The 56,503-nt window shown below is 54.2% G+C and carries 52 protein-coding genes, 2 tRNA genes, 3 pseudogenes and 1 riboswitch (2 of these 58 cut by a window edge); of the genes and pseudogenes, 18 read left to right on the top strand and 39 right to left on the bottom strand.

The window, feature by feature from the left end; translation table 11 throughout:
* The 6 genes from lnt to rpsA form a co-directional block, all read left to right on the top strand.
* Positions 1-432, top strand: partial view of an apolipoprotein N-acyltransferase gene (lnt, locus tag AAC622_RS00345; protein WP_340259803.1) — the 3' portion only. Its footprint begins 1,089 nt before the window's first position; only the last 432 of its 1,521 coding nucleotides appear in the window; the start codon falls outside the window, past its left edge; it ends in the stop codon at positions 430-432.
* An 18-nt stretch (positions 433-450) separates the two neighbouring features.
* A riboswitch (SAM-SAH riboswitch) is annotated at positions 451-500 on the top strand.
* A 6-nt stretch (positions 501-506) separates the two neighbouring features.
* Entirely contained in the window at positions 507-1,688 is a 1,182-nt protein-coding gene (gene metK, locus AAC622_RS00350) for a methionine adenosyltransferase (RefSeq protein WP_340259804.1), read from the top strand.
* 59 nt (positions 1,689-1,747) lie between these two features.
* Complete coding sequence (gene trmB / locus AAC622_RS00355) at positions 1,748-2,449, top strand: tRNA (guanine(46)-N(7))-methyltransferase TrmB (RefSeq protein WP_340259805.1); 702 nt, start codon at positions 1,748-1,750, stop codon at positions 2,447-2,449.
* Positions 2,450-2,525: 76 nt separating this feature from the next.
* On the top strand, positions 2,526-3,878 hold the full coding sequence (gene aroA / locus AAC622_RS00360) for a 3-phosphoshikimate 1-carboxyvinyltransferase (RefSeq protein ID WP_340259806.1): 1,353 nt from the start codon (positions 2,526-2,528) through the stop codon (positions 3,876-3,878).
* Entirely contained in the window at positions 3,875-4,471 is a 597-nt protein-coding gene (locus tag AAC622_RS00365; protein ID WP_340259807.1) for a (d)CMP kinase, read from the top strand. The genes aroA and AAC622_RS00365 overlap by 4 nt, the downstream gene beginning before the upstream one ends.
* Positions 4,472-4,679: 208 nt before the next feature.
* Positions 4,680-6,359: a 30S ribosomal protein S1 gene (gene rpsA / locus AAC622_RS00370; RefSeq protein WP_340259808.1), complete on the top strand. Its 1,680-nt coding sequence runs from the start codon at positions 4,680-4,682 to the stop codon at positions 6,357-6,359.
* A 149-nt stretch (positions 6,360-6,508) separates the two neighbouring features.
* On the opposite strand, the pseudogene AAC622_RS00375 reads toward rpsA, so the two are convergent.
* The 22 genes and pseudogenes from AAC622_RS00375 to AAC622_RS00480 form a co-directional block, all read right to left on the bottom strand.
* Positions 6,509-6,703, bottom strand: a pseudogene (locus tag AAC622_RS00375) (division plane positioning ATPase MipZ); the annotation flags it as partial.
* A gap of 172 nt (positions 6,704-6,875) precedes the next feature.
* Positions 6,876-7,097, bottom strand: a complete 222-nt coding sequence (gene rpmE / locus AAC622_RS00380; RefSeq protein ID WP_317655736.1) for a 50S ribosomal protein L31 — start codon at positions 7,095-7,097, stop codon at positions 6,876-6,878.
* A gap of 14 nt (positions 7,098-7,111) precedes the next feature.
* Positions 7,112-7,498 carry a 50S ribosomal protein L19 gene (rplS, locus tag AAC622_RS00385; protein WP_317655735.1) on the bottom strand — a complete coding sequence of 129 codons (387 nt, stop codon included), beginning with the start codon at positions 7,496-7,498 and terminating at the stop codon, positions 7,112-7,114.
* A 267-nt stretch (positions 7,499-7,765) separates the two neighbouring features.
* Positions 7,766-8,590: a tRNA (guanosine(37)-N1)-methyltransferase TrmD gene (gene trmD / locus AAC622_RS00390; RefSeq protein WP_340259809.1), complete on the bottom strand. Its 825-nt coding sequence runs from the start codon at positions 8,588-8,590 to the stop codon at positions 7,766-7,768.
* A complete protein-coding gene (rimM, locus tag AAC622_RS00395) occupies positions 8,580-9,104 on the bottom strand; it encodes a ribosome maturation factor RimM (RefSeq protein WP_340259810.1) in 525 nt (174 codons plus the stop codon). The genes trmD and rimM overlap by 11 nt, the downstream gene beginning before the upstream one ends.
* Positions 9,101-9,256 carry a hypothetical protein gene (locus AAC622_RS00400; RefSeq protein WP_340259811.1) on the bottom strand — a complete coding sequence of 52 codons (156 nt, stop codon included), beginning with the start codon at positions 9,254-9,256 and terminating at the stop codon, positions 9,101-9,103. The genes rimM and AAC622_RS00400 overlap by 4 nt, the downstream gene beginning before the upstream one ends.
* A gap of 87 nt (positions 9,257-9,343) precedes the next feature.
* Positions 9,344-9,817, bottom strand: coding sequence for a 30S ribosomal protein S16 (rpsP, locus tag AAC622_RS00405; RefSeq protein ID WP_340259812.1), 474 nt, complete (start codon positions 9,815-9,817; stop codon positions 9,344-9,346).
* A gap of 41 nt (positions 9,818-9,858) precedes the next feature.
* Positions 9,859-10,164, bottom strand: coding sequence for a chorismate mutase (locus AAC622_RS00410; protein ID WP_317655731.1), 306 nt, complete (start codon positions 10,162-10,164; stop codon positions 9,859-9,861).
* Between the two features lie 12 nt (positions 10,165-10,176).
* A complete protein-coding gene (gene ffh, locus AAC622_RS00415) occupies positions 10,177-11,670 on the bottom strand; it encodes a signal recognition particle protein (protein ID WP_340259813.1) in 1,494 nt (497 codons plus the stop codon).
* Between the two features lie 200 nt (positions 11,671-11,870).
* Positions 11,871-13,859 (bottom strand): 3'-5' exonuclease, encoded by a 1,989-nt coding sequence (locus tag AAC622_RS00420; protein WP_340259814.1) that lies wholly within the window; start codon positions 13,857-13,859, stop codon positions 11,871-11,873.
* 39 nt (positions 13,860-13,898) lie between these two features.
* Complete coding sequence (locus tag AAC622_RS00425) at positions 13,899-14,426, bottom strand: hypothetical protein (protein ID WP_340259815.1); 528 nt, start codon at positions 14,424-14,426, stop codon at positions 13,899-13,901.
* A gap of 53 nt (positions 14,427-14,479) precedes the next feature.
* Positions 14,480-16,294, bottom strand: a complete 1,815-nt coding sequence (locus AAC622_RS00430; protein WP_340259816.1) for a DUF294 nucleotidyltransferase-like domain-containing protein — start codon at positions 16,292-16,294, stop codon at positions 14,480-14,482.
* 120 nt (positions 16,295-16,414) lie between these two features.
* On the bottom strand, positions 16,415-18,184 hold the full coding sequence (locus AAC622_RS00435) for a sodium:solute symporter family protein (RefSeq protein WP_340259817.1): 1,770 nt from the start codon (positions 18,182-18,184) through the stop codon (positions 16,415-16,417).
* A 15-nt stretch (positions 18,185-18,199) separates the two neighbouring features.
* Positions 18,200-18,460: a DUF4212 domain-containing protein gene (locus tag AAC622_RS00440; protein ID WP_317655725.1), complete on the bottom strand. Its 261-nt coding sequence runs from the start codon at positions 18,458-18,460 to the stop codon at positions 18,200-18,202.
* Positions 18,461-18,558: 98 nt separating this feature from the next.
* A complete protein-coding gene (locus AAC622_RS00445) occupies positions 18,559-19,245 on the bottom strand; it encodes an adenylate kinase (protein ID WP_340259818.1) in 687 nt (228 codons plus the stop codon).
* 17 nt (positions 19,246-19,262) lie between these two features.
* Complete coding sequence (acs, locus tag AAC622_RS00450) at positions 19,263-21,134, bottom strand: acetate--CoA ligase (protein WP_445322609.1); 1,872 nt, start codon at positions 21,132-21,134, stop codon at positions 19,263-19,265.
* 651 nt (positions 21,135-21,785) lie between these two features.
* Complete coding sequence (locus AAC622_RS00455) at positions 21,786-22,748, bottom strand: LysR family transcriptional regulator (RefSeq protein ID WP_340259820.1); 963 nt, start codon at positions 22,746-22,748, stop codon at positions 21,786-21,788.
* Positions 22,745-23,755: pseudogene (locus tag AAC622_RS00460) on the bottom strand (Ldh family oxidoreductase). Before AAC622_RS00460 ends, AAC622_RS00455 begins: the two are co-directional and overlap by 4 nt.
* Before the next feature lie 119 nt (positions 23,756-23,874).
* Positions 23,875-24,813, bottom strand: a complete 939-nt coding sequence (locus tag AAC622_RS00465; RefSeq protein WP_340259821.1) for a hydrogen peroxide-inducible genes activator — start codon at positions 24,811-24,813, stop codon at positions 23,875-23,877.
* A gap of 312 nt (positions 24,814-25,125) precedes the next feature.
* A complete protein-coding gene (locus AAC622_RS00470) occupies positions 25,126-25,896 on the bottom strand; it encodes a serine/threonine protein phosphatase (RefSeq protein WP_340259822.1) in 771 nt (256 codons plus the stop codon).
* Positions 25,897-25,958: 62 nt separating this feature from the next.
* Positions 25,959-28,499, bottom strand: a complete 2,541-nt coding sequence (locus AAC622_RS00475; RefSeq protein WP_340259823.1) for an ABC transporter permease — start codon at positions 28,497-28,499, stop codon at positions 25,959-25,961.
* Positions 28,496-29,197 (bottom strand): ABC transporter ATP-binding protein, encoded by a 702-nt coding sequence (locus tag AAC622_RS00480; RefSeq protein ID WP_340259824.1) that lies wholly within the window; start codon positions 29,195-29,197, stop codon positions 28,496-28,498. The genes AAC622_RS00475 and AAC622_RS00480 overlap by 4 nt, the downstream gene beginning before the upstream one ends.
* Here AAC622_RS00480 and AAC622_RS00485 point away from each other — a divergent pair.
* Positions 29,196-29,918 (top strand): arylesterase, encoded by a 723-nt coding sequence (locus tag AAC622_RS00485; protein WP_445322585.1) that lies wholly within the window; start codon positions 29,196-29,198, stop codon positions 29,916-29,918. The two genes, AAC622_RS00480 and AAC622_RS00485, sit on opposite strands and share 2 nt — an antisense overlap.
* A complete protein-coding gene (locus tag AAC622_RS00490; protein ID WP_340259825.1) occupies positions 29,915-30,796 on the top strand; it encodes a carbon-nitrogen hydrolase family protein in 882 nt (293 codons plus the stop codon). Before AAC622_RS00485 ends, AAC622_RS00490 begins: the two co-directional genes overlap by 4 nt.
* 86 nt (positions 30,797-30,882) lie before the next feature.
* Here the strand turns inward: AAC622_RS00490 and AAC622_RS00495 are convergent.
* The 4 genes and pseudogenes from AAC622_RS00495 to AAC622_RS12415 form a co-directional block, all read right to left on the bottom strand.
* Positions 30,883-30,957 (bottom strand) — tRNA-Gln (locus AAC622_RS00495).
* Between the two features lie 80 nt (positions 30,958-31,037).
* Positions 31,038-32,534, bottom strand: a complete 1,497-nt coding sequence (locus AAC622_RS00500) for a phosphomannomutase/phosphoglucomutase (RefSeq protein WP_340259826.1) — start codon at positions 32,532-32,534, stop codon at positions 31,038-31,040.
* Positions 32,535-32,558: 24 nt separating this feature from the next.
* A complete protein-coding gene (kdsA, locus tag AAC622_RS00505) occupies positions 32,559-33,392 on the bottom strand; it encodes a 3-deoxy-8-phosphooctulonate synthase (RefSeq protein WP_340259827.1) in 834 nt (277 codons plus the stop codon).
* Between the two features lie 5 nt (positions 33,393-33,397).
* Positions 33,398-33,559, bottom strand: a pseudogene (locus AAC622_RS12415) (capsule biosynthesis protein); the annotation flags it as partial.
* Between the two features lie 128 nt (positions 33,560-33,687).
* Between AAC622_RS12415 and AAC622_RS00510 the strand changes: the two are divergent.
* The 3 genes from AAC622_RS00510 (at position 33,688) to lpdA (ending at position 36,464) form a co-directional block, all read left to right on the top strand.
* On the top strand, positions 33,688-34,479 hold the full coding sequence (locus AAC622_RS00510; RefSeq protein ID WP_340259828.1) for an SseB family protein: 792 nt from the start codon (positions 33,688-33,690) through the stop codon (positions 34,477-34,479).
* Between the two features lie 29 nt (positions 34,480-34,508).
* On the top strand, positions 34,509-34,910 hold the full coding sequence (locus AAC622_RS00515; protein WP_340259829.1) for an MAPEG family protein: 402 nt from the start codon (positions 34,509-34,511) through the stop codon (positions 34,908-34,910).
* 165 nt (positions 34,911-35,075) lie between these two features.
* Positions 35,076-36,464, top strand: coding sequence for a dihydrolipoyl dehydrogenase (gene lpdA / locus AAC622_RS00520; RefSeq protein WP_340259830.1), 1,389 nt, complete (start codon positions 35,076-35,078; stop codon positions 36,462-36,464).
* 188 nt (positions 36,465-36,652) lie between these two features.
* Here lpdA and AAC622_RS00525 read toward each other — a convergent pair whose 3' ends face one another.
* On the bottom strand, positions 36,653-37,306 hold the full coding sequence (locus AAC622_RS00525) for a GntR family transcriptional regulator (RefSeq protein ID WP_340259831.1): 654 nt from the start codon (positions 37,304-37,306) through the stop codon (positions 36,653-36,655).
* A gap of 22 nt (positions 37,307-37,328) precedes the next feature.
* Positions 37,329-38,048, bottom strand: a complete 720-nt coding sequence (locus AAC622_RS00530) for a M48 family metallopeptidase (protein ID WP_340259832.1) — start codon at positions 38,046-38,048, stop codon at positions 37,329-37,331.
* A 132-nt stretch (positions 38,049-38,180) separates the two neighbouring features.
* Between AAC622_RS00530 and AAC622_RS00535 the strand changes: the two genes are divergently transcribed.
* From AAC622_RS00535 to AAC622_RS00545, 3 genes are all read left to right on the top strand, one after another.
* Positions 38,181-38,516, top strand: coding sequence for a TIGR02300 family protein (locus AAC622_RS00535; protein ID WP_340259833.1), 336 nt, complete (start codon positions 38,181-38,183; stop codon positions 38,514-38,516).
* Between the two features lie 100 nt (positions 38,517-38,616).
* Positions 38,617-38,692: transfer RNA gene (locus AAC622_RS00540), tRNA-Ala, on the top strand.
* Positions 38,693-39,675: 983 nt separating this feature from the next.
* A complete protein-coding gene (locus tag AAC622_RS00545; protein ID WP_340259834.1) occupies positions 39,676-40,734 on the top strand; it encodes a YeeE/YedE family protein in 1,059 nt (352 codons plus the stop codon).
* Between the two features lie 83 nt (positions 40,735-40,817).
* Here the strand turns inward: AAC622_RS00545 and AAC622_RS00550 are convergent, their stop codons facing one another.
* A complete protein-coding gene (locus AAC622_RS00550; protein WP_340254211.1) occupies positions 40,818-42,017 on the bottom strand; it encodes a UxaA family hydrolase in 1,200 nt (399 codons plus the stop codon).
* 10 nt (positions 42,018-42,027) lie between these two features.
* A complete protein-coding gene (locus AAC622_RS00555; RefSeq protein ID WP_340259835.1) occupies positions 42,028-42,339 on the bottom strand; it encodes a UxaA family hydrolase in 312 nt (103 codons plus the stop codon).
* Between the two features lie 191 nt (positions 42,340-42,530).
* Between AAC622_RS00555 and AAC622_RS00560 the strand changes: the two genes are divergently transcribed.
* Positions 42,531-43,514: a sterol desaturase family protein gene (locus AAC622_RS00560; protein WP_340254217.1), complete on the top strand. Its 984-nt coding sequence runs from the start codon at positions 42,531-42,533 to the stop codon at positions 43,512-43,514.
* Between the two features lie 171 nt (positions 43,515-43,685).
* Here AAC622_RS00560 and AAC622_RS00565 read toward each other — a convergent pair whose 3' ends face one another.
* Positions 43,686-45,062, bottom strand: coding sequence for an aspartate aminotransferase family protein (locus tag AAC622_RS00565; RefSeq protein WP_340259836.1), 1,377 nt, complete (start codon positions 45,060-45,062; stop codon positions 43,686-43,688).
* 210 nt (positions 45,063-45,272) lie between these two features.
* Here AAC622_RS00565 and doeA point away from each other — a divergent pair, with 210 nt between their 5' ends.
* Together doeA and doeB are read left to right on the top strand one after the other, a co-directional pair.
* Positions 45,273-46,451 carry an ectoine hydrolase DoeA gene (doeA, locus tag AAC622_RS00570; protein WP_340259837.1) on the top strand — a complete coding sequence of 393 codons (1,179 nt, stop codon included), beginning with the start codon at positions 45,273-45,275 and terminating at the stop codon, positions 46,449-46,451.
* Entirely contained in the window at positions 46,448-47,431 is a 984-nt protein-coding gene (gene doeB / locus AAC622_RS00575; RefSeq protein ID WP_340259838.1) for a N(2)-acetyl-L-2,4-diaminobutanoate deacetylase DoeB, read from the top strand. Before doeA ends, doeB begins: the two co-directional genes overlap by 4 nt.
* Here the strand turns inward: doeB and AAC622_RS00580 are convergent.
* Complete coding sequence (locus tag AAC622_RS00580) at positions 47,379-47,738, bottom strand: hypothetical protein (RefSeq protein WP_340259839.1); 360 nt, start codon at positions 47,736-47,738, stop codon at positions 47,379-47,381. The two genes, doeB and AAC622_RS00580, sit on opposite strands and share 53 nt — an antisense overlap.
* A gap of 213 nt (positions 47,739-47,951) precedes the next feature.
* Here AAC622_RS00580 and AAC622_RS00585 point away from each other — a divergent pair, with 213 nt between their 5' ends.
* Positions 47,952-49,487, top strand: a complete 1,536-nt coding sequence (locus AAC622_RS00585) for an ATP-dependent DNA helicase (protein WP_340259840.1) — start codon at positions 47,952-47,954, stop codon at positions 49,485-49,487.
* On the opposite strand, the gene AAC622_RS00590 is transcribed toward AAC622_RS00585, so the two are convergent.
* From AAC622_RS00590 to AAC622_RS00620, 7 genes are all read right to left on the bottom strand, one after another.
* Positions 49,464-50,213 (bottom strand): TIGR02186 family protein, encoded by a 750-nt coding sequence (locus AAC622_RS00590; RefSeq protein ID WP_340259841.1) that lies wholly within the window; start codon positions 50,211-50,213, stop codon positions 49,464-49,466. The genes AAC622_RS00585 and AAC622_RS00590 overlap by 24 nt on opposite strands.
* 2 nt (positions 50,214-50,215) lie before the next feature.
* Positions 50,216-51,136: a sulfite exporter TauE/SafE family protein gene (locus AAC622_RS00595; protein ID WP_340259842.1), complete on the bottom strand. Its 921-nt coding sequence runs from the start codon at positions 51,134-51,136 to the stop codon at positions 50,216-50,218.
* Positions 51,137-51,204: 68 nt separating this feature from the next.
* Complete coding sequence (locus AAC622_RS00600) at positions 51,205-51,993, bottom strand: purine-nucleoside phosphorylase (protein WP_340259843.1); 789 nt, start codon at positions 51,991-51,993, stop codon at positions 51,205-51,207.
* A 77-nt stretch (positions 51,994-52,070) separates the two neighbouring features.
* Positions 52,071-53,318 (bottom strand): ABC transporter permease, encoded by a 1,248-nt coding sequence (locus tag AAC622_RS00605; RefSeq protein WP_340254236.1) that lies wholly within the window; start codon positions 53,316-53,318, stop codon positions 52,071-52,073.
* Positions 53,315-54,439: an ABC transporter permease gene (locus tag AAC622_RS00610; protein ID WP_340259844.1), complete on the bottom strand. Its 1,125-nt coding sequence runs from the start codon at positions 54,437-54,439 to the stop codon at positions 53,315-53,317. The genes AAC622_RS00605 and AAC622_RS00610 overlap by 4 nt, the downstream gene beginning before the upstream one ends.
* Positions 54,429-55,958, bottom strand: a complete 1,530-nt coding sequence (locus AAC622_RS00615; protein WP_340259845.1) for an ABC transporter ATP-binding protein — start codon at positions 55,956-55,958, stop codon at positions 54,429-54,431. The genes AAC622_RS00610 and AAC622_RS00615 overlap by 11 nt, the downstream gene beginning before the upstream one ends.
* 56 nt (positions 55,959-56,014) lie before the next feature.
* Positions 56,015-56,503: the 3' end of a BMP family lipoprotein gene (locus AAC622_RS00620; protein WP_340254243.1), read on the bottom strand. 528 nt of this gene lie beyond the right edge of the window; the window shows 489 of its 1,017 coding nt (coding positions 529-1,017); its start codon lies beyond the right edge, outside the window; the stop codon is at positions 56,015-56,017.

Consider the following 56,503-nt stretch of genomic DNA (forward strand, 5'->3'; position numbering starts at 1 on the left):
GTCTTTGATCTCGGCGCAGATCTTGGAACGGTGTTCCCGATGGTCTGTTACGAGGCGATTTTCCCGCATTATATCACGGATGTGCCGCGCCCTAATTGGATGTTCCATGCCACCAATGATGCGTGGTTTGGTCAGTTTTCAGGCCCCTATCAGCATTTGGCCCTGCTTCAGCTGCGCGCATCTGAGCAAGGTTTGCCCGTTTTGCGCGCCGCCAATACAGGGGTCAGCGCCGTGATAGATGCGCGTGGCGAAATCGTGTCTGCTTTGGGAATGGGAGAGATGGGTGTGATTGATGCCACCTTGCCCCCATCATTACCCCCGACCCTTTATGCGCGGTTTGGGGATGCAGCTTATGGTGTGATGCTTTTGGGGCTCTTGGGCGCATTTTTGCGCAAGCGGCGTGTTGATATGGTTGATCCCACCCGCACTTGAAGATAAAGCGGCGCAATCTTGGCCCCACAACGGCTTCCTGACGTGGCGGCTTTAACCCCAATGGAGCACTTATCATGTCCCGTAAGCACTATGTTTTCACCTCCGAATCCGTTTCGGAAGGTCATCCTGATAAAGTATGTGATCGTATTTCTGATGCGGTCTTGGACGCGTTTTTGTCCGAAGAACCTGAAGCGCGTGTTGCCTGCGAGACTTTCGCCACGACCAATCGCGTTGTGATCGGCGGCGAGGTTGGTTTGTCCGACCAAGATAAGCTGCGCGACTACATGGGCCGTATCGAAGATATCGCCCGCGCGTGTATCCGCGACATTGGGTATGAGCAGGACAAATTCCATTGGAAAACCTGTGAGATCACCAACCTCTTGCACGAGCAATCCGCCCATATCGCACAAGGCGTGAACGCGGCAGAGGATAAAGACGAGGGTGCAGGCGACCAAGGGATCATGTTTGGTTTTGCCACCAATGAAACCCCTGATCTGATGCCCGCCCCGATCCAATATTCCCATGCGATCCTGCGCCGTTTGGCTGAGGCACGCAAGTCGGGCGCGGCCCCGCAGCTTGGGCCAGATGCGAAATCGCAGCTTTCTGTGCGCTATGAGGATGGTAAGCCAGTTGAAATCACTTCCTTAGTTTTGTCGACACAGCATTTGGACGAAAGCATGACCTCCGCTGATGTGCAGGACTTGGTCGAGCCATATATCCGCGAAGTGCTGCCTGAGGGGTGGCTGACTGCCGCCACAGAATGGCACGTTAACCCAACGGGTAAATTTGTCATTGGTGGCCCCGATGGCGATGCGGGCCTCACAGGGCGCAAGATCATCGTAGATACCTATGGTGGCGCGGCCCCACATGGCGGCGGTGCGTTCTCGGGCAAAGATCCGACCAAGGTGGATCGCTCAGCCGCCTATGCGGCGCGCTATTTGGCGAAAAACGTGGTGGCTGCGGGTCTTGCAGATCGCTGCACTATTCAGCTGTCCTATGCGATTGGCGTGGCCAAGCCTTTGTCGATCTATGCCGACACACATGGCACGGGTAATGTCGATGAGGCTGCGATTGAGCGCGCCGTGGCGCAGGCGATGAATCTGACCCCACGCGGCATTCGCCTGCATTTGGGTTTGAATAAGCCAATCTTCCAGCGCACCGCGGCCTATGGCCATTTTGGCCGCGCCCCCGAGGCAGATGGTGGCTTCTCTTGGGAGCGCACTGATCTGGTCGATGCGATCAAATCCGCGCTTTAATTTGAACCTTGCAGATGGAGTATGGCCCTGACCGATTTGGTTGGGGCCTTCTTTCAAAGATGACCGAAGCCAGACCTCACCGCAATTTCTATGGTCGCCGTAAAGGGCATAACCTGCGCGACAGCCAAGAAGCCTATTTGGAACAGGACTTGGCCAAGCTTAGTCCTGGCGCGGTTGATTGGAACGAGAACCCCGATCGGACAGCCCTTGATCTTGAGGCGCTTTTTGGCGGGCGCGATGTTTGGCTTGAGGTCGGGTTTGGCGGCGGCGAGCATATGGTGCATCAAGCCGCGCTCAACCCCAATGTCGGGTTGATTGGTTGCGAGCCCTATATCAACGGCGTGGCCATGCTGCTTGGCAAAATCCGCGCCAGCGGTGTCGCCAATCTGCGGGTCTTTCCAGGTGACGTGCGCGATATGTTTGATGTGCTGCCTGATGCATCAATCGCGCGGGCGTTTTTGCTTTATCCTGATCCGTGGCCGAAGAAACGCCACCATCGCCGCCGTTTCGTGACGCCTGAGCATTTGGAACCTTTAGCGCGGGTTTTGAAGCCCGGTGCGATTTTTCGGGTTGCCACCGATATTCCCGACTATGTCCGCCAGACATTGGAGGAAGTTCCAAGGGCAGGGTTTGAATGGTTGGCCGAAGGGCCAGAGGATTGGCGCAAACCTTGGGGCGATTGGATTTCCACCCGTTACGAACAAAAAGCCCTGCGGGAGGGGCGGGTTCCCCATTATCTGACCTTCCGCCGATTGGGCTAATACCCCCAAAGCCTGTGGACGCGGCGGGCTGTCACCGCTATCAGATGGGCCAAGTTAATTTGCGAGGGAATGAAGCATGTCTGCCCACGGAAAACCTATCAAAATGCAGGCGCGGAAATCCGCGGTTTTGTCGGGCGAGGCGCATGTGCCAGGTGATAAATCCATCTCGCATCGCAGCCTTATTTTTGGGGCGATGGCCATCGGGCAGACGCGCATCAAAGGGTTGCTTGAGGGGCAAGATGTTTTGGATACGGCCAAGGCGATGGCCTCCTTCGGTGCGCGTGTCACGCGTGTCGGAGATGGCGAATGGCATGTGGATGGCGTTGGTGTTGGCGGCTTTGCCGAGCCTGATCACGTGATTGATTGCGGCAACTCTGGCACAGGCGTGCGTCTGATTATGGGCGCTATGGCCACAACCCCCATTGCAGCCACCTTTACAGGCGATGCAAGCCTCAATAAGCGCCCCATGGCACGGGTCACAGACCCGCTCGCTCTTTTTGGTGCACAAGCCTTTGGGCGCTCAGGCGGGCGCTTGCCGATGACGATTATCGGTGCGGAAACCCCCGTGCCTGTGCGCTATAAGTTGCCTGTGCCCTCAGCGCAGGTCAAATCTGCGGTTCTGTTGGCGGGCTTGAATGTGCGCGGACAAACTGTGGTCATCGAAGAAGAGGCCACGCGGGACCATACCGAACGGATGCTTGCGGGTTTTGGCGCAACGATTTCGAGCGAGCAGACCGATGAGGGGCGCGTGATCACCTTAGAGGGCCAACCAGAATTGCGCCCTCAAGATATCACTGTGCCGCGTGATCCCTCCTCCGCGGCCTTCCCAATTTGTGCGGCGCTGATCACGGAAGGTTCAGATGTATTGGTGCCAAATATCGGCCTTAACCCCACCCGCGCAGGTTTGTTTGAAACGCTGATCGAGATGGGGGCGGATTTGACCTATGAAAACATCCGCGATGAAGGTGGAGAGCCTATGGCAGATATCCGTGCGCGTTTCTCACCTGATCTCAAGGGGATCGAAGTTCCGCCTGAGCGCGCCGCAAGTATGATTGATGAATACCCAATTCTGTCGGTCGTGGCGGCGAATGCCACGGGCGCGACTGTGATGCGCGGGGTCAAAGAACTGCGCGTCAAGGAAAGCGACCGCATTGATGCCATGGCCACAGGTCTGCGCGCAAATGGGGTTGAGGTGGAAGATGGCCCTGATTGGTGGATTGTGCAGGGTCGCGGTGCGGGCGGTGTGCAAGGGGGCGCGATATGTGCAACGCATTTGGATCATCGGATCGCCATGTCTTTCTTGTGCTTGGGGCTGTCCACGAAAGACCCCGTGCAAATTGATGATGGCGGGCCAATTACGACTTCATTCCCCATCTTCATTGACCTGATGCGGGGGCTTGGCGCCACGCTTGGAGAGGTGGACGTTTGATTTTCACGGTCGCCATTGACGGGCCTGCGGCCGCAGGTAAGGGCACAATAAGCCGCCGTTTGGCCGATCAATTTGGCTTTGCCCATCTCGATACAGGCCTGCTTTATCGGGCCGTTGGGGCAAAAGTGGCCGATGGGGCCGCGCCTGAGATAGCCGCGCAAAATCTGACAGCCGCCGATCTGGCCCGCACTGATCTGCGCAGCCATGCGGCGGGGCAAGCCGCCTCAAAAGTTGCTGTGATCCCCGAAGTGCGCAATGCCTTAGTGACATTTCAACGCGAGTTTGGCCGTCGAAACGGCGGCGCTGTTTTGGATGGGCGTGACATTGGCACGGTGATCTGCCCCGATGCGGATTTAAAATTATTCGTCACAGCCCGCCCCGAAGTGCGCGCGCATCGCCGCTATTTAGAGCTTGGGGGGGATGAAGCGCTGATCTTGAACGAGATCATTGAGCGCGACAGCCGCGATATGTCCCGCGAAGATGCCCCATTGCGTGCCGCCGAGGATGCGGTGGTGATCGATACCAGCGATTTGGATATTGAGGCGGCTGTTCGCCTTGCGGCAGAACATGTGACAGCCCGCCTCAAGGGCTAGTGTGAAAAATGGCCAAAACCCTTGTCATACTGGCGCAATGACTGTATGAGCCACGCAATCAAGCAGACGGTCAACGTCTCGGATTGAGCAGGGTCGGGATATCCTCCGGCCCTTCATCATTTTCGAGGGGGCGATTGAAAACGAAACCAAAGACCTGCGGAGACAACCGCATGGCCCGAATAGCTCTATGAAAAGGAACTGAATATCTATGTGCGCTAAAGCAACTATGGAAGAATTCGAAGCCCTTCTGAATGAAAGCTTCGAGATTGACACCCCCGCAGAAGGTGCGGTTGTCACTGGTAAGGTCATCGCAATCGAAGCGGGCCAAGCCATCATTGATGTGGGCTACAAAATGGAAGGCCGCATCGACCTTAAAGAATTCGCAAATCCCGGCGAGGCCCCCGAAATCGCAGTTGGCGATGAGGTAGAGGTTTACTTGCGCAATGTGGAAAACGCGCGTGGCGAAGCGGTTCTAAGCCGCGAAATGGCCCGCCGCGAAGCCGCATGGGATCGCTTGGAAAAAGCATATGCCGCAGAAGAGCGTGTCGATGGCGCAATCTTTGGCCGCGTCAAAGGTGGCTTCACCGTTGATCTTGGCGGTGCTGTTGCGTTCTTGCCCGGTTCTCAGGTTGACGTGCGCCCCGTGCGGGATGCAGGGCCTTTGATGGGCCTCAAGCAGCCATTCCAAATCCTGAAAATGGATCGCCGCCGTGGCAATATCGTTGTGTCCCGCCGTGCAATCCTTGAGGAAAGCCGCGCCGAGCAGCGCGCCGAAGTTATCGGCAAACTGGGCGAAGGCGACATCGTGGATGGTGTGGTCAAGAACATCACCGAATACGGCGCATTTGTTGACTTGGGCGGTGTTGACGGCCTGTTGCACGTCACCGACATGGCATGGCGCCGTGTGAATGATCCAAAAGAGGTTCTCACAATTGGTGAGACCGTGAAGGTTCAGGTGATTAAGGTCAACAAAGACACCCATCGCATCAGCCTCGGCATGAAGCAGCTGTTGGACGATCCATGGGATTCCGTTGAAGCGAAATTCCCGCTTGAATCCGTTCACATGGGCCGCGTGACCAACATCACCGATTACGGTGCATTTGTTGAGCTGGAGCCTGGCGTTGAAGGTCTGGTGCACGTTTCTGAGATGTCTTGGACAAAGAAAAACGTGCATCCCGGCAAGATCGTTTCGACCAGCCAAGAAGTCGAAGTTATGGTTCTGGAGATCGACAGCTCCAAACGCCGCGTATCGCTTGGCCTCAAGCAGACCATGCGCAACCCATGGGAAGTGTTTGCAGAAACCCATCCTGTTGGCACAGCGGTTGAAGGCGAGATCAAGAACATCACCGAATTCGGTTTGTTCATCGGCCTCGACAACGACATTGACGGCATGGTTCACCTGTCTGACCTGACATGGGAAGGCCGTGGTGAGGATGTGATCGGCGATTACCGCAAAGGCGATATGGTCAAAGCGGTTGTTACCGAAGTTGACGTTGAGAAAGAGCGTATCTCCCTGTCGATCAAAGCTGTTGATGGCGACCCATTCGCAGATGCCGTTGGCGGCGTGAAGCGTGGCTCGGTCATCACTGTTGTTGTGACTTCGGTCGAAGAAGGCGGTCTGGAAGTGGAATATGAAGGCATGAAATCCTTCATTCGCCGCTCTGACCTCAGCCGCGACCGTGGTGATCAGCGCCCTGACCGTTTCTCGGTTGGTGACAAGATCGATGTGCGCGTAACCAATATCGATGCGAAGACCCGCAAACTGGGCCTGTCGATCAAGGCACGCGAAATCGCCGAAGAAAAAGATGCGGTCGAGCAGTATGGCTCATCCGATTCTGGTGCAAGCTTGGGCGATATCCTTGGCGCTGCATTGAACAAAGACGAATAATCATCACGCGGGCCTTTGGCCCCGTTATGAGATGGAATTGCCCCGCTCAGCAGAGCGGGGCTTTTTCTTTGTCGGAGCGACAGGCTGTCGCAGCCCATAGATTTTTCATCTTTTGCGCCTTACTGAAGAGCTAAGCATCAATGCAGTCAGGGCAGAGAGATTGCACGTTTTTGCATCGTGGCTTGGCGGTTTTCGATGTAGCGGTGGAAACTGCGCTGCCGCAAATCCAGATCTAGACCACCAACCTTAAACCCCTCGCGCACCAGTGCTGTGGCCACATGCATGGTTGTGGTCGACTTGCCCGAACCGCCCTTTTCATTCCCGAATACGATAATATGCGCCAAAACGAACCTCACTTACCCCACTGCGCACCCGATATTGTGGGCGCATTCCGTTGATCCTCAATATACGGAAGGAATGCTGCGCTATTAATCAAGAAAGACATTTAACTTATGGCTAAAATGAAAAACACCGCCCCAAAGGGACGGTGTTTTGAAACAGTTAGGTGCGTTTGGATTAGAAACCCAGACCTTCGTATTTCTTTTTGAACTTGGAAACGCGGCCGCCTGTATCCATCAAGCGCGCGCCGCCACCTGTCCATGCAGGGTGCACAGAAGGGTCAATATCCAGCGCAAGCGTATCGCCCTCGGAACCCCAAGTGGATTTCATCTGAACAACGGTGCCATCGGTCATTTTGACATCGATGACGTGGTAATCGGGATGGATGTCTTTTTTCATCGTCTAAGCCCTTCTTACGCTTCGGCGTTATCGCTGAGTTCGCGATAGTTTGTTTTCTCGGCGATACGGGCCGACTTACCACGGCGATCACGCAAGTAGTACAGCTTCGCGCGGCGAACACGGCCGCGGCGCACCACTTCGATTGAATCGATATTGGTCGAGTAGAGGGGGAATACGCGCTCTACGCCTTCACCAAATGAAATTTTGCGAACAGTGAACGAACCTGCGATCCCTTTGCCGTTTTTACGGCTGATGCAAACGCCTTCATACATCTGCACGCGAGAACGCGACCCTTCGGTCACTTTAAAGCCAACGCGAATGGTGTCGCCAGCTTTGAAATCGGGAATGGTCTTCCCAAGGGCGGCAATCTGTTCCGCCTCGATTTGTGCGATCAGATCCATTGGATCTTCTCCTCTAAATGCTCGCGGTTACTCCGCGAAGGTGTGGTCGCATCTGAGAGCTCTGGTCTTCGACCGGATCCACCTGTTCCCATATGGGGGTGTCCGCCAGAGGTCACGCTGACTTTCCTAATGTGATCTTTGGCTAATCTGCCTTGCGCCGAAGTTCCGCAAAAGCGCGGGGACGAAGCCCCCAAGAAAAACCAAAGAGGCCCGATCAGCCGATTCCGACTGCGGACGGATGGCGTATAGGCTGCAAATCCCAAAGGATCAAGCCTTATCGCGCCCTGTCTTGCCCTGTTTAGAGAGATATTCCGCCCAAAGATCAGGGCGGCGCGATTGCGTTAAAGCCTCGGCTTGGGCGTGGCGCCATTCGGCAACGCGGGCGTGATTGCCAGATGTCAAAACCTCGGGGATCGCCATCCCGCGCCATTCAGCGGGGCGGGTATAGTGGGGATGCTCCAACAGGCCATTGGAAAAACTTTCTTCTTGGGTCGAGTCAAAATTTCCCAAGACACCCGGAATAAGGCGAATGGTGGCGTCAAGCACCGCTTGGGCGGCAATCTCGCCGCCCGTCAGAACAAAATCACCCAGCGAGATTTCTTCCATCTCGTAATGGTCAATCACACGTTGATCCACCCCTTCGAACCGCCCGCATAAAAGGGTCACGCCGTCACAGCTCGCAAAGCGCGCGGCATCGGCCTGTGTAAAAGGCCGCCCCCGAGGTGACAAATAGACACGCGGCCAGCGTGCAGGGTCACGTGGTGTGTTATCAGCGGCCATGTCCATGGCGCGCCCCAAAATGTCGGGACGCAAGACCAGCCCTGCGCCGCCCCCTGCGGGCGTATCATCAACATTGCGGTGCTTACCCTCGCCGAAGATGCGCAGGTCGATAGTGTCTAAGGCCCAAAGACCGCTTTGCAATGCCTTACCTGTCAGCGAGCCCCCCAAGACACCCGGAAACATGTCAGGGAAGAGTGTGATGACCTTCGCGCACCATGCATCCTTTAGGCGCAGAGGCCCCATCAAATCGCGTGGGGTGGCATTGGCCGAAATCGACAGACGGCCATAGCTGCGGGGTGGTTTAGACGTCATCGTCAAACAAGCCTTCTGGCGGATCAATCACGATGCGCTTGGCGCTGAGGTCAACTGTGGGGACAACCGCCTGTGTAAAAGGCACAAGAACGCTGCCTTTGTGATTGGGCACGCTGCGCAGTTCGAGAATATCACCTGCGCCATGGTTCAAAACGGCTGCCACCTTGCCGCGCGCTGCGCCGCTTGTGTCGACCACGTTAAGACCGAGAAGGTCGCTGTGATAAAACTCGTCATCAGGAAGGGCGGGCAGGGCCGTGCGCGGGGCAAACAAACGGGTGCCGCGAAGGCCATCTGCCGCTTCCTTTGTCATGACCCCAACAACCCGCGCGGCAAAGCCACCTTTGACCGCACGGGTGATTTTAAGATCAAAGCTGCGGTCGCCTTTTTCAGAAAACAGCGGGGTGTAAGTGCCGATATCTTCGGGATTGGCGCAAAAACTTTTGAGGCGCACCTCACCGCGCACGCCAAAGGAGCCTGCAATCGCACCGACACAAATCAGGTTTTGATCGCTCATTCCACGGGGCCCTCTCTTAGGCATAACCGATCTGCGCTGACCCATTCGCCCGAAAGGGCAAGACAGGCTGCTTGCGCATTGCGCCGTTCTTCAACGCGCCCACCTATATAGGCGAAAAGGCAGAGGATCGAAATTAGGATCAGGCGGCGCATTTAAGATACTCAAAGCCACATCTACGCTTGGCCCTAAGGCCGCCTTGCCCCCAAGACATAACAAGCGGGGGCAAGGCAGGGGGCTGATTACTCAGCCTTTTCTTCTTCTACGGCTTCCTCAGCGGCCGGCGCTTCTTCAGGTGCAGCTGCTTCTTCAACAACGGCCTCTTCTGCGGGCGCCTCTTCTGCGGCAGGTGCAGGTGCGGCTGCTGCTTCGGCTGCTTCTGCGGCCTTAGCGGCTTTTTCTTCTGCGCGCTCTTGTGCCTTTTTGCCTGGAACAGCTTTGTTCGGGTTGTTGCGGGTTTTCGCGGCCAACACGCCAGCTGCTTCCAAGAAACGGCTTACGCGGTCGGTGGGCTGCGCACCCTGCTCGAGCCAGTATTTCACGCGCTCCATGTTCATTTTCACGCGATCTTCGCTGTCTTTTGCCAAGAGCGGGTTATATGTGCCGAGCTTCTCGATGAAGCGGCCATCGCGGGGCATGCGGCTGTCAGAAGCCACGATGCTGTAGAATGGGCGCTTTTTCGAGCCACCACGGGACAAGCGGATTTTCATTGCCATATTAGTCTTCTCCTTCGGATAGATGATCGGGGCGTTTTTGTTTATTGCCCGTTTTCAATGTGTTGTTCATGGTGACGGATGACCTCCTGAATGATGAATTTCAGAAAGGTCTTGGCGAATTCGGGGTCGAGATCGGCCTCTTCAGCTAAACGCTCAAGGCGCGCGATTTGTTTGGCTTCGCGGTCTGGGTCGGACGGGGGCAGATCATGTTGTGCCTTCAATTTACCCACGGCTTGGGTGTGCTTAAACCGCTCGCCAAGGGTATAGACGAGGATTGCGTCCAAGCGATCAATCGAGGCGCGATGTTCCTTGAGCAGCGCTGCGGCGCGGGCGGCTGTATCGGTCATGATGCGATCCCTTTATTTCTTTTTGCCAAAGCCCGTCAGGTGCGGCAGACCGCCGCCACCACCCAAGCCGCCAAGCCCCATTTTGCGGGCTGCGGCCTCCATCGCTTTGGGATCCATTGCTGAAGGATCCATGCCCGCCAAATCTTTGGATGCGCCTTTGCCCATTAATGCGCCAAGGCCCTGCTTGAGCATCCCACCTTTGCCCATTTTGCCCAGCTTCTTCATCGCATCGGCCATTTGGCGGTGCATTTTCAAAAGTTTGTTCAGGTCAGAGACATCTTGCCCTGCGCCTGCGGCAATGCGCTTTTTGCGGCTTGCCTGCAAAAGGTCAGGGTTGGCCCTTTCCCGCTTAGTCATGGATTGGATCAGCGCGATCTGGCGTTTGATCACCTTGTCATCAAGCCCTGCATCATCAAGCTGCTTTTGCATCTTGCCCATGCCCGGCATCATCGACATCATGCCCTGCATCCCGCCCATTTTCAGCATCTGCTCTAACTGGACTTTAAGGTCATTCATGTTGAACTGACCTTTTTGGAAGCGCTTCATCATGCGCTCGGCCTGTTCAGCCTCAAGGGTTTCTTGGGCTTTTTCAACAAGGGCCACGATATCGCCCATGCCTAAGATGCGGCCAGCGACACGCTGTGCTTCGAATGTTTCAAGCGCTTCGAGCTTTTCACCCAAACCCACAAAGCGGATCGGTTTGCCTGTGATGGCGCGCATCGACAGTGCCGCGCCGCCGCGACCATCGCCGTCCATACGGGTCAAAACGATGCCAGAGACGCCAATTTTATCGTCAAATTCCTGTGCAACATTCACCGCATCTTGGCCCGTGAGGCCATCCACGACCAAGAGTGTCTCGCGCGGGTTGGCAATGTCACGCACGGCTGCGGCCTGCGCGATCAGGTCTTGATCGATATGCAAGCGCCCTGCGGTGTCGAGGATATAGACATCATAGCCGCCAAGCCCTGCTTGGGTTTTGGCGCGCTTTGCAATCGTCTCAGGGTTTTCACCTTTGATGATGGGCAAGGTATCCACGCCAATTTGTTGGCCAAGGATGGCCAACTGCTCCATCGCGGCAGGGCGGTTTGTATCAAGGGATGCCATCAACACGCGCTTGCCTTCGCGCTCCTTCAGGCGTTTGGCCAGTTTCGCGGTTGTTGTGGTTTTCCCTGACCCTTGCAGACCCACCATCAGGATGGGTGCAGGCGGGCTGTCTATTTTCAGTGCGCCAATCTCGCCTTCGCCCTGAAGCGTGGCGATCAATTCGTCATGCACAATTTTGACGACCTGTTGACCAGGGGTCACCGATTTGGTCACCGCAGCGCCTGTGGCCTTTTTCTCGACCGCGCGAATAAATTCACGCGCCACGGGCAAAGAGACATCTGCCTCAAGCAAAGCCACCCGCACTTCGCGCAGGGCTGTTTTCACATCATCAGCAGACAAAGCGCCTTGCTTTGTCAGCCCCTCAAAGACCGAGGAGAGGCGTTCTGAAAGTGTTTCAAACATTGGCCAAGGCCCCTTTGTCGCGTCATCTCTTTGGTGTTCTGTGCATCAGGCCACCGCATTGCAATGCACCAAGGCCCCCGTGGGCGAAACTCGCTGACGGGGGGCGATCTTGGACATATCCTAAGACCAGAAAGCCAAAGCTTGCTGGAAGTTGTGCCGCTCTTACGCGCGCGGGCAGGGGAATGTCAAGCCTTTGCGCCTTAGTTCAAATGGCGCAAGAGCCGCGCATGACGATCAAAGGCCGTGATCAACTGTCCTAAATTTTGGATATCTGTCGCCTCAAGCATGGGCAACATCTTCACAAAGGCCCGCGCCGTTCCCAATGTGTCGCCAAGTGCGGTATGACGGGCATTGTCGGGTATGCGGATGCTAAGGCGGTCACATAGCGCGTCCAATGTGTGTTCCGCAGACTGACCAAAAAGGATGGCCGAACACAGAACAGTGTCCAAGATCGGCTGATCAAAACGCGCGCCAATGGCCCCTTCACGCCGCTGTAGAAAGGCCATGTCAAAGGGGGCGTTATGGGCCACCAGAACCGCGCCATCGGCAAAGCGATGAAACCGCGATAAGGCATCAACCACAGATGAGGCGTCTGCCACCATCTCATTGGTGATGTGATGCACCGCTGTTGAGGCCGCAGGGATTTTGCGCGCAGGGTTGACCAAAGTGTCAAAGCGTTCGCTCTCGACCAATTTTCCGTTTACGATCCGCATCGCGGCAATCTGACAGATTTCATCGACTTGCGGGTTCAAACCGGTGGTTTCTGTGTCGAACACCACGAAAGACAAGTTCTTCAGCGGGGCCTGTGATAGCTCAGCAGGCAGTGCGGTTTGCAACAGGTCAAAATCATATTGGATCACGCGCGGCGTTTGCAGCGCTTCGGGGGCGGCGGCTAGGGACAGGCTGATCCGTTGATCCGTGGCTTCGATCTTGGCGCCGTGGCTGCGTAAAACATCGGCCCCCGCAAAGCGTGAATGGCCCGTGATCAGGGGGCTGTCTAACCAATCTTTGAGCCGTGCTGCGTCAGGGGCCTTTGCATCTCCCTGCAGGTCAAGAATGGCCTCTCCCTCTGTCAGTCGGGCCGCAAGTCGAATGTCAGACGCCCCCGCGCCAATCCACGACAGCGTCAGGCGCTCTAACAAGCGGCTGATAGCAAAGCCATCGGCGCGCATTCGCAAGTCAGGCAGCGCGTCATACTGCAGTTGGATATCCTTTTGCGCCAAGCGCGTGGCAAGCGCGATTGCAATATCGGATAGGTCAAGCTGCTCAAGAGGCCACCATGCTGTATCGGTTTTGGCCTTTTCGTTTTGCACATCGCGCAACGTCTTTTCCAACTGCGCACGTGGCGCCCCGTGGGGCAGGTCTGGCAAAACGGCATCCACGGCCTCAATTAAATCGGCAAACAGGGCCTCGCGCGTGCCATGCAATGCTAAATCCTTGGATCGGTCTTGCAAGCACAAGAGATAGGCAGGATCGGCTGTTTCCTGACCTTCGAGCCAGAATAAGCGCATCCGTGCCTCGAAAAGGCGTGCATCGTGGCGGGTTGTTACCAAAATATCCGTGCCTTTAGCGCTCTGTGCGCGCAACAGCCTGCCATAAGCCTCCCGCAAGGGGGCCATGCGCAAAAGCTGATCAAGGGGGCGATTCAGACCCAACCCCTCATCATCATTGAAGAGATCCCGCATCTTGCCATTGTAAAGCGCGATTTTATGGTCAGGCGTGCAGAACACGACCCCATCGGGAATTTCGGCTAGTAAGGTTTCAAGGCGCTGCTTCTCAAGGCCAAGCCGTGCTGTTTCACGCCCCACGGCCAATGCCATTGCGTTGCGCGTTTCGGTCAAATGCGCGGCAACAGCCGCAGCAGCAGGGGCTAAATCACCCAAATATCGCGCATAGTTTGGATTGATTTCATCATCCACATCGGCATGGGCGCGGGCGCGCATATCCGCGGCCAATGCCTCAAGGGGGCGGGAGACATACTCATCGAACTTCGTCCAAACCCAAGCAGACAGGCCGATAATTGCAAATGCCCCAACCGCCCCTGCTGTGATAAAGGCCGATAGCGCGTGATCCTCGCCCAAACGAACATACCCAATCACCAGACCCGCGGTCAGCAGGGCCGCGCCCCCAAGGGCCAAGAGCGCAAAGAACAAAAAGATGCGCAAACGCAAACTAAGATGGGTGAACATGTGCGTGCGGGCCTCCTCCTCCCGCAGCGGTGACGCGGCCTAGCCGCCCAGAGTTGGGCAGACCACGGCAATCAACGGATCATCCGCGGAAACCGCTAACCAATCGGCATTCTCGGCGCGGCCATCAGCATCAAAACTGGTGGTTGGAAAAATCTCTGCGCGGGCGGGGGTGGTGCAATCCACCAAGATGGGTTTGATGATCGCGGGCTGCCACCGCTCATGCAGGCGCGTTTGCACAACCCATTGGCCCGAGCCTTCGACTGTTTCGATAGTCTCTGACGGGGTAACCGCGACAAAGCCTTTGATCCATGGCTTCAAATATGTCCACGGCTGCCAAACAGCGCGCTGTTCGCGCGTGGCGATCATTACAGTGTCTGTGGGCAGGGTGGCCATGACGCCGCGCGCCCATGAATATTCGAGGGATATTGTGGTCAGGATCATCGCCAGCCCCGCGCCTGCAGGCACGAACCATTTTGGTATCCGCTCTCCTATCAGGCGGCGCAGGCCATAGGCGATGCCTGCCCCTGCAAAGGCCGAGGACAGTGCCGCAATAAGGACGAGGAACATTTGCATTTCGTTGGTCTTTCTCTTTTCGTGGCAACCAAAAACAGGCGTGGGGGTTATAGAAACCCGCTCCGCTGTCCGATTGCCGATTGCATTGTTTTAATCACAACGAAGGCATCGCGGAGATGACTTCGATCAAAATCGGATAAATAAGCAGGTGCCATGAAATTATCGGGCGCGTGGCCATTGCGGATTTGGCGCGCTTGATGCGCAAGCCGCGCTTCCGCGATCATGTCATAGGCATCCAATAAATCCCGTCCGCCCGAGGCAGAAACCGCACCTCCGTCAATTGCGGCAACCAAGCGCGCGCGGGTGTTTACTTCGGTCAACTGTCCTTTCAGCGCATAGATGCGCCCCAAATCCACCACGGGCACAACGCCGTTATGCTTGAGATCAATGCGATCTTTATGCTCGCCCGACCGAACAGTGGCAAAGCCCCGAAAGAGACCAAGCGGGGGCGTATGCTTGAGCGAATTGGAAATCATATGAGCCACAAAAATCGAATTTCCCGAAGCCTCTGCAAGGGTCGAGGCGTGAAGATCGTCAAATAGGGCCATCGTGCCGCCAATGGGCCGCAGGTCAAACATCACCGATGCCAACATCTGCGCCTCGGTGTCAGGTTTGTAAATCCATTTCGAGAAATAGTTTCGCCAAACGCGTAAGGGTTGCCGCCAACGCGCGGCGGTCGCCATCATATCACCTGGGCAGTAGAAATAGCCTGCCTCATCTAAACCATCCGAGACGAATTTTGCCAAAGCGGCGAAATACGCGTCGTCTTCTGGGCGCATGGCATCGTCTATGATCAGGCAATTGTCTTGGTCGGACACGCCGGTTTGTTCTTGCCGACCTTGGCTGCCACAGGCCAGCCACAGATAGGGCACAGGCGGCGGCCCAAGATGGTCTTCGGCAAGTTTTAGCAACCGCCGGGTCGCGGCATCACCGATATCGGTGATCAGGCGTGTGACCACCTGATGATCATTATTTGCCCCAACCAATTGCATCAAAAGGGCAGGGATGCCTTTTACATATTTGGCAATTTCTGCGCTATTTGCGGCATAGGCGATATCCATGATGATTGAGGCGGAACTGGTCGCCTGAAAGCGCATCATATCGGTCTGGCTTAATATGCCTTCGGGCTGCCCGCGATCCATGACGGGCATATGGGTAAACCCATGCTCGACCATCAAATGCAGCGCATCAGCCACAAGGGCGGAGGCGGGCAAGGTCTTGGGGTCGCGCGTCATCACTTCAGCCACGGCCGTGTCTGATGGCAGCCCCGCCGCCATCGCGCGATTGGTTAAGTCGCGTGTGGTGATGATCCCTTGCAGCGCCCCCGTTTCGGAGGTGACAAGCAAGCAAGAGACGCGGTGATCCCGCATCTTTTTCGCGGCGCTCAGCAAGCTGTCTTGCGCTGTGCAGGTCAGAGGATTGCGCGTCATTAAATCGCCCAAGGTTTGGGTCGACAACGCACTGCGCTTGGCGCGGGCTGGGCGGGTGCGGTCAAAGAAATCTAGAAAGGCGGGGTGCTCTTTCACCAATTTATGGAAAAGTGGCGCCGTGACTTCCAAAAGTTCGGTTGGTTTCACCGCGGTTGCGGTGACAGGCGCAATACCATCGCGCATCAAGCCACGCTCTCCGAAGGAGTTTTTTGGGCCGAGGATCGAGACCAGTTCACCATTGGGTTCGGTGATATCAACCTGCCCTGACACGATGAGGTAAAGCGCCTCAAGCGGCGTGCCCGCGTGATAAATCACAGCGCCCGCTTTCGCCATGGAGCGGTTCACCTGCCCTGCCAGTTCCACCAGATAATCATGCGGTAAGCTGTCATAGGGGTGCGTTTGTGACAGAAGTGTCAGGATTTCTTTTGGCATCTGGATCTGGGTCTGTTTGGTCGGTCTGGCTCAGCCTAGACTATTTATGAAAAAGGCGCATCCCGATTGATCGGAATGCGCCCATTTTTCTTAAGGGGTAGCCCCTAAGTGATCAAAGGATCACTTGTTGATGGCTGCACCTGCGCCACGTGGGATACGTACGGATTCCACGAGGTCTTGGATCTCCTGCGGCGGCTCTGCTGTCACGCGGGATACTGCGAATGCAACTGCAAAGTTCAGCAATGCGCCCACTGGCCCGAAATGGGTTGGTGGGATGCCGAACAGGTAGTTCGCTGCAGTGTTATCAAGCATGTTGGTGCCTGGGATGAAGAACCAACCCAAGAATGTGAACAGGTAGAGACAGGTTGAAATCAAACCTGCAAGCATACCTGCTGTTGCACCTGCGGAGTTCATGCGCTTGGAGAAGATACCCATCATCAGTGTTGGGAACAGCGAAGCTGCTGCCAGACCGAATGCCAGAGCCACGGTTTGCGCCGCAAAGCCTGGAGGGTTCAGACCAAGATAGGTTGCCAAAGCAATCGCGCCTGCCATCGAGATGCGTGCGGCCAGAAGCTCGCCTCTCTCCGAGATGTCAGGATTGATCACCGACTTGATCAAATCGTGGCTGATGGAAGAGGAGATCGCCAACAGAAGACCCGCCGCAGTGGACAGAGCCGCTGCCAGACCACCTGCCGCGATCAGAGCGATAACCCAACCTGGAAGCTGTGCGATTTCTGGGTTTGCCAAAACGAGGATGTCACGGTTGAACGTGACAAGCTCGTTTCCTGCCCAACCACGCTCAGCTGCCATTTCAGCCATACCAGCGTTATTTTCATTGTAGTACTGGATCAGGCCATCGCCGTTCTTGTCTTCAACAGCCAGAAGGCCAGTCACCGACCAAGTGTTGAACCAATCAGGCAGATCAGCTTGTGCAACAGGCTCACCTTCAACGCCATTTGGCCACATGGTGGTCATGATGTTCAAACGAGCCATAGCACCCACCGCAGGAGCGGTTAGGTAAAGCAGCGCGATGAACACCAGTGCCCAGCCAGCAGACCAACGTGCGTCTGACACTTTGGGAACGGTGAAGAAGCGAATGATCACGTGGGGCAGACCCGCGGTACCAATCATTAGAGACAAGGTAAACAAGGCCATCAACCATGGGCTAGAGCCTGTGGTGTAAGCATTGAAGCCCAGATCCGTCAGCAAGCCGTCCAATGTGGTCAGCAGAGGCTGGCCAGAGGCGGTGTGCTCGGAGAAGAGGCCGAGGCTTGGGATTGGGTTACCTGTCAGTTGCAGTGAGATGAACACAGCAGGGATCGTATACGCAGTGATCAGAACACAATACTGCGCCACCTGCGTATAGGTGATGCCCTTCATGCCACCTAAAACCGCGTAAACGAAAACGGTTGCGGAGGCAATGTAGAGACCCGTTGTTTTGTCAACTTCGAGGAAGCGAGAGAAGGCCACGCCAGCACCAGTCATCTGACCGATAACGTAAGTCACGGACATCACAATCAGTGAGGCTACGGCCACAACGCGTGCAGTTTGGCTGTAGAAACGGTCGCCTACGAACTCAGGAACCGTATACTTGCCAAATTTGCGCAAATAGGGTGCAAGAAGCATCGCCATAAGCACGTAACCGCCCGTCCAGCCCATGAGGAAGGTCGAGTTGTTATAGCCTACGAATGCGATAAGACCTGCCATTGAGATGAAGGAGGCCGCCGACATCCAGTCAGCTGCAGTTGCCATACCGTTCAAGACAGGCGGAACACCACGCCCAGCGGCGTAGAATTCAGATGTGGAGCCCGCGCGGGCCCAAATTGCGATACCGAAGTAGAGCGCAAACGACAGCCCCACAACGATAATATTGAGTGTTGTTTGTTCCATAATCTGGCCCGTCCCTTACTCTTCGTCCACGCCATATTCTTTGTCTAATTTGTTCATACGCGCTGCGTAGAAGAAAATCAGAACAAGGAATACGAGGATTGAACCTTGCTGAGCAAACCAGAAGCCCAGATCTGTGCCACCCACCGCGATGCCGCTAAGCATCGGGCGGAAAAGAATAGCAAAGCCATAGGAACACAGCGCCCAGATCACCAAGCATAGGGTGACCAAGCGGATGTTCGCGGCCCAGTATTCAGAGTTATTTGCCTTTTCGGCCATTGATATCTCCCTTCGGTTTCTAACCAGTGAGGCACTGCCCCAACGGTGACATCTGACGCCGCCTCCTCCTAAGGCGCCGACAGAATTCTTTTGCCCAATTACGCCCCAGTGAGGTGGGACACGATCTTGCCAAGTGCCTTGGCAATATCGTCAATAGCCCCCATAGCCGCGACTTTGCTAAGCGTGCCGCGGGCATTGTAATACTCGGTAAGGGGGGCCGTTTGGGCATGATATGCCGACAGGCGGGTGCGCACTGTTTCGGCATTATCATCAGGGCGGCGCTTAAACGAGCTGCCCTGACATTTGTCACAAACACCCGCTGTTGCGGGTTGCTTGAATTCGTCATGATATCCTTCGCCACAATCGGCGCAGGTATAGCGACCCGATACGCGGGCCACCATCGCGTCATCATCCACCTCAAGGCTGATGACAGCGTCAATCTGCTGGTTGCGTGCCGCCAAAAGGCCATCAAGCGCCTCGGCTTGCGCGGCGGTGCGGGGAAAACCATCCAGAATTGTGCCTGCGGCCACATCGGGCTGCTGAAGGCGTTCTTCGAGAACGGCGAGCACAATCTCATCCGAGACCAACTCGCCCTTTTCCATAACCGATTTCGCGGCCAAGCCTGCGGGTGTGCCTGCATTGACTGCGCCACGCAGCAAGTCACCAGTGGACAGCTGCACAAGCCCGAATGCCTCTTCTAGCATGCGGGCTTGGGTGCCCTTCCCAGCGCCCGGAGGCCCGAGAAGGATTAAGTTAACTGGTCGTGTCATCGTATCTGCCGTCATTTACTGAATTCCACGCGTTACTTAACGATGCGATTGGCGATGAGGTCATCCACCACGCTTGGATCTGCCAAGGTTGATGTGTCACCAAGGCTGCCGAAATCGTTTTCGGCAATCTTACGCAAAATGCGGCGCATGATTTTCCCCGACCGCGTTTTGGGCAGGCCAGGTGCAAATTGCAGCGCGTCTGGTTTTGCAATTGGGCCGATCTCTTTACGCACCCAATTGGTCAATTCTGCCCGCAATTCTTCGGAGGGCTCTTCGCTCGCCATCAACGTGACGTAGCAGTAGATCCCCTGACCTTTGATATCATGGGGGAAGCCCACCACTGCGGCCTCTGATACTTTTTCATGTGCCACAAGCGCCGATTCAACTTCGGCTGTGCCCATGCGGTGGCCCGACACGTTGATCACATCATCCACGCGGCCCGTGATCCAGTAATAGCCATCTTCGTCACGGCGGCATCCGTCCCCAGTGAAGTAATAACCTTTATAGTCACTGAAATAAGCTTGCACAAAGCGGTCAGGATCGCCCCACAGGGTGCGCATCTGACCAGGCCAGCTGTCTTTGATACACAAAACGCCTTCTGCGGCGGTTTCGTGGATTTCTTGACCTGTGGTCGCATCCAACAGCACGGGCTGAACGCCGAAGAATGGATTTGTCGCTGAGCCCGGCTTAAGTTTGGTTGCACCTGGCAGAGGCGTAATCAAATGGCCGCCCGTTTCGGTCTGCCACCATGTGTCAACAATGGGGCAGTTCCCCTTGCCAACAACGTCATTATACCAATTCCATGCTTCGGGGTTGATAGGCTCGCCCACCGACCCCAAAAGCTTGAGGCTAGAGAGATCATATTTGGTGACGAATTCATTACCCTGACCCATCAGCAAACGAATGGCTGTAGGGGCGGTGTAGAATTGGTTCACTTTGTGCTTTTCACAAACAGCCCAGAAACGGCCCGCGTCTGGATAGGTTGGCACGCCTTCAAACATCAAGGTTGTCGCGCCATTCGCAAGCGGGCCGTAGATGATATAGCTGTGGCCTGTCACCCAACCCACATCGGCGGTGCACCAGAACACATCGCCATCATGATAGTCGAATGTGTATCGATGCGTCATCGCAGCATAAGTCAGATAGCCACCTGACGTATGAACAACGCCCTTCGGCTTTCCCGTTGAGCCCGAGGTGTAAAGAATGAACAGCGGATCTTCAGCGTTCATTTCTTCCGCAGGGCAGGCGGTGGATTGGCCCGCAGAGGCGTCATGATACCAGATATCGCGACCATCGGTCCAAGTTACATCTTGACCTGTGCGCTTCACGACCAAGCATTTCACATTGTCATCACAATGCAAAAGCGCCTTATCCACGTTAGATTTCAGATCGGTCACACGACCGCCGCGGGGGGCGCCGTCCGAAGTGATGACAACCCGTGCTTCCGAGTCATTGATCCGATTTGCCAATGCGTCAGGCGAGAAGCCCGCGAAGACCACGGAGTGGATCGCGCCGATGCGCGCGCACGCAAGCATGGCATAGGATGCCTCGGGGATCATAGGCAAATAGAGAACAACACGATCACCGCGCTTAACGCCCAATGATTTCAGGGTGTTGGCAAAACGGCCCACTTCATCGCCAAGCTGTGCGTAGGTGATATGCTGCGCGGCTTCGTTGGGATCGTCTGGTTCAAACAAAATCGCGGTCTGATCGCCGCGCGTTGCCAAATGGCGATCAATGCAGTTTGCCGCTACGTTCAGCGTGCCGTCCTCATACCAACGGATATCTACTTTATCATAGGCAAAGGAGGCGTTTTTGACCTTGGTGTAGGGCTTGATCCAATCAAGGCGCTTGCCGTGTTCGCCCCAAAACGCCTCGGGATCGGAAATGGAGGCTTCATACATTGCTGTGTACTTATCCGCGTCAATATGCGCGCCAGCAAGAAGGTCAGGGAATTTCGAAGTCGTTGGCAATGTAGTTCTCCCTCAAAGGTGGCGGCGCGGATGTCGTTTGACAAAGGGTGCCGCGCCGCAGCTTGGGTGTCGCTCACCCCGATCCCTTCGTGGAAATATGGCGGTTCGTGCCTGTTCAACGTAAACAAACGACACAAACGCAGCTCATGTGATGACTAAAACAGATCCTCCCCGATCCCCAAATTTTGCGTCCTTGCCCCCTCCATTGGGCGGTTTCGCAAAGTCGACAGTGGCCCCATTGTTGGCCTGATTTCCCGATCAGGCACACCGCTATCAATCAAAAACAGTTTACACCAAGTTTTTGGCTTCAGAAGGAATACATCCTGATTTCCGCGATTTCTGTGTAACAAATTTACACTGCGTTGCGGAATTTGTAAATTTATTAACAATTTTCGAAAATTTCCGTGGAAAACATACCTAGTTTGGTGGCGAGCAAATTTAAACCATAGGTTGTATTTGTGCGCTTTTAGAGAGTTAGCGCTAAATTCTGCGCTGCGGCGCAACCCCAACATGTGGTGTTTTTCCTGATTATCGGTTGATGGAGGGCCAAAACCGCGCGCGAGTCACCCGAAATTAAGGGCGCTAAAGCACGCGGAAATCCGCCCCCAGCCAAGGCATCCTTTGCAGGGCTGGCGCGATGAACAGCTTTTGTGAAAGATCGCGGATCAGGTTCGCCATTTCACTGGGAATGGCGCCCGTCCAGTCATCACTGCAATAGAGCATGATCTGGCGCGGTTGCGCGGGTGAGGGCAAGGGGTAGGTGTCAATCCCATCCGCAAATCGCTCGCCCCGCATCAGGCTCAGGGGCGTTGTGATGGTGAAGCCAAGCCCTGCCGCCACGAGGGCCGAAATGGATTGGTTCGAGTCGATCTCAAATCTGCGACTAACCTGCATATCATGCATCTGAAGATACTCATCAATATGCCGCGCCATGACCTGCGCAGGGTCGCGCCCCAAAAAAGCAAGCCCGCCCAAGTCTTCGAACCTTCCCTCAAAGGCATATCCTTTTGGGAGGGCCAAAATATAGGGATCCTGCACAATCGGGTGCGCCACGATATCTGCGGGCGCGGTCTGCGGTGCGGCGCAAATGATCATATCAAGGTTCCGCTTGGCCAACATATTGAGCAAGATGTGGCTCGCCCCAGTTTGTAGGCGGAATTTACAATCGCTGAGCGTCTCGGCCAAACGTGCGGCCAATTGTGGGGTTAGATCATTCTCAAAATCATCAATAACCCCAAGACCAAGGGCGGATATGCCCGATAGGTTTAGGCGGCTGAGATCTTTTTGCCCTGCACGCAGCGCGCCAAGCGCCACTTGCACCCGTTTTAGGAACAACCGCCCCGCAGGTGTCAGGCCAATAGGCCGCCTGCGGGTGTCAATCAATTCAACCCCCACCGCCAAAGATAAATTGCGCAGTTGTTGCGAGGCGGCGGGCACGGATAGACCCATTTCCTCTGCCGCATCGGACAGCGATCCCGTGCGCGCCATGACCTCGAAGGTCTCAAGGCTCTTGAGGCTGATCCCCTTAAGATCGGGTCGCGTCATGCGGCGATGATCCGTTCCAATAGCGCCTGAGGCACAGCGACCCCTTCTGTCAGCGCGGTTTCAAATTTTTGCCTGCGCGAAAGCGCCTGCAACCTGTTGGGGGCATCGGCAAGAAGGGCTTGGGTGAATTGCTCAAGCGCCGATACCTGCCCGTATGATTGCGGCTTGATGGCAAAAAGACAATGCCCCATGCGCAGCAGCCCGCTGCTTGGATCATCAGGGTCACCGATCATGGCCGAGGCCCCCGCCCCGACAAGACTGAGCACGAGAATTTCGACCATCACCGCAATATTGAACCCGTGGCTGCCATGAACAGGCAGGATGCTGCCCTCAATCGCCGCGCGAGGGTTTTACGTGGCGCGCCCGTGATCATCAAGCGCAAGCTGGGGCGGCAGGGTGGTTCCTGATTTGATGTGATCAAATACAGTGTCGCGCAATATCGCGGCTTGGCCTTGTTCAAAAATCAAAACACCTTGTCCGCGCTTGTCAGGGACTGCTAGTGCCATTGGATTATCCCCCAAAGTCGGTGGCAAACGCGGGTTTGTGCTGATGCAGGCCGTATCGGTCGATAGCGCCAAGCTCACATAGCCGCGCCGCGCAACGTCTTCGGCCATCTGCAGCAGAAATCCTGGGCTATGACCATTGGCAAAGGCCAAACAGGCCGCCCCTTCCGCCTCGGCGATCTGCAGAAACTCGGGCAGGGCCAGATCAAAGGCCGCGGGCAAAAAGCCGTTGGCGATGTCACAATGTAACCGCATGCCTTGTCTGGGCTGCAATTTCGGCATCGCCCCCCCATCACAGCGACCAAGCGCCAGATCCTCAAGGCAATGCAATAAATAGCGAAGGCCTGCGCGGGCGCGTCCTTCGGCTTCGGCGCGGGCGATGCGGCGTGCAAGAGGTATGGCTTGATGTGTTTTGGCCGACAATCTGCTGAGGCTGTCAAAACTCAGCGCTTCTAAATCGGCAAGGCTTAGCCGTTGATTGTTTTCGTCTTGCTGCTGATTCATACTCTGTCGCCTTTTACACTGCGGCTCAACATTGAGCCTCTATGGGACAGATTGTTTCACTCGAGAACGGCGGCAGAAGGGCGCAAGCGCGGCAAAAGCGGTGCGATATTGGGGCGCGCCTAGCCCTCGATGATCAGTTCGGGCAATTGACGCGCGTACCCGCGGATCACATCGGCCAATTGCCGATGCGCAGTGCTGGCCCCTGAGGTTGAGCGCCATACAAGCCCGATAGAGCGCGAAAAACGCTTGCCCTTAAAGGGCCTTACTGCAACATCCTGCGCGCGCCCCAATATTTCGGAACGCACATAGAGCGCAGGCAAAAACGTGGCCCCCATCCCCATTGCAACCATCTGGCGCAGGGCATCAAGCGATGTGCCCTCATATTCGCGCGACAATGTCGCCCCTGTTTCAACACAAAGTGCAGATATCTGGTCATGCAGCGCATAATTCGGTGACAGTGACAGGATTGTTTCGCCGCTGAGGTCTTGCGGCTCAATTTGGCTGCGCTGCGCAAGTGGATGATCGGCTGAGATTGCCACGACCAAGGGCTCTCGGAACAATCGTTCCGTGACCAAAGACGCGCCAGGGATTGGCAACTGCGTAAGGATCAGATCATGGCCCCCTTCGCTGATTTGACGGGCAAGGTCATGTGGGGCCGCCTCGCGCACATAGAGACGCAAATCAGGGTGGGAGCGATGCAAATCGCCCACGATATGTGGCATCAGATAAGGCCCCAGCGTAGTGGACGTGCCAAGGCGCAATGTGCCCGCGAGGCCCGTTTGCAAGGTTGCGGATAGATCAACAATTGCTTGGGTCGCGTCCAAAATATCGCGCGCGCGCGCCACAACTTCGCGTCCCGCTAGGGTCAATTTGACAGGCCCGCGCCCCCGTTCAATCAGGGTCAGGGATAATGCCTCCTCCAGGGTTTTGATCTGCACCGAGAGCGAGGGTTGCGATATCCCACAGGATTCTGCCGCTAGGCGGAAATGGCCCGTTTCCTCAATCGCGACCAAGTACCGAAGTTGGCGCAAGGTAAGCGGAATTTTTGGAATTGGCATGGCGGATGCCTTGTTAGTTTTTTCCTATCAAAATATGTTGTAATGTAATATTTTCTTTCGGCAAGGGTGACCCTAGATCTTGGTCATGATCAGGCGCAAACCTGATTGGGCCGATGCGAAGGCACGCGCGCAAAGGCCATTTACACGCAAGGCCCAAGTCTCTGGTTGTTAGTCCCTTCCAGTGGTTTGAGATGGGCAAAGCGTTTCGGGTGTCCTGACGGGATCCTGCCGTCACCCCTGAGGGACACCCGATTTCTCCTTAAAAGCGCAGATTAATCAGCTCTCCCCGGTTAGTCCGCGCTCACCTCTCTCTTAGGTATGCAATTCGGTGGTGCTGCCATCGGGCAAAATTGCCACGGCGCTTAGGCGTCCTGTTTCATCGGGGCGGGTGTTTAGCGCGATGCGTCCCTCCGCTTGGGTTACGCTGTCGACTGCGTTATGGCCGTGGGCTATCCATAGGCCATCTCCACGCAGGCGATAGGCAAATTCAGGATGGCCCCAGATCAGATTGCGGCCGCTTTGTTGGTCAAGCGGATGATGCGGATCAGCGCCTGCATGGGTAGCAGCCAAGCTGCCTGATTTCCAAAACAACGGCAGGTTGGCTAACCACGCAATGCGCGCCTCTCCCAAGACTTCTGATAAATGTGCAACCAAGTCATCGGGGGGCAGGTTCGGGTCAAGCTTGAGTTCCTGTAAAAATCGCGGGGCCCCTGCACGCAGCCAGCGTTGAAGTCGCACCGCCGGCGCGTCTAAACTATCGAGCAAAAGTCGCTCCTGCGCACCGCAAAGACAGGTGACGTTATTTGGAAATTCTTGGGTCAGATCCATCAGGCGGTCGAGCGTGGCTAGCCCTTGCCCGCCCGCGTGCAGGTAATTTCCAACGAACACCAATTGTGGATTTGTTGCGCCACTATTGCCGATATGGGCATCAATGCGCGCCAAAATGCCTTCAAGCAAACTAGCGCAGCCCATAAGGTCGCCCACGATATAGCTTGCCAATTCAGGCCGCGGTTGCCCGCCTTTGCCCTGACCTAGGGCTGCCTGTCCTGTGGGTTTGGGGGTGCGCTTGAACAGTTTGAACATGGTTAGAATCTGCGCGGATATGGGCGCATAAGCAAGGCTAAATTTGCGGTGCGGCCGCCCGCTTAATCGCGTGCGCGCAACCGTCCCGCAGGGCGCATGGCCAAAGGTCGCCATGCGTAACCAAGCCCCGCAGCAAGGCTGACCAAGGCACCGCCCCCAATGATGAGAATGGCCGAGGTGAGATCAAACTGAAAGGGCGCCTCGATCACAAATTCCATGGCCGCAAAGCCTCCAAGCGTGCCTGCGCCAAGGGCGACCAAGCCCGCCATCGCCCCTAACAATGCGGAACGAAGGGCGAAGGATGACAGGATTTGCCCACGCGAGGCGCCTAGGGTTTTCAAAAGTGCCGCCTCATAGCTGCGCGCCCGTTCGCCCGATGCGGCCGCACCGATTAAGACGATCAATCCTGTCAACAGGGTCACGCCTGCGCCAAGGGACGTTGCCATTGCAATGGCCCCAAGCGCCTCGGCCACGCGGTCTAGTGCATCACGGATGCGAATGGCGGTAATATTGGGGGCATCGCCCGCAATATCACGCAACAACTGCGCTTCTGCGGACTCTTCGGCATAGACTGTTGCGATGAATGTATGAGGTGCGCCTGCAAGCGCGTTAGAGGAGAGGGTCATAACAAACCCAATCCCTGCATTCGAAAAATCAACCTCACGCAGCGCGGCAATGGTCGCGGTGATGTCCCGCCCCAAAACGTTAACAGTGATCTGATCGCCAAGCCCGACACCTAATTCGGCGGCCTCTTCGGCGGCAAAGGCCATCAATGGTGGCCCGTCATAGCCTTGATCCCACCATTGCCCTGCAACGATTTGGTCAGATGGTGGGGCTTCGTCCAGATAGGTCAGGCCACGATCCCCGCGCACGACCCAGTGATCCCCTGCCACTTCGCGCGCGTCTTGCCCGTTGATCCCCGTCACGATGCCGCGCAGCATGGGCGCGGTTTCCACTCGTGATACCGCAGGGTCGCTTGCCGTGCGGGTGAGAAAGGCGTCAATCTGGTTTGGTTGGATATCGACAAAGAAATAGGAGGGGGCAACCTCGGGAAGGTCGCGGTCAATCGCATTTTGTAGATTGGACGAGATTTGCCCCACCGCCGCCAGAACTGACAGGCCCAGACCCAGCGAGATCATGACCGCGGTTGCTTCTGAACGGGGGGCGGCAATCGCAGCGAGGGCCGCGCGCAGCATAACCCGTCCGCGTAAGGCGCGCCCGCGCGCCAAATTGCGTAAGACGCGGCGCAACACCCATGCAGCCACCCATAGGATCAAAAGTGCTGCGGCAATCCCCCCTGTTGCGCCAAGCGTCAAAATCGGCAAGCCAGACCGCCATAGCGCCAAACCCAAGAGCGCCGCGCATAGGCCAAGCAGCGCTGCGATATACCGTTTGCGCGGGGTGGCAATGGCTGGGCTTGCCGCATCTCGAAAGATCGCTGCGGCGCGCAAGCGTTCGGTTTGCGCCAAGGGTAGCAGCGTAAAGATTAACGCCGTCAGCGCGCCATAGCTTGCCGCCTCAAGAAGGGCAGCAGGGGCGATGGTTATGTTCAAATCCACAGGCATATGCGGGGCCAAGAACGGAGCCGCCACAAGCGGTAACACCGCCCCAAGCACCACGCCCATGCCAACACCAACGGCACCCAAAATAATAATTTGGATCAGATAGGCGGCAAAGATTGTATGCCCCTCGGCCCCGATGGTTTTCAGGATCGCAATGGTGGATAGACGATTTTCCAAATAGGCCCGCACCGCGGCAGCAATGCCAACCCCACCTACGGCCAGACCTGCAAGGCCAACCAACACAAGGAACGTGCCGATACGATCGACAAAGCGTTGCACCCCTGGGGCCGCGCGGCGGCTGTCTTGCCAGCGGATACCGCCTTCGGGAAAGGCCGCCTCCATCTGACTGCGCAAGCTATCGAAATTTGCCCCTTCGGGCAGTTTCAGCCGCACTTCGGTTTCATAAAGTGTGCCGGGTTGGATCAGGCCTGAGGCGGTCAATCCGTCCAGCGATATGATGGTGCGCGGGCCAAGGCCAAAGCCGCCTGCCGCGCCATCAGGTTCTGCATCAAGTGCGGCGCGCAGCTGAAATTCTGCCGTTCCAATGGTGAAGACATCACCAATTTGCATGCCCAAACGATCAATCAGCACTTGCTGCATCACCGCGCCATGCAGGCCATTTTGCGCAGAAATGACCTCTTGGATCGGGTGATCTGGTATAAGACCCGCCGCGCCATAAAGCGGATAGGCCGTATCGACCGCCCGCAATTGGGTCAGGGCGTAATCCATCCCCTCGGGCCCCGCGAAACCTGCCATAGACCGCAGTTCGATTGTCTCAGAGAGGTCTGTTGAGATTGCCGCCATAAAGGCGCGCTCTTCATCATTTGGGCCGCGATAGGTGAATTCCATTTCAGCGTCTCCGCCAAGGATCACCGCCCCCTCACGCGACAAGCCATCGCCAATTGCGCTGCGCACTGTGCCAACAGTGCCGATAGCCGCCACGCCCAAAATCAAACAGGCGAGGAAAATGCGAAAACCGCGCAACCCCCCACGCCATTGCGCGCGCAATTCGCGCTGCGCAATTCGCCACGCCATGATCATGTGCGCGATCCTTTTTGCGGGCGTGTTTCTGAGACGACCCGACCATCGCGCAAGGTGACCATGCGGTCACATTTTGCGGCCAGTTCCGAAGAATGGGTGACGAGGATCAGCGTAGCCCCGTGACGGGTTTGCAGATCCATCAGAAGTTCCATGATATGCGCCCCATTGGTTGCGTCCAAATTCCCTGTGGGTTCATCCGCCAATAAGATCGAGGGGCGCGGTGCTGCCGCACGGGCCAAGGCCACACGCTGTTGTTCACCGCCAGACATTTGCGCAGGATAATGCCCCGCACGATGCGCAAGGCCAACCGAAGCCAGTTCAGCCTCGGCCCGATCAAACGCATCGGCCACCCCTGCCAATTCAAGGGGCGTTGCAACATTCTCTAGCGCGGTCATGGTTGGGATCAGGTGAAAAGATTGAAAAACAACGCCCATATGGTTGCGGCGAAGCCGCGCTAAGGCATCTTCATCCATACGTCCCAAATCATGATCAAGCGCACGCACTGTGCCCGATGTGGGGCGCTCTAATCCACCCATCAACATTAAGAGCGAAGACTTGCCCGAACCCGATGGCCCAACGAGGCTGACGCTTTCCCCTTTGCTTATCGTCAAAGACACCCCATGTAGGATATCGACAGGGCCCGCATTGCCCATCAAGGACAGACCTGCGTCTTCAAGCGAAAGGATGGTTTCAGCCATGTTCAATAACCCCGCATACTTGGTTGCAACTCGATATGGGGTTTTGCCGCGCTGCGGCAAGGGGCGGCTTGTCTGGGCGGCGCTCTTTGGCGTGCTGCTGATGCTGCTGCCACAGACGGGGGTCGCGCAGGTGCAGGTCGTTGCCCTGGGCGACAGTCTGACGCAAGGATACGGCTTGCCCCAAGGCGAAGGTTTTGTGCCGCAGCTGCAAAATTGGATCAATGAGCAAGGTCTTGATGCACAAGTCGTCAATGCGGGTGTCTCGGGTGACACGACCGCAGGGGGGCTGTCTCGGATTGACTGGACGCTGACCCCTGATGTGGATGCCGTGATCGTGGCATTGGGGGGAAATGACCTATTGCGTGGGATTCCACCTGCAACCAGTCGCGCCAACCTTGAGGCAATTTTGCAGAAAATATCTGCGCGCAATTTGCCTGTTCTTTTGGTGGGCTTGCCCGCGCCCAATAATTACGGCCCTGCATTTAAGGCTGAATTTGACGCGATTTACCCCGATCTCGCGGCCCAATATGAGACTAGTCTTGTGCTTGATTTTCTTGGGCCTATTGCCGCGGCCGCAGAAAGTAACCGCCAAGAGGCATTGAGCGATTTGATGCAGCCCGATGGCATTCACCCTAATGCCAAGGGCGTGGCTTTGGTGGTCGAGGCACTTGGCCCTGAGGTTGCAAACCTTATTGCCCGCGCCGAGGCAGGCGGGTCATGAGCGAGGCCGCCGATCATCTGCGTGTGGCTCTTGGGCAGATGTGTTCTGCCACGACCCACGCCCCAAATATCGCCGTGATGCAAGAGTTTGCACGCGATGCGGCGGCAGCGGGCGCAGATCTTTTATGTCTGCCTGAAGTGGCGGGTTTGATGTGCCGCGATCGTGAGAAAGCTTTGGCACAGGTCAAGACCGCTTCGGAAGATCCGTTTCTGGATGCCGCGCGCAATGCGGCGCGCAGGCACAACCTTTGGATCCAAGCAGGCACAACACCGATCCGATCTGAAGGCGCAGAAAAATTCCGCAATCACGCTGTTTTGATCGCGCCTGATGGGGATGTGGTCGCGGTCTATGATAAGATTCACCTGTTTGATATCGCACTCGACGGGCAGGCCCCAATTGGAGAGTCGAGCCGATTTGATGCGGGGGATCAGGCGATGTTGGTCGACACCCCTTGGGGCCCGTGGGGGATGAGCGTGTGTTATGATATCCGCTTTGCCCATCTCTTTCGCGACTATGCCAAGGCGGGCGCGCGCATGATCTTTGTGCCATCGGCCTTTACGGTGACCACGGGCCAAGCTCATTGGGAGGTTCTGCTGCGTGCTCGTGCCATTGAGACGGGTAGTTTTATCGTAGCCGCCGCCCAATCAGGCAGCCATGAAGATGGGCGCAGCACCTATGGTCATTCGATGGTTGTCGCTCCATGGGGCGAGATTTTATTGGATGCAGGCACGGCCGCGCCCGCCTTGCATATCTGCGATTTGGATTTGAGCCGTGCAGATCACGCGCGGGCACAAATTCCGAACCTGTCCAATGAGAGACCCTATCAGCTATCGCGAAAGGATGCGCGCATCAAAGCGCGCAATCCCAACGAAATATAGACGTATCCACTGCTGGGATGGCATGATCAGCCGCGAGCGCGCCATTTTGTTACCTGTCGGGTGTAGCGGTCAGTTTTGGGAAGAACTGGCTGGGGTGGTAGGATTCGAACCTACGGTACGCGGTACCAAAAACCGTTGCCTTACCACTTGGCTACACCCCAACTGTGACGCGCTAGTTACTTTGCGCGGGTCGTAGGATCAAGACCCTTGTGTGAAAAATCTTTGGTTTATTTTCGTGGTCTCAAATCGTTTGATCATAGGCCCCGACATCGGGTTCTGTTCGAATGATCGCGTCTAGGTCTTGGAAGATTGCGCGCATTTCTGCTTCACTGGCGGGACTTTCGCAGACAACCACCAAATTTGGCGTGTTGGATGAGGCCCGCACAAGGCCCCATCCGCCATTTTCCAACACCACCCGCGCGCCATTTACCGTTACGACATCCACGATTTTCTGCCCGCCCAGTGAGCCGCCTTGACCATGTAAAGCCACGAGTTTTTCTACCAACCGAGCGAGAACATCGTATTTTTGCGTGTCCGCGCAATAGGGCGACATGGTCGGGGTGGCGTAGGTTTGGGGCAAAGCGCGGCGCAGATCCGCCATAGAGGCGTAAGGGTTGCGATCCATCAATTTGCAGATTTCTACCGCAACGCGCATGCCGCAATCATAGCCACGTCCCAGAGGCGGCGCGAAGAAGTAGTGGCCCGATTTTTCGAACCCCGCGAGTGCGCCCAATTCATGCACGCGGCGTTTCATATGGCTGTGGCCGGTTTTCCAATAATCCGCCCGCGCGCCAAGCGCCCGCAATTCAGGGTCAGAGGCATACAGCCCCGTAGATTTCACATCAGCTACGAAAATCGCACCCTTGTGATGTTTGGCCAGATCGCGGGCCAAGATCACGCCCATCTTATCGGCGAAAATTTCTTCGCCTTCATTGTCGACCACGCCGCAACGATCGCCGTCCCCGTCAAACCCAAGCGCGAAATCAGCGCCGCTTTCACGCACCGTGTCCGCCATGTCATGCAACATTTCCATCGCTTCGGGGTTTGGGTTGTAATGCGGGAATGTGTAATCAAGCGCATTATGCGATGCGACCACCTCGACCCCCATGCGCGCGAATAACTCAGGGGCAAAGGCCGAAGCCGTGCCATTGCCCGTGGCGCAGACCACGCGCAGCTTGCGGGTCATTTTGAAATCGCCAACGAGATCATCCAAATAGGCCTCTTTGACGCCATCGACAAACTCATACGCGCCGCCCGTGCGCGCCACGCCCGCGCCGTCCAAAACGATATCGCGCAAACGCGCCATCTCGACTGGGCCATGGGTGAGGGGCTTTTCAAATCCCATTTTCACCCCTGTCCATCCATTGGGGTTATGGCTGGCTGTCACCATGGCCACGGCTGGCGCATCAAGGTGAAATTGCGCAAAATAGGCCATCGGGCTGAGGGCGGGGCCGATATCCCGCACCTTGATCCCCGCCTGCATCAAACCCAAGATCAGCGCGTTTTTGACCGAGAGCGAATAGTCGCGGTAATCATTGGCCACCACGATCTCAGGGTGGATGCCCGCCTCATGCATTTGTGTGCCAAGCCCTAGACCCAAGGCAGTAACGCCCGGCAGGTTGATCTCTTCGGGAAAACGCCAGCGTGCATCATATTCGCGAAATCCGGTCGGTTTGATCATGGGATCGCGCAAAAAGGCCCATGTATTCGGGGTGACCTCGGCGAGGGGTTTTTTCATGACGAATACCTTACTGGGCTTGAGTTAAATGCGGATTGGGTTGGCTTTGGCCAATTGGTCAAGCTGCATCAACATTTCAATCAATGCGGGCATATCCGACAGTCGGATCATATTGGGGCCATCGCAAGGTGCGTTGTCGGGGTCTTGGTGCGTCTCGGTAAAGACCGCGGCCACACCAACCGCCACGGCGGCACGGGCCAAAACAGGTGCAAATTCGCGCTGCCCACCTGATGCGCCACCCAAACCCCCAGGTTGTGCCACAGCGTGGGTTGCATCCATTACAACGGGGCAGCCCGTTTTTGCCATCTCGGGCAGAGACTGCATATCAACCACGAGGCGGTTATAGCCGAAACTGACCCCGCGCTCGGTGAGCAGGATCCGATCATTGCCCGTGCTTTCGATTTTGGCGACCACATTGGGAATATCCCACGGGGCAAGAAACTGTCCCTTTTTGACGTTGATCACGGCACCCGTCCTTCCCGCCGCTAGCAAAAGGGCGGTTTGGCGACACAGAAAAGCAGGGATCTGGAGAACATCCACCACCTCGGCCACGGGGGCGCATTGCTCTTTTTCGTGAATATCGGTCAGAACAGGCACGCCAATCGTGGATTTAACAGATGCCAAAACCTCAAGGCCTTTATCCAAGCCCAAGGGGGGCGCGGCATTGAGTGAGGTGCGATTGGCCTTATCAAAGCTGCCCTTGAAAATATACTGCGCACCTGCCTTTTCGCAGGCCTCTTTTAGGATACCTGCAATCATCTGCGCATGATCCGCGCTTTCCAATTGGCAAGGCCCCGCAATAAGGGTGAGCGGGCGGTCGTTGCCGACCGTCAGATTTCCGATTTGCACGTCTCTCATAGTTTTTACGCCGATACCTGTTCGCGAAGAATGGATGCTGTCATTGATATCAACAGGTAGATGCCCGAAAATACAAGGAAGGCAAGCAATGTATTGTCAAAACTGCGCTGATAAGCCACCTCGTCAGGCGCGACAGGAAAGACACTTATAGATAGGTAAAGTGTTTGGCATTTTGTTGCAAGATTGCGTGTGATCCTGCCCCCCGCCCTTGCGCAGGCCGAGGCGGGGCAATACGGGATGGGGTGAATAATCCTGACCTGCGCGTCTTTTGCGCAAGATGTTGGAGTGTTGATGGATGACCGAAACGCCCTTGGATCATGCCTATGCGCAAATGCAAGCAGACCCAGATACCCAGATGCCGCGACTGCGGTTCTATGACCGCCTTTTGGGGGCCGAGCTATTCGTGCTGCTTGAGCGCCCAATGGCCGCTGGGCAGGATCGGATTGAGCCAAAAATCCTGACATCTGAGGGGGTTTCCTTCGTCTTAGCCTTTGACCGAGAAGAGCGGCTGTCTCAGTTCGTGGACTGGGTAGAAGCGCCCTATGCTGCGCTTACGGGGCGGGCCTTGGCCAAAATGTTGGCGCCTCAGGATATTGGTCTGGGCTTGAACCTTGGGGTTGCGCCCAGCGAGATCTTGCTTGACGGCGCTGCGATGATTTGGCTGCGCGATATTGCAGAGAAGGGGCCAACATCCATAGATGCGCGCCCCGTGTCGCTGAACGCACCACGCGGCCTGCCGCAAGATGTGTTGATTGCTTTGGACGCCAAATTAGCAGGGCTGACGGGATTGGCCACAGGTGCCTATCTTGCCTTAGCCGATTATGCCGATGGCAGTCACAGCCATATCCTATGCTTTATCGATGCAGCGCCTGAGGCGCATGCGGCTTTGGCGCGCGCCGTTTCAGAAACGCTCCATCTATCGGGCGTTGAGGCGGGCATGCTTGATGTGGTGTTTTTGCCGGCGCATGAGGTCTTTGTCGCGAAATTGGCGAAGGTTGGCTTGCGTTTTGATCTGCCACAGGTTGAAAAGCCACGGGAACGCCCCGCGCCGGGATCGGACCCAGATAACCCACCCAAGCTGCGATAGCTTGGCCCGCTGCAAGGAAAGGCTTAGCCATGCAAACCGCATTGACGACCGAGCTCTACATTCTCGCCCTCGCTTTCTTTTTACAGGTATTCCAACTGATACTTTACGGCGTTGTTGCGAATTTACAGGTCGGGGTCGGGTATTCCATGAGTGCGCGGGATACAGCCAAAAGCCTAACGGGTGTGGCGGGCCGATTGCAGCGCGCCTTAAACAACCATTTTGAGGCATTGATCCTCTTTGCCATCGCGGTGGGTTTGGTGACAGCGCTTGGGGCATCTAATGCCGCCACTGAAATCTGCGCCCATGCCTATCTGGTGGCGCGGATTCTTTATGTGCCGGCTTATGCGCAGGGACTCACGCCTTGGCGGTCTGTCATTTGGGCGGTTGGGTTCTTTGCGACAATCGCTATGGTTGTGATCACAGTTTTTTAATTTGTGATCACAAAGCCGAAAATCACCTCCTGAGCCGCGCTATTTTGGCCCGTTTTTGGGGGGGTGAGGGGTGAAAATTCTTGTTTCGCGCACGCCAATTTCCTATGCGCTTGGCAAATTCGGCCTGATACAGGGCCACGACCAAGCGCCAAGGAGGCGAAGATTATGGCAGATTATGATGTTATCGTTATTGGCGCAGGCCCTGGTGGCTATGTGTGCGCAATCCGTTGCGCACAATTGGGCCTAAAGACCGCCTGTGTCGAAGCCCGCGACACATTGGGCGGCACATGCCTTAATATTGGCTGCATTCCGTCTAAGGCGCTGCTGCACGCAAGCCATGCCTTGCACGAGGCAGAACATAACTTCGCCAAGATGGGCCTCAAAGGTGCTGCGCCCAAGGTCGATTGGAAAGGTATGCTGGCCTATAAAGATGATGTGATTGGCCAAAACACCAAAGGGATCGAATTCCTGTTCAAAAAGAACAAGGTGGATTGGATCAAAGGGTTCGGCTCCATCCCTGCAGCGGGGCAGGTGAAGGTTGGCGACACAACCCATAACGCAAAATCGATCATCATTGCATCTGGCTCAACGCCGTCCACGCTGCAAGGCATTGAGGTAGACGAAAAAATCGTGGTCACTTCTGAGGGTGCCTTGGCTCTGGGTAAAGTGCCCAATAAAATGGTTGTCATTGGTGCTGGGGTCATCGGTCTTGAGCTTGGCTCGGTCTATGCCCGTCTTGGAGCCGAGGTCGAGGTGATTGAGTATCTCGATACCATTACCCCCGGTATGGACAGTGAAGTTGCCAAGAATTTCCAAAAAATCCTTTCAAAACAGGGTTTGAAATTTACGCTTGGGGCCGCTGTTCAAGGGGTAAAAACAACCAAGACCAATGCGACTGTCAGCTACAAATTGAAGAAAGATGACAGCGACCATCAGGTTGTTGCAGATGTGGTTCTGGTTGCGACTGGGCGCAAACCCTACACTGAGGGGCTTGGCCTTGATGCGCTTGGGGTGGAACTGTCCGAGCGCGGACAAATCAAAACGGATGGCCACTGGCAGACCAATATTAAGGGCGTTTATGCGATTGGTGATTGTATCGCAGGCCCAATGTTGGCGCATAAAGCCGAGGACGAAGGTATGGCCGTTGCCGAGGTTGTTGCGGGCAAACATGGCCATGTGAATTATGGTGTCATCCCCGGCGTGGTTTACACAAACCCCGAAGTGGCTTCGGTTGGCGCGACTGAGGAGATGCTGAAGGCTGAGGGCCGCGCCTATAAGGTTGGGAAATTCTCCTTTATGGGCAACGGCCGCGCTAAGGCGAATTTCGCGGCGGATGGTTTTGTGAAAATCCTTGCCGATAAAGACACTGACCGCATTTTGGGGGCTCATATCATTGGCCCAGCGGCAGGGGATTTGATCCATGAGGTTTGTGTCGCGATGGAATTTGGCGCAAGTGCGCAGGATTTGGCGCTGACCTGTCATGCGCATCCTACATTCTCTGAGGCGGTGCGCGAGGCGGCATTGGCCTGTGGGGATGGGGCGATCCACGCCTGACTTGCGGCGTCTAAAACAAAGAGATGCCGAATGCAGGGGAGGCATTCGGCATCTCTCCATTGGGGTGTCTTGCACAACAGTTGAAAAAACCTTGGGCAAGTCTAACGGCGGTTTCCTGATTGGGGGACTGTAAACCGCATGGCCCATTCAAAACCTGATGCAGTTTAAGCAATGGTTAATGGTCAGCCTCAGGTGGCCAATAGCCTCAATCCATGGGTGACATCGGCCCGAACAGCCAATCGCAGCCCTGGCTCATCTCCAGCTTTTAATGCGGCGAGGATGGAACGATGATGCTGTGGCGCATCGGTTCGGTGTAGCCGCCCGTAGAGCGCGCGCATTGTTGGTCCCAATTGCAGCCAAACCGTTTCGGCCAAAGCTAACATTGCTGGCGCTTGCGCCCGCAAATAGAGCGTGCGGTGGAATTCAAGGTTGTGGCGGATATAGGCAATGGCATCGCCCGTATGGATCACCCCTGCAATAGCGCTATTAGTGCTTTCCATTCGTTCGATAAGGGCCATATGCGCCCGCGGCAGGGCGCGTGCGGCCAATTCAGGCTCAAGCAATGCGCGTAACGCTGCCAATTCTTCGATCCGTTCATTGCTGAGTTCTGGGGTCGATACGCGGCCAGAAGCTGATAAAAACAATGCACCTTCGCTGACCAAACGCCGCACCGCTTCGCGCGCGGGGGTCATGGATACCTGAAATTCTTGGCCAATTCCACGCAGCGTCATCGCCCGCCCTGGCAAAATTTCGCCATGCATAATGCGCGAGCGCAAAGCGCGATAGACCCGTTCATGGGCCACCGCAACGGTTTGTTCAGTTGGGCGCAGGTTAGTCGGCATAGGCCATATGTGATCACAAACCCTATCCTGTTGGCAAGCTCTCAAAGCGCCACGCTAAAATCTCGTTCCCATGGGTTTTCAGCCATGCGCGATGCCGTTGATAATCAGGGCAGAGCGAGGCGCAATGTGCCCAGAATTTTGGACCGTGGTTCATTTCTGCCAAATGCGCAACCTCATGGGCGGCGACATAATCTAGCACCTCAGGCGGGGCCATGATCAGTCGCCAAGAATACATCAAATGACCCTGCGCCGAGCAACTGCCCCAGCGGCTTTTGGTGTCACGAAGTGTGAGCTTGGAAAACTGTCTTCCCAGTTTATTCGCGTAATATTCCGAGGCTGTGTGGAGCCGCGCATTGGCGCGGTTTTTTAGAAAGGCTGCCACGCGAATGGGCAGGCGTGGATCATCGGCAACGCTTAAACACCCATCGGCAAGCTTTGCCGAACGGCCACTGCCTTCGATGATCGGATGGGGAGCACCTTCGATGGGAATCACCGCACCAATAGCAGGGCGCTGTGCTGCTGGGCGGTCTTGTAAATGCCTCATCAACCATTCACGGCGAGCGTTCAAAAAGGCCAAAGCCTCACTTTCGAGCGCCCAATGGGGCATGGTTAGGCTGACAGTGCCATCTCTGTTGGACACCCGTAAGGAAAACCGCGTGGCGCGCACTGATTTCTTCATCACCACCTCAACGGGCTGTGGCCCATCCAAATGGTGAATCCAAGATGATATCTTGCGCAGCATCGCAATAAGCCTCCGTCTTTCGTCAATTAAACGGGCAATCCGTGAATTAGTATTCGGAAAGCCTTTGACACCCTATTCACATTATGGCAGGGGATCGCAATTCTCTCGATAGCGTTCATTGAAGGGGGTGTCATGCCCAAAGAGGAATGGGGTGTTAAACGCGTATGCCCAACCACAGGCAAGCGTTTCTACGACCTTAAAAAAGACCCGATCGTTAGCCCATATACGGGCGAGGTGGTCACATTGGACACCGGTAAAGGTGGCCGCAGCTTGGTTGCGGAAAAACCATCTGCCGCGTCTGCCGCCAAGGCCAAAGATCGTGCGGACGATGAAGTGATCTTGGATGATGAAGATGATTTGGTATTGGATGATGATTCCGATCTGGATGACGATCTTCTCGAAGATGACGATGACGATAATGTCTCGCTTGATGACATTGCCGATGTCGGCTCGGATGATGAAGAGTAGATCACTCTGCTGACCATTGCGTGTGGGGCGGTTTTTTCCCTTGATCTGCCCCGCGCGACACCATAAACCGCAGATCGCAACGAATGTTGCAAACGGTTTTGGGGCCTTAGCTCAGCTGGGAGAGCGCTTGCATGGCATGCAAGAGGTCAGGGGTTCGATCCCCCTAGGCTCCACCAAATCCTCCTAACCCATTTATTTTATTATAAAATATACAGATATAATCCACAAAATACCATTTGTTACGTACAGTGGTACGTATGGCGACACGTACTCATAGGCTCCAAAGGAGGGGTTTAGGGGGCCATCGGAATGACCCGTCAATTTCATCCCCGCTTATAGCCCACATTCAGGTTGTGGTCAGTCTCACAAGTATCGCCTGAACAGCATTCAAAAATATTGGACTTACATATTGCGCACTGCTCATGCCCATGCACAACAATCGTGTTCAGTGGTGACTGACATCTAGGGCATCGTTGCTTGTAGTGATTAGCTGGGTGAAGAAGGTTATCCATCATTCTGTCCTGCAGAAGCTGGCCCTGCGAATGTGGCGGCTGCAATGGTTGTGGCTAAGATGATGCGCTTCATGGCGTGGCTCCTGTTTCACCAGAGCTTGAGCGCACAGGGTTACTTGGTCAAGCTTTGAGGGGATAAGCCGCTGTGGTTGATGGGGGTGGAAGACGGTATGCTTGGACCACTTGAGGGATAGGCCATCTTCTGGAGTGTCGGTTCAGCAGAGGCCGTCTTCCAACATGACGATAGCAGAAAATGCCTCAAAAATCCACGTCAGATTACATTTTGGGGCTGAGGGTAGTCACCCGCCCGAAAAGCTCTAACACCCCACCCTGCCACTGTTATATCGCCGCTACGGGTCTATTAGAGCGTTACCTTTGGGTCGCCAGGATTGACTACCCACGCGCTGCGCTTCAACTAAGTATGGGCACTCGCGGGCGGTAAAACAAAAAGAACCATTGTTATGGCCCGCCGGATCTGGCGGGCCATTTTCTCTCGCCTCGGCGCTTGGGCAGAAAGGCGTTTACCTCTATGCAAAAAAACAGAACAAATGTTCCACATTTAGCCGTGTTTCTGGGCTATTCTGGGCTTGTCAGCACCTTATTTTCTCGCAAAAGAGGACAAAGTTTCGCTTTTGTGAGGATTCGCCATGTTCGAACAGCTGGGCTTTGAAACCCTTACTGCTCCTCAGGCCGCTCTGTGGTTTGCATTGGTTTTGGGATGCGCCTTTGGTGCTTTGGCGCAAATCACGCGCCTCTGCTTTCGCCGGATGATCGATGGTGAGGATCGCCGTCAAGCCGCCGGTATCTGGCTGATGGCGCTGGCCACAGCTACGCTGGGTACGCAGGCAGCCACACTGATGGGCTGGATCGATTTTGCAGGTCATCGCTTCATGGTCACAAATCTGCCCGTTGTGGCCATTGTCGTTGGCGGGTTCGCCTTTGGCGCTGGCATGATCTTGACGCGCGGATGCGTGTCGCGGCTGACTGTACTGAGCGCGAGCGGCAATCTGCGAGCGCTTCTGGTGCTAGTGGTATTCGCAATTGTCGCCCATGCCACGTTAAAAGGGGTGCTGTCGGGCCTGCACACTAGCTTAAAAGCTATCACCATGGAATTAGCCCCTACTCTGCCGGGTACGCCACTCCTGTTGGCGGCGCTGATTGCGGGCGCTGCATTGGTCTTTGCCTGGCGTTCGGGCCTTGGGGCCGGAATGCTGGGTCTGGCAGCGCTGTTGGGGCTTTTGGTGCCTCTGGGCTGGGTTGGCACGGGCTATATCTTGTTTGACGACTTCGATCCAATCGCATTGCAAAGCCTGTCTTTCACGGCACCTGTCACCGAAACTTTGTTTTGGGTTGTTGCCTCGACCGCCATTGCGCCTGGCTTTGGTGTGGGATTGATGGGAGGCACAGTGCTGGGTGCGGGTTCGGCGGCGCTCTTACGGGGGCAATTTGCTTGGTCTAGCTTTGACAGCCCTCGCCAAACCGCGCGCTATTTGGCTGGTGCCGGACTGATGGGCTTCGGCGCAGTTCTGGCCGGCGGATGCACCGTGGGTGCTGGCTTGTCTGGTGTGCCTACCCTGTCATTCGCAGCGATCTTGGCGTTGACGGCGATCGCACTGGGGGGCGCGCTTATGCGCTTTCTACTCGCTGTAGTGCCTTTTGAATATGGCTCAAAAGCACCCAACGCATCAGTGCAACCGGCCACGTAATCAGCGCACTCTTGATTGCTTGTTTCTCAAAGCCCAGAGCAACCGTTAGCTATGATTGGATGCTTTGCCAATAAACACTCAAGTTATGAATGAAGATTTGGTAAACAGGCTGGTCCAATCGGCTCAAAGCTTTTGTAGGTAAGTATGAATTCTCGATGACCGAGCTGTTCAGATTTAGTTTGTTGACCGCCTGCGACAGCATATACAAGTTCACTAATCTCTTGTCCTACTTCGTCGATCGTACGATGACCTTCGATAATGTCGCCTGCGTTAATATCCATATCGTCAAATAGGGCACGATAGGTCTCTGGATTGGCACAAATTTTAATGACTGGTGATATTGCAGAGCCTACCACTGAGCCGCGCCCTGTGACGAATAGGGTCATGTGCGCACCAGAGGCTATCATCTCAACGATTTCAGCATTGTCGCTGATGTTCGGGAAGCCAAACCGAACGTCTCCATCCGGTACCACGTCCATTAGATACAGTCCGCCGCATGGAGGGATATCGCCTGGTTTGATAAGGCCGGATATTTGACTACTGCCGGATTTTACATAGGCCCCGAGTGATTTTTCTTCAATTGTGGATAACCCACCTGCGGCATTACCTGCAGCAAAGCTCCCATACCCAAGTGTTTGATAATAACGTTCGGCTTTGAGTACACTTTCTCGTATTGCCTGCCCTAATTCTGGGGTCACTGCGCGTTCTGCCATGATTTCTTCGCAACCGATTAGCTCCCCTGTTTCTTCGAAAATACAGGCTGCGCCTTCTGCTACTAGGAAATCGAATGCGCGTCCGGCGGCAGGATTACCTGATATGCCTGATGTTCCATCTGATCCGCCACAGACCGTCCCGATTACTAGGTCAGAGGGTGCCAACGGTGTGCGCGAAACATTGTCAATTTCTAAAAGTGCGCTTTTTATCCAGTCCTGGCCTAATTTTATTGTCGATTTAGTGCCACCTGCTTTCTGAATTACAAGCGTGCGGACGGGCCTGCCCGATGCTTCTACGGCTGCAGAAACACGCACTTTGTCGAAGCTTTCACATCCCAGAGAAACGAATAGGACTGCACCAACATTGGGATGTGTGCAGAGGCGCTCCATCATTTGCGCAGCATATTCATTAGGAAAGCAACCTGGAAAACCAATTAATTGTACGTCTTGGCCCCGGAACTCTGTCACGATTTCGGATGCTACAAAATGTGCGCATTCCACCAAATACGCTACTAAAACACTGTTTCGTATACCTTTTCTGCCATCTTGTCGCAGCCAGCCTTCAATCATTTTACTCTCCTCAGCTGACGGCATCTGCTTCGTGTAATACAACGCTTGGTGTATAGGCAGAACGTACGTTGTGGACGTGCACATGTTCGCCAGGCGCGATGTCCACTGTAGCTACGCCGATCGGCATGCCATATTTTAATACTACATCTCCAGACTTGATATGCCTGCAGGCGATCTTGTGAGCCATTGGGATCATTTGAGACAATTGCACCTGGCCTCCATCCATGTCGATCTTTGTGCCCTCATCAGCGTTAATTCTCGCAACAAGTGTGTTGTCATCAGGATGAAGTCGCATAAATGGGCATGCTTTGAGTTCTGTCATAGGTACACTGCCTCTGAAGCTTACACTTATAGAAACATGAAATAATAAGGTAAGCTTTGTCAAAACTGTTTGAGAACTATGAAGATTACGAATTCTGCAGTAGCATACGGGTTCCGCTGACGAATTCGCTTTTTTCGATCTAGGTGGTCTCTTGGGTACGGTGTCTTGTGTTTTCGGCTTGGTGATAAAAAATGGCTAATTCCTCCGTTGATAAAAAATCTTGGAACTATAGTCCAAATGAGCCTATTCGATACAATCCGTTGTTTGAGTGGCCTATCGATGTCGCGAAGACGTTCAGATGGATTGTTTTCCGTTGGATCAGCATTTCACGGGCATTGTTTATCGCAATACTAGCGGTTGGAGCTTATCATTACTTAACTCCTAGCCTTGAAGCCTTTCAGGAACCAAGTTCTGAAATTATAGCTTTAACCTACGTTCGTAACTCAGCCATACTATTTTTGGTGGCCGGGTCACTTCATATGTATCTTTATTCTTTAAGGATGCAGGGAGATGACTTTAAATTTTTAAAACGAAAAATGGCCCAAAAAAACAAGTTTTTCAGTTTTAATGACCAAGTGTATGACAATATTTTTTGGAGCCTGGTTAGCGGTGTTACCGTGTGGACGGCATACGAGATTTTGTATTTAAATCTTCTCGCCAATGGCTTGATAAGCGTGATGCCATTCAACGACCACCCTTTACAATTTTTTGCATGGCTTTTGGTGCTGCCAATGGTTCGATCTGGTCACTTTTATTTTATCCATCGGTTGCTGCATCATCCCTTCTTGTACAAGCACGTCCACAGTACCCATCATAGGAACGTGCACACCGGTCCATGGTCTGGCATTTCAATGCATCCAATCGAAAACTTAATTTATCAATCGTCAGTATTGATACATTTTGTGATACCGTCCGAACCCGCTATAGTCTTTGTTCATCTATTTATGACGTCGCTTGGCCCAGCTTTTTCACATTCTGGTTTTGAAAAAATTCTGGCTAAAAAGACGACGTTACTCGACTCGGCGGACTTCCATCATCAGTTACATCATAGGTATTTTGAATGTAACTATGGAACTATGGAGGTTCCATTAGACGTTTGGTTTGGCACAGATCATGACGGCACCAAAGAAGCCACAAATCGTGTCCGTCTAAAAGTTAGCAAAAAGAGCGTGTAGGTCTCTCAAGAGTATTTTGATGCTGGTAAAATGCAGTGACAAATGGTCTTGAGGGAACTCGGTTTTTTAAAGTTACAACGCTTGAGGGCAGCTATTCTGTGATACTGCTAAGAGCTCCTGTTTTCTGAGAAATTATGGAGTTGAAATGGGGCCAAGTTGCGTTGACCTCATTTAACGTCGTTCCAAAACCTCTTTGATTGCCTCGGCCGTCACGCTGACGACAGTATCCGCTTCCTCGCGGCTGAGGCATAGCGGTGGCGCATAGCCAATGATATCGCCCTGTGGCATGGCCCGTGCAATCACCCCGCGCCGCGCCATTTCGGCGACAATCTGGGGGGTAATCTTTTTGGCGGGGTCAAAGAAGGTGCGAGTGTCGCGATCCTCAACCAATTCTACCGCGCATAGCATCCCATCACCACGCACCTCGCCCACTTGGGCATGCTCAGCAAGGGCGGTGCGCATGGCTTGGTTGAAATAGGCGCCCGTGTCGCGGGCATTCTCAACCAAATTCAGGCTGTCCAAAAGTTTGAGATTGGCAACACCTGCCGCCGCGCCGATGGGGTGGGCGGAATATGTCCAACCATGCCCCAAGGGGCCGAATTCATCGGTGCCATCCTCAAGAACCTTCCAAACTTTGTTGGAAATAATGGATCCTGAGAGCGGCGCATAGGCCGAGGTTAGGCCCTTGGCGATGGTCATGATGTCTGGTGTGATGCCATAATGGGGCGAGCCAAACATTGATCCCATGCGGCCAAAGCCCGTGACCACTTCATCTGCAATCAACAAGATGTCATGCTTTTGCAGAACGGGTTGGATTGCCTCCCAATACCCTGCCGGCGGCGGTACAATGCCGCCTGTTCCCAGCAAGGGTTCTGCAATAAAGGCCGCGATAGTGCCTGCACCTTCGCGGGCGATCAGCTCCTCAAGATCAGCCGCGCATTTGGCAGAGAATTCCGCCTCGGAGAGGCTGAGGTCATCACGGCGGAAGTAATAAGGGCTGGTTGTGTGCAAGACCGCATCAAGAGGCAGGTCAAATTTTTGATGGAACAGGCTCAACCCTGTCAGGGATCCCGACATCAGGCCTGAGCCGTGATAGCCGCGCCAGCGCGAGATGATCTTTTTCTTCTGTGGCAACCCACGGATATTGTTGTAATACCAAACCAGTTTGATGTTGGTTTCATTGGCATCCGATCCACCAAGCCCGAAATAGACCTTTGACATATGGTCGGGCGCACGATCCATGACCATCTGCGCAAGCGTGATTGAGGCCTCAGTGCCATGGCCTACATAGGCGTGGTAATATGCCAATTCGCGGGCTTGCTCGGCAATGGCCTCGGCCACTTCTTGACGGCCATAGCCGATATTCACGCAGTAAAGCCCAGCAAATGCGTCCAAAAAACGATTTCCATCGCGGTCGGTGATGTGACAGCCGCTTGCGGTTTGCACGATCCGATTGGGGCTTTCGCCGCGGGCGTGCTGCGCAAGATGTGTTGAAGGGTGCATGAAGCTGTCGCGATCCCATTTCGACAGCTGATCATTGGTAAGCATCGGCTTTGTCCTTTGTCATGTGGTTTGGCACGTTTGCCGCAAGCCTAGGAGAAAATCCGTCCCAGTGCCATGCCTTGCGGCGAAGTCATGGATCACAGACCCGACACTGTGATTGGCGCAAGCGACGTTTTTGGTGCAAGCAATGACGCGAAGCGGGAAGCGGTGGGCGGTGAATTATCGAAAACTTGGCCCACCAACAGGAGGCGGCAGATGGTTTCTCGCATTCATAACTTTCCAACCCAAGAATATCAGGCGCGTATTGCGCGCACGCGCGCCGAGATGGCCGCGCGAAATTTGGATTTCATCATTGTAACTGACCCGTCCAATATGGCGTGGTTGACGGGCTATGACGGTTGGTCATTTTACGTCCATCAAGCGGTGCTCTTGGGCCATAAAGGCGAGCCGATTTGGTGGGGCCGCGCGATGGATGGATTGGGTGCTTTACGCACAGTCTGGATGTCAGATGACGCTGTGGTTGGCTATGATGACACCTATGTGCAAAACCCCGAAAAACACCCGCATGAAACCCTTGCGAGCCTGATCCATGATCATGGTGGCCTGCGAGGGCGCATTGGCGTTGAGATGGATAATTACTATTTCTCTGCTGCTGCCTATGCGGCTCTAGTGAAGGGGCTGCCTGATGCTGAATTTGTGGACAGCACAGGTTTGGTCAATTGGCAACGCGCGGTGAAATCCGAGCAGGAAATCACCTATATGCGCCGCGCTGCAAAGATTGTGGAGCGGATGCACGAAGTCATCCGTGAAACGGCTGAGCCCGGCATGCCGAAAAACGCTCTTGTGGCCGAGATTAGCCGCACAGGCATTTTGGGTGCGGATGGTCATTGGGGCGATTATCCCGCCATCGTGCCCCTGACCCCCTCAGGTGTGGATGCCACGGCCCCGCATCTGACATGGGATGACAAACCTATGGCTGCGGGCGAAGCGACCTTTTTTGAAATCGCAGGCTGTTATCGCCGCTATCATTGCCCTCAATCGCGAACCCTATTCTTGGGCGAGCCGCCTGAAAAATATCGCCGTGCCGAAGAGGCGGTGGTCGAGGCAATCCATGCAGGCCTTGAACAAGCGAAGCCAGGGAATTTCTGTGAAGATATTGCGAATGCCTTTAACAAAAAGCTCAATGAAATGGGGTTCGAGAAAGACAGTCGCTGTGGCTACGCGATTGGTCTAAGCTATCCGCCTGACTGGGGCGAGCGCACGATGAGCTTTCGGCGCGGAGATCGTTCCGTTCTTAAACCAGGAATGACCTTCCATTTCATGCCTGCTTTGTGGTTGGATGATGGCGGGCTTGAAATCACTGAGCCGATCCTGATCACCGACACAGGTGTTGAATGCCTGTCTAACTTGCCACGCGAGGTATTTGTGAAATGACCCCAACCATTGCCCTTGATGGCATGGGCAAGGCGCATGGCCATTTGCGCCTGCCCCATAGCCGCGATGACAGCGCATGGGGCCATGTTATGATTCCGATATGCGTCATCGGCAATGGGGATGGCCCGACCGTTTTGTTGACGGGCGGCAATCATGGGGATGAGTATGAAGGGCCGATTGCCCTGCATGATTTGGCCTATTCGCTTGAGGCCTCTGATGTCGCGGGGCGGGTCATCATTCTGCCGCAGATGAATACGCCCGCCTTTTTGGCGGCAAGCCGCACATCGCCGATTGATCAAGGTAATATGAACCGCGCCTTTCCTGGAAATGCGCGGGGCACGGTCACACAGAAAATCGCAGCATATCTCAACGATGAACTCCTGCCGCGGGTTGATGCGGTTTTGGATTTCCACTCAGGCGGCAAGACGTTGGATTTTCTGCCCTTTGCCGCTAGCCATGTCTTGCCCGATGCGGCCCAAGATCAGGCTTGTGCGCAGGCCGCCCGCGCCTTTGGCGCACCATATACTGTTAAAATGCTTGAGATTGATGACACAGGTATGTTTGACGGCGCGGTTGAGCGCGCAGGGAAAACCTTCGTGACGACCGAGCTTGGTGGCGCAGGGATGGCGCGTGCGGAAACAGTCGCGATCGCCAAGCGCGGGGTGCGCAATTTTTTGGTTCATTTGGGCGTTTTGCAGGGCAAGGTAGAACAGGCACCAAGCAGCCTGTTAGATATGCCTGATGCGGATTGTTTTACCTTTGCCGAGATGAATGGGCTTTATGAACCCGTTGTTGATGTGAGCGCGCGCCTGCGCGCGGGCGATCTTGTCGCCCGTATTTGGCCTGTTGAGGCCACAGGCAAACCCCCGCTCGGCCTTCTGGCCAAGCGTGATGGTTTGCTCGTGGCTCGCCACGCACCTGGCCTGATTAAATCAGGGGATTGTGCAGCGGTTTTGGCTGTCGAGTTGGGCGCTGCCTAATCTGCGCCCTCAACCTTGTGCAGGTCTTGCATGAGCACGGGATCGACCGCGCGCTGGGTAATTCGTAAGCCGTGTAAGAGAGCCATAGCGCGAACTCACGCCCTTTGCGGATGTCTTGACGATTTTCGCCATCCTTGAAAGTGCGTGCGATCACTTCGCAGGCTTTTAGCACTACGCCGATCACATCGGACACGCGCACTTCGGGCCATTCTTTTGCAAGTTTTTTGGCGCAATCGCTGAAATCTGATGTTTCAGAAATAAGCAAAGCCAAAACTGCCTCAAGCAGTTCTTCATCTTCCATGGACATGTGGGGTTTTCCCGTACCAATTAATTATGGCCAGAGTCTCCGAGCCGTATCCCGACAGGCTTTCCCTGCGGGCGCTCTGGTGCTGCACACGCCGTGCCAAGATGAATAAAAAAACCCAAAATTTGAAAAACACTTTCCATGAATTTTGGTTAACTGCTCCGAAGCGGTGTTTTTGCCGTGGAAGGGGGGCATCTTGGGCGTTAGGGTGCGCCCATGTCTGCGTTGACCTTCTCCTCCGATCAGGCCGAGGCCTTTGATAGTGTTGCCGCCATGTTGGCGGGGCATGGTGTGGACATTGAAGCCGAGACGATCACCCCAATCTCAGATGGCCAATCAGGCGTTCTGGCGATTACGGGAAAAGCGGGCTCTGGGAAAACGATGCTACTATCGGCCTTGGTAAAAGGTCTTGAGACCGCCGGGGTCGACCTGATCACAGGTGATTTCGAGCCTCGCCGCCGAAAAGACCGCAGGTCTGCTGCAATCCTTGCCCCCACCAATAAAGCCGCAAGCGTTTTGCGCATGCGCGGGGTGCCAGCCACAACGATCCACCGTATTCTGTATACGCCTGTTTATGACCCTGAATTTGAAAAGGTCGCAGAATGGCTTACAGGGCAGGGGGAAAGGCCGCAGATTGAAGCCCTGAGTGATGAGGCGCTCGAGCGCGCGCGCCTGACCTATGAAACGCATAAATCGGTTCCTGCAGCCTTGGCAGCGGCGGGGTTGCGGGGATCAGATTTCATCACAGGCTGGAAACGGCGAGAGGAGCCGTTGGATATCGGTCTGGTCGATGAGGCCAGCATGTTGGATGATAAGCAATTCACGGATTTGCGCGAGATATTTCCCGCGCTTGTTCTGTTCGGCGATCCCGCCCAATTGGCGCCCGTGGGGCAGTCAGGCAAAATGGTGTTCGAGCAGATCAACCAAAAAGCGGTTTTTTCCTTGGGCCGTATCCATCGCCAAGATGCAGATAACCCGATCCTTGATCTGGCCCATGCCTTGGGGGATCCCGCGCTTGAGTTCGAGCAATTTGAACGGATGATTGAGCAGGCGGCCGCGCGGGATGAGCGCGTGGTTGTTTCGCCGCGCGCTGATAGTGATTTGATGGCCCGCAGCCCCGTTTTGGTTTGGCGCAATACCACAAGGGTGCGATTGATCACGGGCTTCCGATCGGTGCATGGCGCGCCCTCTGATGCGCTATTGCCGGGCGAACCTCTGATTTGTGATGGGATTGAATTGCCGCTGAAGCATCGCAAGAAGCGCATTGATCTTGAGGCGCGCGGTCTGATTAAGGGGGCGCAGATTGTCTATGTTGGGCCAGGCTCAAAACCTGGGTTTTCGCGCTTGCATGTCATAGGGGCCGAGGCGCCGCGCCTTTCGGCCGCCTCTATCGTGAAAATTGAACTGCCCGATGAGGAGGAACCATTCATCCCCTATGCCGCCCATATGGGAGCTGCGTTTTTGCACGGGGCTGCGGTGACGATCCATAAGGCACAAGGCAGCCAATGGCCCGATGTGCAGGTCTTTGCCCCTGATCTTTACGCGGCAAGCCGCATGGGCCGTGTCGAAGCGGGGCAACCATTGTGGAAGCGCTTGGCCTATGTGGCGATTACGCGGGCCGAGAACCGCTTGATTTGGGTGACGCGCTATATGCTGTCAAAGCCCAAAAGCCCGCTTGGGGTCGGTGATCTGGAGGTGCCGAGCGCGCCTTTGGTCTTAGATGCCCAATTAGGCCCGGATCATGCGGAATAGAGCGGAGACAAGCCACCCCACGGCAATGGCGATGAAGAGCGCCAAAAACCCGTAAAGCAGGGGCTGTTCATTGGCGAGACGATAGGCTGCGCGCTCAATCCCGACTTTGCGAACGGCAATCGTGTTTTCATGTGCACTGATGACGCGCCCTTCACGGGTCAGGAAAATGCGGACCAAGTAATCCCCCTCAACCAAATTTGCGGGCAGGGCGATAGAGGTCGAAAATAGGGTGTCTTCCCGCAGATCGACACTGTTTTCATTGATCTGATAGAGGCCTTCTTCGGCGCGCAGACGGGCTAGGGCTTCGAGGAACCTACTGGCATGATCTGCTCCGCCAGCGACATTGCGAAACGCACGCGGCAGAGAGATGCTATAAAGCACATCAGAAACACTGCTAATCGCGTCACGATAGGGGGCGCTGGTGGCGACAGCATAAAATGTTGGCGCAGCATCGATATGCGCAAAGGCGCGGTTGATCCAAATCCCGCCAAAGCGTTCCTTACGCCGCATTGTGACAGGGCGGCTTGGGCCTGCAACAGTCACCACGACCTCAAGGTCTGTATCGCGTGCAATGGGCGCTTCGCGCCGCACAGCGCCAAAAATCAAAATTTCGGAACCAGAGAAATTGGTCGTAATCGAGATGCTGTCTTGGCTGAACCCTGCGACCACATCTTCGGCCCAGACCGGCAGAAGCGTGGACAGATAAACCAAGACTGCGACAAGCATTCTCATCGTCCCACCCCCGCTTGGTAGGATATGGAATAGAGCTCGGCGGGTTCGACCAAGAGATCAAAAGCCAGTTTTGCACAGACGATCAAAACGAGGCTTGCCAATAAAATCCGCAATTGCTCGGCCCGTAATTTTGTGCCGATCTGCGTCCCGATTTGCGCGCCAATCGCGCCGCCCACCAAAAGAACAATCGCCAAAACAATATCGACCGTGCGGTTCGTTGCGGCATGCATCACAGTGGCAAAGCCAGTGACAAAAATAATCTGGAACAGGGATGTGCCAACCACAACTTTGGTGGGCATTCCCAGGAGATAGATCATGACAGGCACCATGATGAACCCGCCACCGACCCCCATGATGGCCGCCAAAAGCCCGACAAACGCCCCTGCAACAAGTGGGGGGATTACAGAAATATACAGCCCCGAAACACGGAATTTCATTTTGAAGGGCAGGGCGTGAACCCAGTTATGTTTGCGCCGCTTTGGGGCTGTGCCATGGCGACTTCTGCGCAAGGCGCGTAGGCTTTCGACAAACATAATGCTGCCGATGATGCCCAAGAACACCAGATAGGAAATCTGCACCACCAGATCGACCTGACCCATGGCGCGCAAAATCGCGAAAAGCTGCACACCTGCGCCTGCGCCGATCAAGCCGCCAATCAGCAAAACCACACCCATGCGCAAATCAACTGTGCGCCGCTTGAGATGGGCCATCACGCCTGAAACGGATGACGCCACGACCTGACTGGCGGATGTGGCAACCGCCACAGCGGGGGGGATGCCGATGAAAAACAGCAAAGGCGTGATCAAAAAGCCGCCGCCGACCCCAAACATACCTGACAATATGCCAACCAATCCGCCAATCCCGAGAATGGCAAAAGCGTCAACACTGACTTCGGCGATGGGCAGATAGATTTGCATAAGGGGGGCCGTTCATGACTCTTATCCCCTTACAGCACAGGCAGACAGTCGGGAAAAGTTAAATTTCTTTAAGCATTTTTGAGATAGTGCCGCAAAAGGCTTTCGAATTTCTGTGCTCCCAAGGGGGCCATGGCCTTTGTATGCTCATGGCTGATGGCTTCATCAGAGAGACCTGCTGCCATGTTTGTGATGACCGATACCGCCGCAACCTCAAGACCTAAAAAGCGACATAAGATGACTTCGGGCACAGTGGACATTCCCACCGCATCTGCGCCAAGGGTGCGGATTGCGCGGATTTCGGCTGGCGTCTCGAAGGAAGGGCCAGAATACCACGCATAGACCCCTTCGCGAAGGCGGATGCCCTTTTCCTCTGCGGCATGGCGCAAGTCTGCACGCATCGCAGTACTATAAGCATTTTTCATCGGAACAAATCGGGCATCGTCTTCGATACCGATAAGTGGGTTTAGTCCTGAAAAATTGATGTGATCGTTTATTAACATTAAGTCTCCGGGAAGAGATTCTGAACTTAACGATCCCGCCGCGTTGGTGATTATAATCCTCTTGCCACCGAGTTTCTTGAAAGTTTCTAACGGTGTGCGCATTGCATCTGCTTTGCCTTGTTCATAGTAGTGACTTCGGCCATTAAAAATTAAAACTCTGCGACCTTCCAATTCTCCTATAACAAGTTCAGATTTGTGACCTGAAACCTTAGAAATTGGAAAATTTAAAAGATCAGAGTAGGGTATCTTGTGTCCCTGAACTAAATCTAAAAGATGGCCCATTCCTGACCCTAAGATTACACCTATATCGGGTGGCATAGTTCCCGTAATTGACTGAATTTTTGAGATATTATCCATTTTTTAACTGCAATAATTTCATTTATAGTTTGCGTTTGGTGGAGAACAAATAGTCAAATCACATTTTGAGTGGTTGGCTATTCTTTCTGGTACGGTTTTCCTATTGCGCCAGGAGGCCGTGCATGTCCGATTATACCTGCGACGACGACTATAGTTGCTAAGTAAGGTGCCATCGCAAGAAATTCAGATGGTATTGGAGTATTCAGCAGCGCAAGTTTTTGTTGAAGACTATCGGCAAAGCCAAAAACGAGTGCAGCTGACAATGCACCTACAGGATGCCAACGTCCAAATATCATCGCCGCTAAGCCGATGAAGCCACGGCCGCCGGTCATCCCTTCATCAAATCGTCCAACTGAACCGAGCGTGAACCAAGCCCCGCCAAAGCCAGCGACTGCGCCGGCCAACACAACGTGGAAATACCTCGTACGAATTACGTTTATACCTAAGGTGTCTGCCGCTTTCGGATGTTCGCCCACTGCTCGAGCCCTAAGGCCATTGCGCGTGTAGAAAAGATAATAGGTGGTGATTGCAACTAAAATTAGTGCGCCATAAACAAATATATTTTGGGAAAAAATTACTGGTCCGATTATAGGTATATCGCTTAGTAATGGGATTTTTATTGCCCTAAATACTGGCGCGTTGTTCAGATGTCTGTATTCGGAAAAAACCTGCGAGGATACGTATGAGGTAAGTCCAAGCACTAATAGGTTTATGACCACTCCGGCAATAATTTGATCCATACGGAAAGTGATAACTAACGTTGCGAGGATAAAGCCAAAGCTTCCACCAATGATTATTGCACTAATCATTCCGCCCCAGCCACCGAACAATGATCCTGCCAGTGCACCCGTGAATGCGCCCGCAAGTAGCATTCCCTCGATAGCAATATTGATCACTGCAACTCTTTCTGAAAGAAGGCCCGCAAGTGCACCTAATGCTATTGGTACGGCCCTCACTACGGTAGCTTGCAGCATTCCTGTGAGATTAAGACTTTTATCAGCAGTGGCCCAAACCAGAAAAGCGGCGACTGTTATCAGAAAGCCAAATCCTAAAGAAAGCGCGATCCATCGGCCACCTCCCTTCAAAAATTGCCGCACACCAATAAATGCGAGGATCATTGAAGCCACAGTGTTAAATGGTCCACCGGATAGAACTAAGTCTTTCAAAGGTAGGGCATCGTTTGGCCGCGATAGTTTGAAAGTTGCATACGATCCATCTGGTACATTCAAAAAGAACAGAACAATAGCGGAAAGCGTTAAAAGGATTATCCCACTCGTTTGAGATCTATTTATTTTTTTATGATTAAAAATATCGGAAATCCTCATGATGTTCTCTTATTTTTTGAGAATGCCCATGGAGTAATCGTACGAATAATTAAGGGTGCAGCGATAAACACAACAACCAATGCTTGGATTATACTAATTAGATCGATTGAAACTCCTGCATCAATTTGCATTTGACGGCCGCCTGCTTCAAGTCCCCCAAACAATATTCCCGCGAATAAAATGCCAATTGGATGGCTACGACCTAAGAGCGCCACCGCGATTGCATCAAATCCAATACCCGCGGAAAAACCAGGACTGGCGCGTTCTAAAACGCCCGAAATTTGCACTGCGCCAGCAAGGCCGGCTAATCCTCCGGCTATTGCCATGGAGCCTATAATTACCATCTTGGGGTTCATGCCCGCGTAAAGCGCTGCATGCGAGTTCTCTCCGTTTGTACGAATGGCAAAACCCATTTTTGATTTTCTTATTAACCACCATAGTAGGATGACAGCCCCTAGCATCAAAAAAACACCTACATGAAGGCGTAGATTTGGATCTATCCAGTCTAGTAATTTTGGTAATTGTCCATTGTCTGGGACCGACTTAGATATTGGATCCGAGCGACCATCTTTTTGTATGAATGGTTGGCGTAATGCATAGTCAAGAATCCGATAGCTTATTAAATTCAACATAATTGTAAGAATTACTTCGTGCGCGCCTGTGACAGCACGCAACACCCCCGCAATTCCCGCGTAGGCTGCTCCTGCCAAGGATCCCACAATTAACGTAAAAGTAACTAAAACGATTGTTGGCAGATCTGAGAAAGTAAAACTAAAGATTACTGCTAGTAGGCCACCGATAATTATCTGGCCTTCTGCTCCGATGTTGAATAATCCCGCTCGGAAGCCTACGCCAATCCCCAAACCTGCTAATATCAACGGTATCGCGGCGGTAAAAGTTTCAGAAATTGCATTAATTGATCCAAATGCACCGTATCCCAATGCAGAAAAACTTCTACCAATAGTATCAATATCAACTCCGGTTGCAGTCATTATAAGCGCGCCAATTAGGAGCGCAGTTGCTATAGCTATGATCGGCAAAACTATGGCGTCTCGGTAAGCGCCTTGCTGTAGCATTAGTAAATCAGCGGCAGTTTTTCGAAAGGTTGATTTAGTGATCATTGTAAATTTCTTCTGTCGAACCTGCCATCGCTAGTCCAATTTGGTTTCGCTTGGGTTTTGCATCTGTATTGTCAAATTCTGCAACAATAGAGCCATCATACATGACAAGTATCCGGTCAGATAAAGATATGATTTCGTCTAACTCAGATGAAACAAGTAACACACCATTTCCATCATCTCGGCTCTGGACGAGGCGACTGTGGATATACTCTATCGAGCCAACATCAACGCCTCTCGTCGGTTGTGCAGCAATGACGATTTTTGGTTTGCGACCTAGTTCTCTTGCAACAACCATTTTTTGTTGATTGCCGCCAGACAAGCTCTTGCCATTAAGTTCAACTGACGGCGTCCGCACATCGAATTCTTCACACAATAGTTCTGCAATCGACCTAGCTTTTTTCCAATTTATTGTGATAAAATTAGAGATACTATTTTCATAGTAATTATTGATAATAATATTTTCTGTGATTGAAAAGTTTTCAACCATTCCAAATTTATGACGGTCTTCTGGAATGTGGGCCATACCTGCTATATGGCGCTGGCGTGCATTAGCTTTCGTAATATCTAGTTCGCCTAAAAACATTTCACCTGCGTAGTTTTTTCTTAATCCTGTAATGACTTCTATTAATTCTGTCTGGCCATTCCCCTGAATACCGGCAACACCTACTATTTCTCCAGCGTTAATACTGAAATTTATATTTTTTAGAACTCGTTCGTTATCTTTTGTATAGAGCTCGACATTATCGAGCTTTAAAATAGGATGGCCAATTTTTGACTTTATTTTATTTACCGTAAAAGACACCTGTCGCCCGACCATCATCTCTGCAAGCTTTTCTTTGGTAAGTCTTTTAGGATTTCCTTCGCCTGTAACACGCCCGTGCCTCAGCACTGTAACACGATCGGCGATTTCTTTGATTTCGTGTAATTTATGAGTAATAAACACGATCGCCTTACCTGACGCTTTAAGGGCCCTTACTATTGAAAAAAAGTCTTCTACTTCACTTGGTGTCAGGACCGCAGTTGGCTCGTCAAAAATAATTACATTAGCTTCTCGAAATAAAACTTTTATAATTTCAACTTTCTGTTGTATCCCAACTGGAAGGTCTTCGATAATGGCATCTGGGGGAACTGATAGGCCATATTCAGAGCTAATTTTATTAACTAGAGTGCGAGCCTTTGATAAATCTAAATAGTCAGCTGTCTTAATTGGTTCAACTCCAAGAATTACATTTTCAGCGACTGAAAATATTGGTACCAGCATAAAATGCTGATGGACCATCCCTATTCCTGCAGAGATACTGTCTCCAGGGCCTCGAAAATTTACTTCAATGCCGTCGATTAGTAATTTTCCTTCATCGGGCGCATAAAGCCCAGAAAGGATGTTCATAAGCGTGGATTTTCCAGCGCCATTTTCACCAAGTAAGCCCAGCACTTCGCCCGCTTTGATTTGCAGGTTAATTTGATCGTTCGCAATTACAGAACCAAACCGTTTTGTAATGCCTTTTAATTCTATGTCCATTGTCATAGACCCTTAAGGATCCCTCCCCCGAACTTATCAGGAGAGGGATTAGGCTGTTAAGGCCCTACAGAAATCGAGCCGTCAATTATTCCGGCACGAACCGCGTCAATTTCCGCCTTTAATTCAGAGGGGACAGCACTCTCAAAGTTATGATATGGTGCGATCCCTACTCCGTTGTTAGCTAAAGTGCCAACGGTAAGGCCTCCTTCAAAAGATCCATCCATAGCTGCGTTGATAACTGCTTCAACAGTACTATCCATACGCTTGAGGACTGAAGTTAGGTATACATCAGCACGTTCTGGATCAGTAGCAACTAAATCGGCGTCCACGCCGATAATTTTCAAACTGTCGGAACCTAGTTCTGCCGCTAGTGCAGCCGAGCCCAAGCCAACGGGACCAGCTACTGGCATTACAATATCGGCACCTTCATCATATAGGTTTTGTGCAAATGCACGGCCGTCATCCAAGCTATCGAAGTTATTCGTAAATAGGCCTTCCTGTGAACTTGGGTTCCAGCCAAGAACTGCTACGGATGTACCGTGTTG

This window comes from Roseobacter sp. HKCCA0882 (assembly GCF_037805225.1).
GTDB lineage: Bacteria > Pseudomonadota > Alphaproteobacteria > Rhodobacterales > Rhodobacteraceae > M30B80.

What these genes read in the sequence shown, in the direction of transcription:
- AAC622_RS00605 (WP_340254236.1), bottom strand. Translation starts at nt 53,318, where the DNA reads ATGAGGATTTCCGATATTTTTAATCATAAAAAAATAAATAGATCTCAA.
- rimM (WP_340259810.1), bottom strand. Translation starts at nt 9,104, where the DNA reads ATGAGCGATCAAAACCTGATTTGTGTCGGTGCGATTGCAGGCTCCTTT.
- AAC622_RS00565 (WP_340259836.1), bottom strand. Translation starts at nt 45,062, where the DNA reads ATGCTTACCAATGATCAGCTGTCGAAATGGGATCGCGACAGCTTCATG.
- trmD (WP_340259809.1), bottom strand. Translation starts at nt 8,590, where the DNA reads ATGACGTCTAAACCACCCCGCAGCTATGGCCGTCTGTCGATTTCGGCC.
- AAC622_RS00560 (WP_340254217.1), top strand. Translation starts at nt 42,531, where the DNA reads ATGGCTAATTCCTCCGTTGATAAAAAATCTTGGAACTATAGTCCAAAT.
- rpsA (WP_340259808.1), top strand. Translation starts at nt 4,680, where the DNA reads ATGTGCGCTAAAGCAACTATGGAAGAATTCGAAGCCCTTCTGAATGAA.
- metK (WP_340259804.1), top strand. Translation starts at nt 507, where the DNA reads ATGTCCCGTAAGCACTATGTTTTCACCTCCGAATCCGTTTCGGAAGGT.
- AAC622_RS00590 (WP_340259841.1), bottom strand. Translation starts at nt 50,213, where the DNA reads ATGCTTGTCGCAGTCTTGGTTTATCTGTCCACGCTTCTGCCGGTCTGG.
- AAC622_RS00550 (WP_340254211.1), bottom strand. Translation starts at nt 42,017, where the DNA reads ATGATTGAAGGCTGGCTGCGACAAGATGGCAGAAAAGGTATACGAAAC.
- acs (WP_445322609.1), bottom strand. Translation starts at nt 21,134, where the DNA reads ATGTATGAAGCCTCCATTTCCGATCCCGAGGCGTTTTGGGGCGAACAC.
- rplS (WP_317655735.1), bottom strand. Translation starts at nt 7,498, where the DNA reads ATGGATCTGATCGCACAAATCGAGGCGGAACAGATTGCCGCCCTTGGG.
- trmB (WP_340259805.1), top strand. Translation starts at nt 1,748, where the DNA reads ATGACCGAAGCCAGACCTCACCGCAATTTCTATGGTCGCCGTAAAGGG.
- AAC622_RS00425 (WP_340259815.1), bottom strand. Translation starts at nt 14,426, where the DNA reads ATGTTCCTCGTCCTTATTGCGGCACTGTCCTCGGCCTTTGCAGGGGCA.
- AAC622_RS00600 (WP_340259843.1), bottom strand. Translation starts at nt 51,993, where the DNA reads ATGGATAATATCTCAAAAATTCAGTCAATTACGGGAACTATGCCACCC.
- AAC622_RS00595 (WP_340259842.1), bottom strand. Translation starts at nt 51,136, where the DNA reads ATGCAAATCTATCTGCCCATCGCCGAAGTCAGTGTTGACGCTTTTGCC.
- lpdA (WP_340259830.1), top strand. Translation starts at nt 35,076, where the DNA reads ATGGCAGATTATGATGTTATCGTTATTGGCGCAGGCCCTGGTGGCTAT.
- AAC622_RS00530 (WP_340259832.1), bottom strand. Translation starts at nt 38,048, where the DNA reads ATGCTGCGCAAGATATCATCTTGGATTCACCATTTGGATGGGCCACAG.
- AAC622_RS00490 (WP_340259825.1), top strand. Translation starts at nt 29,915, where the DNA reads ATGAGCGAGGCCGCCGATCATCTGCGTGTGGCTCTTGGGCAGATGTGT.
- AAC622_RS00420 (WP_340259814.1), bottom strand. Translation starts at nt 13,859, where the DNA reads ATGTTCACCCATCTTAGTTTGCGTTTGCGCATCTTTTTGTTCTTTGCG.
- AAC622_RS00480 (WP_340259824.1), bottom strand. Translation starts at nt 29,197, where the DNA reads ATGGCTGAAACCATCCTTTCGCTTGAAGACGCAGGTCTGTCCTTGATG.
- AAC622_RS00465 (WP_340259821.1), bottom strand. Translation starts at nt 24,813, where the DNA reads ATGCCAATTCCAAAAATTCCGCTTACCTTGCGCCAACTTCGGTACTTG.
- AAC622_RS00525 (WP_340259831.1), bottom strand. Translation starts at nt 37,306, where the DNA reads ATGCCGACTAACCTGCGCCCAACTGAACAAACCGTTGCGGTGGCCCAT.
- AAC622_RS00610 (WP_340259844.1), bottom strand. Translation starts at nt 54,439, where the DNA reads ATGATCACTAAATCAACCTTTCGAAAAACTGCCGCTGATTTACTAATG.
- AAC622_RS00555 (WP_340259835.1), bottom strand. Translation starts at nt 42,339, where the DNA reads ATGACAGAACTCAAAGCATGCCCATTTATGCGACTTCATCCTGATGAC.
- rpmE (WP_317655736.1), bottom strand. Translation starts at nt 7,097, where the DNA reads ATGAAAAAAGACATCCATCCCGATTACCACGTCATCGATGTCAAAATG.
- rpsP (WP_340259812.1), bottom strand. Translation starts at nt 9,817, where the DNA reads ATGGCAATGAAAATCCGCTTGTCCCGTGGTGGCTCGAAAAAGCGCCCA.
- kdsA (WP_340259827.1), bottom strand. Translation starts at nt 33,392, where the DNA reads ATGAGAGACGTGCAAATCGGAAATCTGACGGTCGGCAACGACCGCCCG.
- AAC622_RS00475 (WP_340259823.1), bottom strand. Translation starts at nt 28,499, where the DNA reads ATGATCATGGCGTGGCGAATTGCGCAGCGCGAATTGCGCGCGCAATGG.
- AAC622_RS00440 (WP_317655725.1), bottom strand. Translation starts at nt 18,460, where the DNA reads ATGGCCGAAAAGGCAAATAACTCTGAATACTGGGCCGCGAACATCCGC.
- AAC622_RS00545 (WP_340259834.1), top strand. Translation starts at nt 39,676, where the DNA reads ATGTTCGAACAGCTGGGCTTTGAAACCCTTACTGCTCCTCAGGCCGCT.
- AAC622_RS00510 (WP_340259828.1), top strand. Translation starts at nt 33,688, where the DNA reads ATGACCGAAACGCCCTTGGATCATGCCTATGCGCAAATGCAAGCAGAC.
- AAC622_RS00500 (WP_340259826.1), bottom strand. Translation starts at nt 32,534, where the DNA reads ATGAAAAAACCCCTCGCCGAGGTCACCCCGAATACATGGGCCTTTTTG.
- AAC622_RS00410 (WP_317655731.1), bottom strand. Translation starts at nt 10,164, where the DNA reads ATGACCGATACAGCCGCCCGCGCCGCAGCGCTGCTCAAGGAACATCGC.
- doeB (WP_340259838.1), top strand. Translation starts at nt 46,448, where the DNA reads ATGACCCCAACCATTGCCCTTGATGGCATGGGCAAGGCGCATGGCCAT.
- AAC622_RS00585 (WP_340259840.1), top strand. Translation starts at nt 47,952, where the DNA reads ATGTCTGCGTTGACCTTCTCCTCCGATCAGGCCGAGGCCTTTGATAGT.
- AAC622_RS00580 (WP_340259839.1), bottom strand. Translation starts at nt 47,738, where the DNA reads ATGTCCATGGAAGATGAAGAACTGCTTGAGGCAGTTTTGGCTTTGCTT.
- AAC622_RS00535 (WP_340259833.1), top strand. Translation starts at nt 38,181, where the DNA reads ATGCCCAAAGAGGAATGGGGTGTTAAACGCGTATGCCCAACCACAGGC.
- AAC622_RS00615 (WP_340259845.1), bottom strand. Translation starts at nt 55,958, where the DNA reads ATGGACATAGAATTAAAAGGCATTACAAAACGGTTTGGTTCTGTAATT.
- AAC622_RS00430 (WP_340259816.1), bottom strand. Translation starts at nt 16,294, where the DNA reads ATGCCAAAAGAAATCCTGACACTTCTGTCACAAACGCACCCCTATGAC.
- AAC622_RS00455 (WP_340259820.1), bottom strand. Translation starts at nt 22,748, where the DNA reads ATGACGCGACCCGATCTTAAGGGGATCAGCCTCAAGAGCCTTGAGACC.
- AAC622_RS00400 (WP_340259811.1), bottom strand. Translation starts at nt 9,256, where the DNA reads ATGCGCCGCCTGATCCTAATTTCGATCCTCTGCCTTTTCGCCTATATA.
- AAC622_RS00470 (WP_340259822.1), bottom strand. Translation starts at nt 25,896, where the DNA reads ATGTTCAAACTGTTCAAGCGCACCCCCAAACCCACAGGACAGGCAGCC.
- AAC622_RS00435 (WP_340259817.1), bottom strand. Translation starts at nt 18,184, where the DNA reads ATGGAACAAACAACACTCAATATTATCGTTGTGGGGCTGTCGTTTGCG.
- doeA (WP_340259837.1), top strand. Translation starts at nt 45,273, where the DNA reads ATGGTTTCTCGCATTCATAACTTTCCAACCCAAGAATATCAGGCGCGT.
- AAC622_RS00515 (WP_340259829.1), top strand. Translation starts at nt 34,509, where the DNA reads ATGCAAACCGCATTGACGACCGAGCTCTACATTCTCGCCCTCGCTTTC.
- ffh (WP_340259813.1), bottom strand. Translation starts at nt 11,670, where the DNA reads ATGTTTGAAACACTTTCAGAACGCCTCTCCTCGGTCTTTGAGGGGCTG.
- aroA (WP_340259806.1), top strand. Translation starts at nt 2,526, where the DNA reads ATGTCTGCCCACGGAAAACCTATCAAAATGCAGGCGCGGAAATCCGCG.
- AAC622_RS00445 (WP_340259818.1), bottom strand. Translation starts at nt 19,245, where the DNA reads ATGACGGCAGATACGATGACACGACCAGTTAACTTAATCCTTCTCGGG.
- AAC622_RS00485 (WP_445322585.1), top strand. Translation starts at nt 29,196, where the DNA reads ATGTTCAATAACCCCGCATACTTGGTTGCAACTCGATATGGGGTTTTG.